The organism is Bacteroides sp. RCH18 (assembly GCF_058231005.1).
The window spans coordinates 1-57,671 of the sequence record NZ_JBIPTC010000001.1; the positions used below are offsets into that span (position 1 = coordinate 1).

Genomic DNA, 57,671 nt, shown 5'->3' on the forward strand with positions numbered 1-57,671 from the left:
TTTCCGTACCCATATCAATGGTAACATCCAATCGCTTTTTATCGATTAAACCTTGCCAGGAACATCTCCATAAGTCCAGTCGCCACGGAATACCATCGTAAGAGCTGTATTTCCCTGCGCAGGATAGTGAGAACTATACGGAGCATTATAAATGGCCTTCTTCCCACAGCCAGATGACTTATCGGCTTCAAAGACTCCGGGACGACTTCCTATCTCATTTTTAAGATTCAAAAGTATGATATCCTTTTCGCTTGCAAATCATCAACTGCTTTCAATGCACGATTAGAAAGTCTGTCCATAGATTTACGTGCGGGAGCCGACCAAGCCACTTCTGCCAAAGCAAGGATACGAGGATATATCATATATCCATATGCTCCGGAGTGGGGATATATTCTGCCCATAGATTTGCCTGCACACCATAAAACAAGTTTTGCCTGTTCTACAGTTAAAAGAATCTGAGACCGGATTATATGAATAAACCTTCTCCAATGGCAAATATCCTCCGATAGCTTCCGGCTGAGAATACGGAGATTCCTGAAACTATTCCAAATAACAATATTGACGGGGAGTCATAACTGCCTGATGACCGGAACGGACAGCAGCAATACCTCCTCTTCGCACGCCATGACATTACAGTAGCATTAGGAGCCAGACCACCCTGAAGAATTTCATCCCAACCCAGCAACTTACGTCCATGTGCATTCAGAAACAGTTCAATACGATGAATCAGATAGCTTTGTAACTCGTCTACATTAGAAAGATGTTCATCCTGCATCCTTTTCTGACATTTCGGAAAGTCTTCCAAGCCGCTTTACCAGCCTCATCGCCTCCTACATGAATATATTCCGATGGAAAAAGTTCCATTACTTCAGTAAGCACATTTTCTAAGAAATGAATGTTTCTTCATTTCCAACACAAAATCTGCGTTTTTATAAGGTTCACCCGAACAGGAGAGTTGTGGATAAGCAGCCATACTTCTTCTGAATGGGCAGGCATCTCGATTTCAGGAATGATGTGATATAATGCTGCTGCGCATATGCAATAATCTCCTTATGCATCCTGAGTATAATAACCACCGGAAGCACCGGGCTCATCAAAACGAAGATATTTCCGTCCGCCATTCCACCATTTCTTCCAGTTGGCATCTGACGCCAGGCTGCAAATTCCGTCAATAAAGGATATTTCTTTATTTCAAGTCTCCATCCTGCCGCATCCGTCAAATGCAAGTGCAAAACGGTTTAGTTTATAAAATGCCAATGCGTCTATCTGTTTCTTCACAAATTCTTTAGAGAAGAAGTGGCGGGAGACATCCAGCATCATACCACGATAAGCAAAACGAGGGGTATCCTGTACTTCAACAGAAGCTATAGAATAGCCCGTGTCCGAAGGCTGAGATAACTGCAACAATGTCTGAATTCCATAAAACAACCCAGCACCGGAAGAAGCCTGAATCAGAATATGTTCAGGAGTAACGGATAATATATTAACTTCCGGTGACACCAACTGAGGCTTCTTTTCTGTTATCAATAAAGACAAAGACATTCTGTTTATCTTTCTTTTTCCCTTCCTTAAATTGTACAGGTAATGCAGTTTTCAGATAGTTACCCAGAAGAATAGCTTCTTCTCCCTGTAGATTTGTATAAAGCTTTGTTTTTTCAGAGAGTAAAAAAGAGCCCGTACCCTGTTCCATCTTTAAGGGGAACAGGAATTACGGACTGTGCATTTATGGGATGTGTACAAAGACACATCCCGATTACCCATAAGAAAAGACAAACTTTAGTGTATCTCTTTCTTATATTCATTAATTAATTGTGATTTCGTTCTACAAAATAAAAAGCCTGGATAACTCTTACCACCATGCCATTCCGGAATACTTTTCGGGTGAAGCTATAACTTTCACATATTGTGCAGACAGGTGTAAAATGTTAGTTTATGGTCATAAACACCATTTTTATCAGTTTCCTTCATTGCAGGATAGCTTCAGATGCCACTTTCGTGAAGTTTGTGCCGTCTTCTGAAACTTCTACAGAGAGTCCTCTTGTATCAAAAAACCAATCTCCCTTCTCTACGCAAGTAGAAATGCCAACGCTTGAAATCTCTGTTGGTTGTTTGAGATCAAATAGTCACATCCAATCATTTCCTCTAAATGCAATCCAGCGTCCGGTTTATAGTTTACCATTTCCTTTCAAGCCATCTACCAACGTAGAGACACCTTTGAACTCATATTGTTTATTCACCGGCTGATTAGCAACAATCGCTTCATGCTTGATTTACTGAAATCGATTTTCTCAGAAACGACACGACTATTGCCAGTAGGGCGAATAGCTATAGCCGAGAAGTCTGCATTTTCCTTAATCTTCAAAGCGCCATCATAAACGGGAGAAATACTCGTCGGCTCTGTACCATCTAGCGTGTAGTGGATTGGTGCATTATCAATTGTAGTAAGGTGTAATGTCTAAAGTACATCAGCCGGATTCGGAGTAAATTCTGCTTTTACATCAAATACGTGCTTTGCATAATTATATCCTTCTGCATCATACCACTTAATCAGTCGTGGAAGACGAGACAAGAAATCTTCGTAGTTCTTCTTATTAGGTGTTGACCACTGGACTTCACACAAAGCAGCCCAACGAGGCAAGACCATATATTGAGCATGAGAGAAAGTAGCAATATACTCTGTCCAGAGATTGGCCTGTACACCTTTTATATACTGCTGTTCTTCCGGAGTAAGGGAAGCCGGCATCGGCTCATAGCTGTACACTCTTTCCATCGGCAAATAACCTCCGATACCGAAAGGTTCATTCTCAGTATCTTTAGCCTGATAATAATCAAAATACAGATAAGTGTTCGGGGTCATGATCACATCATGTTTCTGCTTGGCAGCTTCAATACCTCCACTTTCGCCACGCCATGACATAACTGTTGCATTAGGAGCAAGTCCGCCTTCGAGAATCTCATCCCAACCGATAATCTGACGTCCGTGATCATTCAGGAACTTCTCTATATGATTGATAACAAAACTCTGCAAACGTTCTTCCTTAGTATGATTCTTATCCGATTTCAAGCCTAACGCTTTGATACGTGCCTGACATTTCGGACATTTCTCCCATCTTACCTTCGGACATTCGTCACCACCTACATGGATATACTCTGAAGGGAAGATTTCAATCAATTCACCATATACATCTTCCAGGAATTTCAGAACCTGATCGTTGCCAGCACAAAGTACATCATCGGCCACTCCCCATTGTCTCCAAACTTCATACGGTCCACCGGTACAACCCAATTCCGGATAAGCGGCAAGGGCAGCCAGCATGTGTCCCGGAAGGTCGATCTCAGGAACAACAGTGATATAACGTTCTGCGGCATAATCTACAATTTCCTTAGCCTGTTCCTGTGTATAGAATCCACCATAGGGTGTATTGTCATATTCACCGGAGTTACGTCCGATGACCGTTCCCGATCTTTGAGAACCTATTTCCGTCAACTTCGGATATTTCTTGATTTCCAGACGCCATCCCTGGTCGTCAGTGATATGCCAGTGCAAACGGTTCATGTTGTGCAAAGCCAGCATATCAATATAAGTCTTCACTTCATCAATTGTGAAGAAATGACGGCTAACATCGAAATGTGCACCACGATAACCGAAACGAGGAGCATCCTTAATTTCAACAGCAGGCAATGCTACATCAGCACCCAAAGCAATAGGCAATGATTTACGCAAAGTCTGAATACCATAGAAAACTCCGGCTTCTGTAGGGGCAGTTATCGTGACACCTTGATCGGTGACTTTCAACTGATAAGATTCAGGGTTTTCTACTTCTGAGCCTAACGCCAGCACTATAGCATTTTTACCTTCAGTTCCGGCTTCAATCGAAAAGTCTTTTCCGGTTGCAGTCTTCAGATAATCAGCCAAAAATTGCGCATTACGCTGCATCTTCTCATTTCCTTCCGGATAAAGGATTTTCACACCGCTTTTCAAAATAAAGGGGTTTACTTGCGATGTTACAATTTCTTGTGGCAATGGGATAATCTGATAATTGGCTTCTTCTTGTACCGAGTCACAAGAGCTCATCAGTCCTGCCAGTGCCACACATCCTGTTAATTTTAGGAGTTGTTTCATAAAATAAAAATTAGGTGTTAGTAGTTAATAAATTAGTTTTATTTATAGGTTTCTCGAATATGCTTGATATTGACAGGTAATTCTTCTCCCTTCTTTATCCGGGGAGAAGTAATAATTACTTTCTTACGTTCTCCGGGTAAGAGATCAAAGAAGTTGTCACTGTAACGGGCTCCCTGCAATGGAGTCTCAATAAAAAGATCTTTTGCCAACATTGATGAAAAGAGAGTCAATTCACATTTACCATCCGTCTGCTTCATTTGATAGGATACTGCTGCCGGAGGAAGTTGCAAATCTTTCGTCTTTCTGAAAAAATGGACGCTTTCAGCCACCTGATGTCCCGATTTATCTTTGAGTATCAATTTCAAGAAGCTGCGTCGGCAGTCTTCGGGAGTCAGCCAGCCATCCAGTTTTGCACGATAAACACATTTTGAAGTATTTGCCGGAGCTTCCAACGAATGTACTTGTATCTTCTTACCCAGCGTTTTTCCATCAAAATCCACGACTTTCATTTCCAATGTCATTTGCTCCATTGTATCAAGCCGGTCTGAAATTAGAAAAACACTCAAACTGTCATTCTGCTGTATAGGATTGATCAAGATCGGTGCAAAAGCACGCTTTGCCTGATAATGTAATGCCTTCCAATTACCATAATAATCAATACTTGACCAGGATACCACCGGCCAACTGTCGTTCAACTGCCAATACAATGTCCCCATACAATAAGGACGATTGCGTCTGTGAGCTTCCAGTCCATGCCGCATCCCCTGTCCTTGCAAGACTAATCCGACATACACAAAATCCTCGAAACTTTCGGGAATGATATAATCACGTTCCATATAAGTACGGATCAACGAATTGCCAATACTACTCTTCTGATGCGCATTCATCACTTCAGACTCAATCTGATAATCTTCAGGAGCAGCAAAAGCAGCAATGGTTTTCATTTCCGGAAATGACTGGAAACCAAATTCACTCATAAAACGCGGCAAATCGGTATCTAAAGACTCAAATGGCTTCTTTCCGTACCAGACTCCCCAATTATGACTGTCTCCTATCCCCCATGATTCCGGACGCCCCCAGTTAGCGAGATAGGGCGAACTGTGCACATAAAAACGATCCGAATCAAATTCTTTAACCATTGAAGGCAACAGCTCACGGAACAGTTTATCATAACCATGCATTAATCCTTGATAAACCTCCGGAGTAAATTTCTTCTCAAAGCCCCAATATTTCAGAGCTTCCAGTATTTCATTATTACCACACCACATCGCCAAAGAGGCATGATTCCGAAGACGACGAATATTGTAAACAGCCTCCGCCTCTACCCGTTTCAGGAAAGTAGGATCGGATGGATAAGGGGTACACGCAAACATAAAATCCTGCCAGACAAGTATCCCGTTCTCATCGGCAAGGTCATAGAAAAGATTATTCTCATATGTCCCGCCACCCCATATACGAACCATATTCATATTGGCTTCCTTCATGTCACGGAACAAAGTCTGATAGCGTTCCGTAGTAACATTAGGCAACAGTGCATCCTGAGGAATATAATTAGCTCCTTTGGCAAACATCGGTATGCCATTGACTTCAAAATAAAAAGATTCTCCGTCCTTATCTTTTTCATTTACCACACGAATCGTTCGTAAACCAATCCGATGAGATTGTTCCGCAACAATCCGATTTCCACAAACTATCTGAGCCGAGAAATCATACAGAGTCGGAGTTCCCCAACCATTAGGCATCCATCGTACAGGATTCGTCACTTCAGTAGGAAGAGTGATATGATTTATCCCGGGTTGCAGTGTCACCTGCTGTTTTACTTCTGTAATGGTAGTTCCATTCAACGATACATTGACCCTTACTTCAGCCGGAGTTTTCTGAGGAACAATCTGATTAACAATCAGTTCATTAGACAGACGAGCGTTTTCATCTGTCAGCGATAATTGTCTGACATGGTAGTCGGATATGGTAGCTATGTCGTAAAAACGAAGAGTAACCGGGCGCCAAACACCACTTGTCACCATTCGGATGCCCCAGTCCCAACCGTAACTATACGGAGCCTTACGGCTGAACACACTAAGATGTTTCTCGTGATGATCGTTATCCGCTGGATAATTAAAGCCATTGGAAGCATATTGCGGCAACGTTTGCCGGATAGGTGAATGGAAATAAATATATAAGTGATTCTCGCCCTTCCGCAACACTGATTTTACAGGAAGTGTATACCCCACAAACATATTATCAGCCTTCAGCAATAATGAGCCGTTGAGATATACGTCTGCATAGGTATCAAGACCTTCAAAAATAAGTTGGATTCCGTCACGATTCAATTGCTCTTCGGAGACTATAAAGGAGGTTCTATATTCCCAGTCCTCATTCTCCACCCATTGAATTTTCTTTTCATTCATCCCATAAAAAGGATTCGGCAGTAATTCATGACTGATCAGGTCCTGATGAACCGTACCAGGAACTGTGGCTGGCATCCACTTTTCAGTCCCTGATTGAGAAAATTCCCAACCGGTATCCAGTAGCATGACTTCCGAAGTGTCATTACCTTGAGCATAAACCATACTACAGCAACATAGCAATCCACATGCTATCGGGGCTATCTTTCCTGTCAAATTTAAGATCATAGTGGGGGCATTAGATATTAACGGAGTAAAGATATTGCTTTTTTGTTAAATATTTCCTATTGAAGCCACAAAATATCTCATTTCATCGAAAATTCGGCACGAAATGTCGAAGCAGGCAGTCCTTCCCGATTGATCAGATTAGCCCGCGTAAAAGGTTGCCAGCCATATCGTACATAGCGGGGATTTTGCACTTCTTTACTATATACCTTCACCTGTTCTCCTACAACCTCAGCCGTTGCCGGATAATAGATACCATCATATTCCGCTACTTCAAAGCATTGTAAGGGCTTTCCGTCCGAGCTCCGCATCCCTTTTCCATAATCAAAAGACAAAAAGACTTTCCCACCGCGAACGTTTGCACCACGAAATAAAGGACCAGAAGGAATGACATTTTTCTGATACGTTTTATTCAAAGCCCATCGCGCCAAACGCTCTCCCACGGGTTTCTTACAGGTAGGATGCACATCCAGAGAATCACCATGATCGCTGGATACAGCCATTCCGATATGAGAAATTTCATTCAACATTCTACGCTGACTATCACGGAACCAAGGCCAAGAAGGGCGATTCAAACTGGATAATTGTACATAATAAAAAGGCAGGCAGGCATCATTCCAATTCTTTCGCCAACTATTCACGAGCAGTTTAAATAATTTTTCATGGGCTTCCCAATTATGCGCATTCGATTCTCCCTGATACCAGATTACTCCTCGTATCGGATACTGTTCCAAAGGCCGAATCCCCGACTCATATAAATAACAAGGCTCATACGGATGCCTCTGCTGGCTATTTGCTGACTTTTTTATATTCAAAGCAGCCCGTCCGCGCACCCATTCCTGAATAAAATCATTTTTAGTCCAGTCTTTTAAAATGGCGGGAAACTGATATTCCAAACTAGCTCTATCTACCCAGGCTTCTGTAGGTGATCCTCCAATGGCATTGCAAATCAATCCAACCGGAACATTCAGACTATCTCTTAGCATCTTACCAAAATAGTATGCAATTGCCGAGAAATCAGAAGCTGTCGCCGGAGTACAATTTTTCCATTCCGTATCCTTATAATATTGGAGATGATTCAACGAGTCAAGTACGGACGCCTCCCATTCGACGGCATTTGTGCGCCAACGTGCTTTCATATCATACAAACGAAGTTGCTGATCTGCGGCACGTGGAATATCGTCTCGGGCAGTCGAAGCCTGTTTCAGCATAAACTCCATATTTGACTGACCGGAACAAAGCCAGACTTCACCCGCTAACACATTTTGATATTGAAGGTCTGTCTCATCCGTTGAGATCTTTAAGGTATAAGGACCACCCGCCTTTAAAGGAGGCAACGTTACCGACCATTTTCCATTCAGACCTGCTTTTGTTTTCATTTGCCGGTCGGCTATGCTTACAGTTACCCGGTCCCCGGCATTGGCAATTCCTTGAACCGTCAGCGGAACATCCCGTTGCAATACCATATTATCTGTATAAAGCAACGACATTTTCAGTCCGCCATAATCTCCGGTAATGGCGGAATATACGGTCTGAGCCATAATAAACGCTCCTTCGGAATCAGGGTGTACGGCGTCCGTCAATATGAAAGGGTATGGATACAACGGCTCATGAAAGTCGATCAACTGTACTCCGGTATAGCGTGCCACATTCTCAATAGCCAATTGTATTTCTCCATGCCAGTCACGTGTCCCTGACAGGAAACGAGGATGCCGATCGGCAATAGGTGTAAGTCTGGCAATCATAATCCGGACTTTAGAATTAGCCGCCCGAAAAGAATCGATCAATTCAATGTAATCTTTCACAAAGGAATCACGATAATCGGGCCAATCACGGGGATCTGTATCATTGATGCCTAAATGAATAACCACAATATCTCCGCCAAAGTCGATCGCTCTGCGATACTCATCTTGCTGCATGTAAGGCCGGTGCCCTTTATTCAACAAGGTAGCACCCGATTTGCCGAAGTTTTCGACTTGATAAGACTCTCCCAACATCTTCTGTAATTGCGCCGGATACGATTGTGTAGTCCGGTCGGGCAATCCATAACCATAGGTGATACTATTCCCGATGCAGGCAACTTTAATACGATTTTCCTGTGCACTCGCTGCTGTAACAAACAAGATGGCAACAACAATCAATAATACATTTTTCATCATATAAGAGTCAATTACATTTTCTTTTCCGGAGAATAGATCAGCCCTTCTACGGCCTTATCGCCGTCAGGAGTAACAAATACTGCGGTAAACATCCATTTAACCAATCGTACTTCATTCGTTGAGAATTTGCCGACAGGCAGTTTCAGCAATACCTTATTCCAGCCTTTATGCAAATGAACCCGTAGTGGCAGACGTGCCACACAATTTTCATTACCTAAGGCTGTTTCCAAACTTTTCACGCGATGAGTAGCAGACCATACCGGAGGCAGTATTTCCTGATCATTAATCCAAATACGGCTTTCTTTATAATCCCACTTTCCCGGTAATGGCGGCAGGTCATTCTCAGAACGTCCATAATTTTGAAATTCAGCCCATAAGCCGACTTCCTGTGCTTTAGAAGAATAGACATACGTGTAGGCATAAGCAGTATGATTCTCCTGCGGGTCTTTATAAAAAGCCGGCACAATTTTCCCCCATACGTGCCGGAGATAGATACCGGCTCCTATGGCAGGACGCACTCCATATTGCTTCCCTTCATAGGTATATGAATCTTTCAGCTCTTCTTCCGGTGGAAAAACTTTAGTCAGATCCCCCTCATTCGGAAAAGCATCTGTAATGTTCCATTTTACATGAGTCTGTTTGACATAGGCAAATGGATACCCTTTAAACAGATGCTCTTTATACCATAACATACGACTTTCGAAGTCCTCAAAATTACGAAAAACCTCAGAGTTTTCATCTACAGGAAGAATTGTTCCTTGCTTATCAAAATATTCAGTTCCTCCTCCCCGCCATGAACGCTCTGCGATAGCCAGCATATTCGGGTAAAAGTTATTTTCCAGAACCATATTCCACTCTTTGTCGATTAAACGATCATTCCAGATACCCATAATGACTCCGGCAAGATCATCACTTCCCATATCCGCATTATAAATCCGACTATTATATAGAGCAATTATATCGCCGAACGTATCAAAATGATTCAAATAATGGAAACGGGAGTCAATAGCGGGAATACCTTGTTGGGCTTTGCCACGATAGCTCCAAAGTTGCATCATGTCGATCTCACCCGTCTTATACTTCCATCCGGGATTCCAGGAAATCACTTTTTTCCCTTTGTCACGGATATAAGCCACCATTTCGGGCACAAACTGCGGATTAGTAAAATGCACTTCGTCTGTTCCAATATGGAGATATGGAACATCAAACGTTTCACAAATCTCATCCAGCAGGAGTTTCAGGATCTTCATTCCTTCCGGACTTTGCATATCATGACGGAAAGTACGGATAAATGCCGCACTATGTCCGGGCATATCAATCTCCGGAATCAACAGTACCTGATGAGCTTTACAGAACTCGGTCAACTCTCTCGCTTCCTCCAGCGTGTAATATTTACCCGCCATACGAGTCATATTCGCACTATCATTCAACATCGGAAAGATTTTACTTTCCAGACGCCATGCCTGATTTTCCGTCAAGTGCCAATGAAAAGTATTGATTTTAAATCGGGATAATATAGCTATCTCACGTTTCAACTCCTCCAAAGACAAGTAGCTACGCCCTACATCCTGCATGAAACCCCGAATCCGGAAAGCCGGCCAATCAGTGATAGTACCACATTTCAGTCGGATTTTCTTTCCCTTTTCTTCTTTTAGTTGATATAGCGTCTGCATCGCCCAATATACTCCACGCTCTGCTACAGCCTCCACAGTAATTGCCTTTGGAGTAATAATCAGACGATAAGCCTCTTCCTGATTGACAGGTACATTGTCAATCGCGTCAACCAACTTTATATTGATAGAGGATGCCGACTGATCAGTCAGAGTGCCTCCCATCTCCGTCACAAAACGCTTCCATTCCTGCGAAAGCACAGGAGTGGAAAGCTGCATTTTACCCACGACAAAATATCCTTTTGCAAGCACACATTGCTGAGGTTGGGGAAGCAGATGCAAATGACCTGCTCCCAATATATATAAGGTATGGAATAAAAATGCAATCCCCAAAAAGATTCGAAGACTTTTCATCGAATCAAATCTTTCAGTTTTACTGCTTGAAATGTCATGTGGGCTGCACTACTCTCATACAAGATGCCAATCGTTTCCCGATCAATCATTGTCAGACAGCTATATCCCCAGCCTTCTCCTTCATCCAGCATTAACTGATGTTCGGGAAGCCAGGTCAGTCCGCCGTCCAGGCTGGCTTTAATAGTTATATGATTGCGTCCTCTGGTCGTATTCGGATTCGAGAACAAAAGGATATCTTTATCAAGTATATTATCTTTAGCTTCCACATGAATCAAACTAGCCATACATACAGGTTCCTGCAAGGCCTTCCGAGAGGAAGGATGTTCTGTCCATGTCTTGCCCAGATCTTTTGTAATTGCCACAGCACGGCTTCCTCCACGGTTATCCCGCATATTCAGCATCAGCACTCCGGGCTCTGTTTCTACTACTTGCGCTTCGGTTGTATTGGTACGTGCCATGTTATGCATCTTCCATGTTTTTCCGCGGTCTTTACTATACATGATGCCGGCATTAGGCACACGGGTAGAGTCGATAAACTGGGTAGGAAATACTAAAGTTCCATCACTCATTGTTATTCCCCGTCCCGGTCCCTGAAGCAAGAAATACCAGGAAGGGTCTTTTACTTGTTCGGTTATATTAATCGGTTTCGACCAGGTTTTACCGTCATCCGTACTTTTTGCCATCACCAGTTGTGCCGTTTGATATAGATCCATTCCGGGATGAGAACTCCACCAGGCACGTTGATTACCCATTCCGTGTGTCCATGCGGCAACAACCCATATTGTATTCGTTTGGGTATCTACCAGAATAGAAGGGTCCCCTACCCCATTCTGTGCAGCAGGCAAACCATCATATTCGCCGAACGAAAGAGGAAGGCGCATCTTTTCCCATGTTTTGCCACCATCCGTGCTCCGGCTCAAACCGACATCTACATATTCCTGCAGATCGACACTGCTATTATAACGAACATCATATACGCCAAGCAGCGTTCCTTTATTTGAAGTTACCAATCCGGGAATACGGAAAGAAGCCGAACCGTCATCACCGGCATGGCGGACACCCACTGCCATTCGATGAATAATGTCTTTCGGCGACCGTTCTTCACAAATGGCTTCTTTACCATCGATCTTCACTGATTGAAGTTCGGAACTTATTTTCGTGAATAGAGAAGTCTCCGGCTTCATCTGCAAGCTGATCCAAAAGAAATTAATCCCCGGGAACAACTTATAATGACTCTTCAAAACAACTTTTGCAGAAGGCCGCAAGACTTCCGCACATTTTATCGAATAAGACGGTATTGCTGCCAATGTATTCCCCGGACGGTGACTGGATATATAGTCAACAGGTGCAAATCTGTTCTTTCCTCTATCTTGTAAAGCTTCCGTACCGCCATAATAGAGTTTGACAGCCTGTACATCCGACAGATTGACACTCTTTCCAAAATCCAAAACGATCTCATCCATCATCCGGCTTTCTTTTGCATCTAAACGAAAGTAGAACAATACGTTATCCTGCCGCTCAATTAAAATAGGAATTTGCGTCTGATGTACAAAAACGGTGTCTGAAGCTTTCACGAAGATAGAGCACCCTAACAAGAGAACAAGGGTAAGTAAATAATGATTTCTTTTCATAAATGGGGGTATTAGTTAGTTTAACGAAGGCAAAGATAAGATTTTCTCAGCATATATTTAACAGTCAAAGCGACAAACTTGCGTTTTTTACCAAGTTCTCGTAGGACTAGTCAACACTCTGACCACCGTTCTTGCTCTTGTGATCATCGACAGGGTCGGCCGCAAGAAACTGGTCTATTACGGAGTTTCGGGGATGGTTGTCTCCCTCCTGCTGATCGGCATTTACTTCCTCTTCGGTGATTCCTGGGGAGTATCCAGCCTCTTCCTGCTTGTTTTCTTCCTGTTCTATGTATTCTGCTGTGCCGTCTCCATCTGTGCCGTGGTGTTCGTGCTCCTTTCGGAGATGTACCCCACCAAGGTGCGCGGACTGGCGATGTCCATTGCAGGATTCGCCCTGTGGATAGGAACGTACCTGATCGGACAGCTAACCCCCTGGATGCTCCAGAATCTCACCCCCGCCGGAACATTCTTCCTGTTCGCAGTCATGTGCGTGCCGTATATGCTCATCGTATGGAAACTCGTGCCGGAGACCACAGGAAAGTCACTGGAAGAGATTGAAAGATACTGGACCCGGTCGGAACAGTAGAAGAAAGAAAGAGACCTTAATAACAGTAAACTAACAACAACTGAGAAGTATAGAGAAGCCGCAGGCGGTTTTCTGCATGGCCATTCAAGAAACGTTTCCCGCCTTCGGTGTACCCTATACCTATCTATAATAAAAACAATATTATGGATTTTAAGAAACTAGCGAATCAGTACCGGGATGAATTGTTGGACAATGTCCTTCCATTCTGGCTCGAGCACTCCCAGGACGGTGAATACGGCGGTTATTTCAGCTGCCTGGACCGTGAAGGGAAGGTTTTCGATACGGATAAGTTCATCTGGTTGCAGGGACGTGAGGTATGGATGTTCTCCATGCTTTACAACAAAGTGGAAAAACGACAGGAATGGCTGGATTGTGCCGTTCAGGGTGGTGAATTCTTAAAAAAATACGGACATGACGGGAATTATAACTGGTACTTTTCACTCGACCGTTCGGGTAGACCACTGGTAGAACCATACAATATTTTCTCATATACTTTCGCCACGATGGCCTTCGGACAGCTGAGTCTAGCAACTGGTAATCAGGAATATGCGGACATAGCAAAGAAGACTTTCAAGATCATCCTTTCCAAGGTTGATAATCCGAAAGGCAAGTGGAACAAGCTTCATCCGGGTACTCGTAATCTGAAGAACTTCGCCCTCCCGATGATTCTCTGTAATCTGGCTTTGGAGATCGAACATCTCCTGGATCCCGGTTATCTGGAACAGACGATGGAAACCTGTATCCATGAAGTGATGGATGTCTTTTATCGTCCGGAGCTGGGGGGCATCATTGTTGAGAATGTCGATATGGACGGTAATCTGGTGGATTGCTTCGAAGGTCGTCAGGTGACTCCCGGTCATGCTATCGAAGCGATGTGGTTTATCATGGATCTGGGCAAAAGGCTGAACCGACCGGAGCTCATACAACAAGCAATGTTAACCACCTTAACAATGCTTGATTACGGTTGGGACAAGCAATGTGGCGGCATCTATTACTTTATGGACCGTAACGGTTGTCCTCCCCAGCAATTGGAGTGGGATCAGAAACTTTGGTGGGTACACATTGAATCCTTGATTTCATTATTGAAAGGTTATCAGCTGACCGGAGATAAAAGATGTCTGGAATGGTTTGAGAAGGTACATGACTACACATGGACACACTTCAAAGATCCGGAATATCCGGAATGGTTCGGTTATCTGAATCGGCAGGGAGAAGTATTGCTGCCACTCAAAGGTGGGAAATGGAAAGGATGTTTCCATGTACCAAGAGGATTGTACCAATGCTGGAAAGTACTGGAAAATTTATAAACCCTTATTTAAATAGAACGATATGGACGGACGACGTAATTTTCTAAAAACCGCATTTGCCACATGTTCATTGCTAGCAGGCAGCAAACTTCTGACGGCATGCACTCCCATCAAAAGGGCAGCATCTGAAGAAGAAGAAACATTTGAGACATTTGCCACTCCCAATGCCTTGAAAGGGATGCCTATCAAAGCTACTTTTCTGGACGAAATCAGTTGGGATATTCCGCACCAGAATTGGGGTACAAAAGAATGGGATAAGGATTTTAAAGCTATGAAAAAGATGGGAATCAATACCGTAGTGTTGATTCGTGCCGGTCTTGGTAAATGGATTGCTTCTCCTTTTCAATGCCTGTTGGGAAAAGAAGATGTGTATTATCCGCCTGTAGACTTGGTCGAGATGTTTCTGACACTGGCCGATAAATACGACATGGCTTTCTATTTTGGTATGTACGATTCCGGGAAGTACTGGCAGGAAGGATTATTTCAGAAAGAAATAGATTTGAACATGGCTCTGATTGATGAAGTATGGAAGAAATATGGTCATTATAAATCTTTTCAGGGATGGTATTTATCTCAGGAAATCAGCCGCCGGACGAAAAACATGTCTAAGATTTATGCGGAAGTCGGAAAGCACGCCAAGAGTGTCTCTGGCAATCTGACGACTTTAGTTTCTCCATACATACATGGAGTAAAGACAGACCAGGTAATGGCGGGTGACAAAGCCTTGTCAGTGAAAGAACACGAAGAAGAATGGGACGAAATATTGGATAATGTAAAGGGAGCAGTCGATATCATGGCATTTCAGGATGGTCAGGTAGACTATCATGAATTATATGATTATCTGGTTATTAACAAAAAACTGGCTGATAAATACAATATGAAATGCTGGACCAATATCGAATCTTTTGACCGGGACATGCCTATTCGTTTCCTACCCATTAAATGGGAAAAGCTATTGTTGAAACTGGACGCTGCGCGAAGAGCGGGAATGGAAAATGCAATCACGTTTGAGTTTTCTCATTTCATGAGCCCTAATTCGGCTTATCTGCAAGCCGGACACTTATACGAACGATATTGTGAACACTTTATTCTATAAACCTATCTAATATTGTAATGCAATGAAAAAAAGAATCAAATGGAATCCGAGGTTTATTACCTCATTATTTATTGCGTTCATGTGCACACTCAACTGCATGGCACAAAACGTAATAAAGGGATCAGTCAATGATGGTAGTGGCGAACCATTACCTGGAGTATCTGTAGCTGTAAAAGGTACAACCAGCGGTACTATCACAGACTTGGATGGAAAGTTCAGTATCAATGCCCGAAATAATGATGTATTGATATTCTCTTACGTTGGTATGAATACACAGGACATCAAGGTAAACAACCAGCGTTTCATTTCAGTAACTATGAAAGACGACGTTGCTTCACTGGATGAAGTAGTTGTTGTGGGATACGGTACTCAAAAACGTGGAAGCATCACTGCAGCAATTTCTACCGTATCGGACAAAGAATTGCTGAAAGCTCCGACGATGAGTATCAGTAACGTAGTTGGCGCACGTATTGCCGGAGTGGCAGCCGTTCAGTCCAGTGGTCAGCCGGGGTCTGACAATGCAACATTGACCATGCGCGGACAAACGGGTATAGTATACGTAATCGATGGAATCCGCCGTACATCAGCCGACTTCAACGGACTGGACCCTAACGAAATAGAATCGGTATCTATTCTGAAAGACGCTTCGGCTGTAGCCGTTTACGGTTTGGATGCCAATGGTGTTTTCATCGTTACCACGAAACAGGGTAAGGCAGAAAAAATGTCTATTACTTATACAGGTTCTGTCGGTTTCAGCCAAAATGCGGAACAACAGGAATGGCTGGATGGACCCGGTTATGCTTATTGGTATAATAAAGCACGCGAACTGCAAGGAGACTCTCAGGTATTTACAGCAGAGATGGTGCAGAAGATGAAAGACGGAGTTGATGGTTGGGGAAACACAAACTGGTATGATAAAGTATATGGCACCGGCACCCGTACGCACCATAACATTTCAGCAACCGGAGGTAGTGACAGAGTGCGTTTCTTTGCATCTATCGGTTATCTGAATGAAGATGGTAACATAGATAACTATGGTTACAACCGTTTGAATCTTCGTTCCAATATTGATGCAAAGTTAACCAAGAGCCTCACTTTCACCTTAGGAGTATCCGGTCGTATTGAAAAAAGAGATTCGCCGCGCTATTCTGCCGATCCGAATGCCTGGCATAATGTTCCGCAACAAATCATTCGTGCCCTGCCTTATGTGCCTGACACTTATGAATATGAAGGAAAAACATATAATGTATCCACTCCGACGGCTTCCTCTCCGGTGGCTCCGGTGGCATCTATCAATGAATCTGGATACAGCAAATCCAACTATTCCTATATTCAGTCTAATTTCAGTCTGAAATATGACGCACCTTGGCTGAAAGGATTAAGTTTTAAATTTCAAGGGGCTTATGACCTGACATATAATTTCAGCAAGATTCTCAGCAATCCTTATGAAGTAATGATCATGAATCTTCCGACTATTGAAAGCACCTCATTAACTTATTATAAAGGCACTGATGCATCAGGCAATTCAATCAGTCTGAGTGAATCTGCTTCCCGGGGATATACATTTACCACACAGTCAAGTGTGACGTATGACAATAAGTTCGGGAAACATACTGTAGGAGCTATGTTCCTGGCAGAAACCCGTGAAAACAAAAGTAATGCATTAAGTGCCACCGGTTATGGGCTGGACTTTATCCAATTGGATGAACTCAATCAGATCACGAATAAGACAGGAAACGGAGCAGAAAAATTCCCATCTATCGGAGGATATAGCGGACATACCAGAGTAGCAGGTTTTGTAGGTCGTGTGAACTATAATTATGATGATAAGTATTATTTGGAGGCTTCTCTTCGTCACGATGGTAGTTATCTGTTTGGAGGTATGAATAAACGTTGGGTAACATTACCCGGTGTTTCTGCAGGTTGGAGACTCAATAATGAAAGTTGGTTCAATGCTCCCTGGATCAATAATCTGAAACTGAGAGCCGGTATTGGTAAAACAGCCACCAGCGGCGTAAGTGCCTTCCAATGGAGAAATACAATGGGAATCAGCAAAAATGCAGTTGTCATTGGCGGCAGCAGTCAGACCATGATGTATGCTTCTGTATTAGGTAATCCCAACTTGTCGTGGGCACAGTGCCTGAACTATAATGTCGGCGTCGATGCAACGATGTGGAATGGTTTGTTAGGAGTCGAATTTGACGTATTCTATAAATATGAATATGATAAACTGGCCACTGTGACCGGAGCATACGCGCCTTCAAGAGGTGGATATTATTTCAGTTCTGCCAATGTGAACAAGACTGATTATAAAGGTTTCGACGTTACTTTGACTCATTACAACCATATCAACAAATTTAATTATGGTGCCAAGTTGATCTGGTCATATGCATACGGTCGTTGGCTGAAGTATGTAGGCGACTCAGACAATGCTCCTGAATATCAGCGTTTGACAGGAAAGCAAATCGGTTCTAAATATGGTTTTATCGCAAATGGTCTGTTTCAGAGCGAGGAAGAGATAGCAAATTCAGCAACAGTTAAAGGCTATAAGGCATTGCCGGGATACATTAAGTATGTAGACAGAAATGGTGATGGTATTATTACAGCGGCACAAGACCAAGGTTATGTAGGCAAAAGTGCTACTCCGAAGCATACCGGTTCTTTGAATTTATTCGGTAATTGGAAAGGATTTGACTTTGACTTATTATTCTCTTGGGGATTGGGCAATGTCGTTGCACTGACAGGTCAATATACAGCTAGCGGTTCTGAAGGTACACAGGATAATACCTCATTTACGAAGCCTTTCTATCATGGTGGAAACTCACCGACTTTCCTGGTAGAGAACTCATGGACACCAGATCACACTAACGCGGAATTTCCACGTCTGGAAATCACAGGTCCGAGTAACAACAATGGGTACTCTTCAACTTTCTGGTACAGGAACGGTAACTATATGCGTTTGAAGACTGCACAGATAGGTTACAACTTCCCGAAAAAGTGGTTAAATCCGGCAGGTATAGAAGGATTGAGACTTTATGTCGAAGGATACAACCTACTGACATTCAGCGGACTTACCAAATACAACATCGATCCGGAATCACCGGCTGTGAACAATGGTTACTATCCGCAACAGAGAACATATACGCTAGGTGTAAAACTAACATTCTAAAAAACGGAAGCATATGAAAAAAATATTATTAAATATATCATTAGCACTGACACTAGGCTTTAGTATAAGTTCGTGCAATGACTGGCTGGACGGTGTGGAGCAAACCTCGACCGTTAGTGATGAAATTGTTTGGCAAGATGAAGCATATGTGGATAAATACGTCAATGCATTCTACACATATCTAAACAAATACGGACAATTTGGTGAATCTCAGTTCTCGGGAAGTTTAACGGAAAGTTTGACCGAGACATTCAAATACGGTTCAGTATCTTTAGGAGACAGAGCCGGACATCCGAACAACTACGTAACTAATCCGGATGTTATCAGTCCGGACGGATGCCGTTACAACATTTGGGATAAGGATTTGGCCTATGGTAATATCCGTCAGATGAATCAGTTTTTGGTTATGCAGAAGAAGTACTCTACATTCCCGGATGATAAGAATCTGAAATGGGAAGCTCAGGTACGCTTTTTCCGTGCTTATGTTTATTTTCAGTTAGCCAAACGGCATGGCGGAGTCATTCTGTATGACGATCTCCCTACCTCTAACGACAAAGCACGCAGCACGGCAGCGGAAACATGGCAATTCATTGCAGATGACCTGGATTTTGCGGCAACCAATCTTCCTAAAGAATGGGATGCAGCCAACAAAGGACGAGTGACAAAAGGTGCGGCTTACGCATTGAAATCACGTGCTATGCTATATGCTGAGCGTTGGCAGGATGCTTATGACGCAGCTGATGAAGTAGAAAAGTTACAGCTGTATGATTTGGTGGACAACTATGCAGATGCTTGGAAAGGCAACAATAAAGAAGCTATTCTGGAATTTGACTACAATAAAGACAGTGGTCCGAATCATACCTTCGACCAGTATTACGTCCCTCAATGTGACGGCTACGACTTTGGTGCGCTAGGTACTCCGACACAGGAAATGGTAGAATCTTATGAAGATAAAAACGGAAATAAAGTAGACTGGTCCGAATGGCACGGCACTACCACCAAAGAACCTCCTTATGATCAGTTGGAACCTCGTTTTGCGGCTACCATTATTTATCGTGGCTGTACGTGGAAAGGCAGAGTGATGGATTGTAGTGTAGGCGGAACAAATGGTGCTTTCATGGCTTATCGTGAACAGTCATACTCCTATGGTAAAACAACAACCGGTTACTTCCTGCGTAAACTGCTGGATGAGAAACTGATTGACGTCAAAGGAACCAAAAGTTCTCAGGCATGGGTAGAAATCCGATTTGCTGAAGTTCTGTTGAATAAGGCCGAAGCAGCATACAGACTTAACAAAACCACTGAAGCACAGTCCTTAATGAATCGCGTCCGCGGACGTCAGGGAGTAAATCTGCCGGGCAAATCTTCCAGTGGTGAAACATGGTTCAATGATTATCGCAACGAACGTAAGATTGAGCTTGCATACGAAGGACATCTGTTCTGGGATATGCGACGTTGGAGACTGGCACACATTGAATATAACAACTATCGCTGCCACGGTCTTAAGATTACGAATGGTACGTACGAATACATTGATTGCGACGGACAAGATCGTAAGTTCCCACAGAAGTTATACGTTTTACCGGTGCCGACTTCTGAAATAAAGAATAATGCGTTAATTGAGCAATATGATGAATGGAAATAACTAAAAGCTTAATACAATGAAAAATAAAATATTATCAATTATTTCAGTCATTGCGTTTCTGATGGGTATAAGCGCATGCCATAGCCCGGAAGAATTCAATCCGACTGTTGAAAGGAACATAATCAATAATTTGACAGCATCCTTCCCGGATGATGACAGTGATGACAATAGTTTCACCAGTGAGATAGATTATACAAATCATGTGATTACCGTTGTATTTCCATATAACTATCCCAAACTTTCGGACAATGTCCTGCAACTGTCTGATCTGAAAAAGATGCGTGTGATTGCTGATCTGGACAATAATGTATATGTATATCCTACATTATTATTTATGGATATGACGAAGGATAACTTTATAACAGTGAAAGACCAAACCGGCACAAATACCGAATATAAAGTTGTGGCAGAAATTCGTAAAAGTAATGAGTGCGCAATCACGAAGTTCAATCTTACAAGTCTGGGATTATCAGGTATTATCAACGAAAGTTCCAAAACTGTTTCTCTGATTAGCCTGGAAAGTATAGGTGAAGTATTAGCAGATGTATCGATCTCTCACGGAGCAACGATCTCGCCTGATCCAAGAACAGTCGCATTGAATTACGACCAAGACCAGAAAATTACTGTGACTGCACAAAACGGCACAACTAAGTCTACGTATACAGTCAAGAAAGAAATCCCAGAAAAGATTGCTGCCGGCTTACGCGCAAACAGTGCTAAACTTATTTGGGCTAAGAAACTTACAGACATAGGTATTTCAAGTTCTGATATGACAACCGGTATTGCTGTAACAAATGATTATGTAGTTATTAATGAACGTGCCAAAAATCCTATATACCTGAACGCCAAGAATGGCGAAAAAGCAGGGACAATGAATATTAGTTTTGCAGGTAGTCTGACAAACTTCTATACAACATCAGACAAGGACGGTAATATCCTGTTCACGAATCTGACTCCGAATGCCGGACCAGCCTTTACCGTATGGAAAGCCTCGGGAGTAGACCAAGCACTGGAAAAATACATAGAATTTACTACTTCACTGGCTATGGGTAGAAAACTGTCAGTATCTGGCAGTCTTAACAATAATGCTATTATAACCGCTCCTATCTATGCTACTTCAGGACAGTTTGCCCGTTGGCAGGTAGAAAATGGTGTACTTAAATCACAGACGCCGGATATTATTACAGCACAAGGAATAGGTGGCTGGGGAACAAATGCCGATGTCATTTACTCTGATCCGACAGATCCGACCAGTGATTATTTTACTACATTCTATGCCGAACCACGCAACCTATGCTGGATGGATGGAAAAACCAATTCAATCAAGAACAAGGGAGTGGCACTTGATGGAAACTACGTACCAAATGCAGTTGATCATGCTGTATTTAATAAGGTGGAATATGTAGCTTCAAATCTGGTAAATCCATGGAGTTGGGGAACTGCCGACAACATATACCTGTTCGATCTTTCATCAGGTTCATTAGGGACTCAGGCTATTGACTTCGGAAGTACCGGTCTGGGAATCAATGGAAACTATGGGTCTAAGATTCTTGGAAACACAAACGGTAATTATTGTGGTGATGTAGTATTGAAAGTTTCAGATGACGGTTATTATATGTACATCTACTTCATGTTCTGCAATGGATATGTAGGTTGTGTACAGTGCGACTGTATCGACATGTAAATACCATCTTTATGCAAGAAGCCTGTACCTCTTTCAGGTACAGGCTTCTTACTTCAACTATTAAGTCGTATAAAATGAATATTAAGAAAAATATAATAAAAGCATTTATGGGGGGAATAGCTGCCTGCTTGTGCATGGCATGTGGCGGCAACGACTCAAAAGATTATTGGGGAGACACCAGCGGAGGAGAAGACGAAGAACCGACAGAGAATCCTAATGCTTCCAAACCCCGTTATATCTGGATTGACGCGGCTGCCAACTTTCCCGATTTTGCCAACAGCAAAGAAAATATAGCTCGTGATCTGGCTTTAGCCAAAGATGCCGGTTTCACAGATATTGTAGTAGACGTACGTCCAACTACCGGAGATGTTCTATTTAAAACGAATCTTGTAGATCAAGTCAAATTTATGTATGCCTGGATCGGAAGTAACTATACCAAAGTAGAAAGAACGGCAACATGGGACTATCTGCAAGCCTTCGTTGACGAAGCACGCAAACAGGGGCTTCGTATTCATGCTGCCATCAATACTTTTGTCGGTGGAAATCAAATCGACGGGGGCACAGGACTATTGTATAGAGACCAGTCTAAGGCAGAGTGGGCAACACAGATGAACATGCAGGTAGGGATTACAAGCGTAATGAATACCAGTGAAAGTACCAAGTTTTTCAATCCTGCCCATCCGGAAGTACAAACGTTCCTTTGTGACTTGCTCAAGGATCTTGCAGGTTATGATCTGGACGGTATATTCTTAGACCGTGGACGTTTCCTCAATTTACAAGCTGATTTTTCTAACGAGTCCCGTAAGCAATTCGAGAATTACATGGGAGGTATAAAAATCCCCAACTACCCGAACGACATCCTGGCACCGGGTGCTTCCAGTCTTCCTGCCACCTATCCTAAATATCTGACTAAGTGGTTGGAATTCCGTGCAAAAGTGATTTATGACTTTATGCAGAAAGCACGCACTGCTGTAAAAGGAGTGAAACCCGGCATCAAATTCGGAGTTTATGTAGGCGGCTGGTATTCTACCTATTATGATGTAGGTGTCAACTGGGCAGCTTCCACTTATGATACCTCGCGCTATTACAACTGGGCGACAAGCAAATATAAAAATTACGGCTATGCCGCCTGTATGGATCAAATACTGATTGGTGCCTATGCTTCACCGCTAAAGGTACACGGCACGACGGAATGGACTATGGAAGGTTTCTGTTCATTGGCTAAAGATAAAATAAAAGGAGAATGCCCCATTGTAGCCGGAGGTCCGGATGTAGGAAATTGGGATACCAATAATCAGGCTACTCAAGAACAAGAAAATCAGGCAATCGTACAATCTGTAAAGGCCTGTATGAATGTTTGCGACGGATATTTTCTGTTCGACATGATTCATCTGAAGAAAGCCGATCAATGGCAATATGCCAAAGAAGGCATCAAACTCGCAATTGAATAAAAAAGAATAACCGACACATTAGAATATGATCGTATGAGAAAAATAACAATAGTACTTTTATCAAGTCTGTTAATCATTGCATTGGGAGCATGCAAAAGTTCTGCTACCCAAGTGGAAAATGCCAAGCCCGCTTTGATGTGGTTTGATGCGGAAGCAAACTTTGAACGCTTCAGCAATCCTGACTCCATTGATTATTATCTGACAAAAATAAAATCATTAGGTTTCACCCATGCTATCGTTGATGTACGTCCCATCACCGGAGAAGTACTGTTCGATACGGAGTTTGCTCCTAAAATGCGTGAATGGCATGGATATGAACGCAAAGACTTCGATTACTTGGGACATTTCATCAAAAAAGCCCATGAACTGGGTATAGAAGTACATGCTTCACTCAATGTCTTTGTCGCAGGACACAATTATTTCGACCGTGGATTAGTCTATTCCACGCATCCTGAATGGGCATCGACAGTATACACTCCGAAAGGAATCACTTCCATCACCAATGAAAAGAAGAAATATTCGGCAATGGTTAATCCTATCAATGAGGAGTTTCAGACACATATATTGAATGTTCTCAAGGATTTAGTGAAACGTTATCCCGATCTGGATGGATTGATGCTGGATCGTGTACGCTATGATGGTATAACGGCAGACTTTTCAGACCTCTCCCGCCAGAAGTTCGAGGCGTATATCGGACAGAAAGTAGAAAAGTTTCCGGAAGACATCTTCGAATGGAAAAAGGACGAGAATGATAAATACTATCCCGAACGCGGAAAACATTTCCTGAAATGGATTGAATGGCGCACCAAGAACATCTACGACTTCATGGCCCGTGCCCGGAATGAAGTAAAGAAAGTGAATCCGGATATTTCTTTCGGTACATACACCGGAGCATGGTATCCTTCTTATTATGAAGTAGGCGTAAACTTTGCAAGCAAGAAATACGATCCGAGCGAAGATTTTGACTGGGCTACTCCCGAATATAAGAATTACGGTTATGCCGAACTGATGGACTTATATACTACCGGTAATTATTATACCGATATCACCATAGAAGAATCTCTGAAAAACAAAAAGAGCGTATGGAACGAAACTGATTCACAGGCACAAAGCGGCACGTGGTATTCTGTTGAAGGTTCTTGTCAGAAATTACGTAATATCATGAAAGATAATAAATTTATGGGTGGTATTCTGGTGGATCAATTCTATGACAATCCCGCCAAATTATCCGCAACCATAGAAATGAACCTGAAAGCTTCCGACGGACTGATGGTATTCGATATTGTACATATCATCAACAAAGGCTTATGGAAAGAAGTTGAAAACGGAATGAGAGCCGGAGGAGCTCTGAAGTAAAATCGAAAGAATACACTATGAATATGAAAAGATTCTCAATTATCTCCCTTTTATTATGGATAGGCATTCTGGCATTTGCCTCGGGAAAGCCAAAAGTAATGTGGTTAGACTGTTCGGCTAATTTCCAACGTTTCAGCTACCCCGATTCAATTCGCTACTATGTAGACAAATGCCATGAAGCAGGTATCACGCATCTGGTATTGGACATAAAAGACAATACGGGTGAAGTATTATATCCCAGCAAATATGCCGCACAGAAGAAGAACTGGAAAAACTTCGACCGTCCGGATTTTGACTTTATCGGTACCTTTATCGAAGCTGCTCATGCCCGCAATATGATCATCTTTGCCGGAATGAATATATTTGCTGACGGACAGAATATCGTGAAACGTGGCGCCATCTTCGATAAACACAAAAAGTGGCAGGCTATCAATTATGTACCGCGCAAAGGACTGCTCCCTGTAACGGAAATAGAAGGAAAGCCTACCATGTTCCTGAATCCGGCACTGAAAGAGGTGCAGAAGTATGAGATTGATGTGATCAAAGAAGTTGTCCGGAATTATGCATTTGACGGCATCATGCTTGACCGTGCACGATATGATTGTATTGATTCGGACTTTTCTCCTGAGTCAAAGAAGATGTTTGAGAAATTCATCGGAAAGAAAGTTGAGAAGTTTCCGGAGGATATTTTTGAGTGGCGCCCTAATGCCGAAGGAGGCATAGACCGTGTGGGTGGCCCATACTATCATCAATGGCTGACGTGGAGAGCTTCTGTTATATATAACTTTATAAAAGATGTACGTACTTCCATCAAAAAGATAAAGCCGGAATGTATGTTGGCCGCTTATACCGGTGCATGGTATCCTACTTACTTTGAGGTAGGTGTCAACTGGGCAAGCCGTAATTATGATGTCAGCAAGGACTTCAGTTGGGCTACTCCTGACTATAAGAATTATGGCTTTGCAGAGTTGCTGGATTTCTATACGAATGGCAATTACTACTGGAATGTAACGCTGGACGATTATTATAAATCTTCCGGTAAATTTAAGAATGAAACAGACAGCGAGTTTTCTACCGGAGAATATTTATGTGTAGAAGGCGGTTGCAAATATTCCAAGTACTTGCTGAAAGATGCGGTGCCAGTATGCGGCGGTCTGTATGTAGAAGATTACAAACGGGACGTAAACCAATTCCAGAAAGCAGTCCGTATGAACTTGAAAGAATCGGACGGTGTGATGATTTTCGACATTGTACACATTATCCGCAACGGATGGTGGGACGAACTAAAAGAAGCACTGGACGAAACTAAGCTGGATGAAGCGCGAATGATCAAAGGAACCGTTACTTGCGATGGCAAAGGTATAGCCAATGTGGTAGTGACAGACGGACAGCGTTGTGTCACTACAGACAAGAACGGTATTTACCATCTGCCCAATCTCGGAAACACACGCTTTGTATATATCACGACTCCTGCCGGATACTTGACGGATTGTGAACAAACGATTCCCCGATTCTATCAGGAAATTGATCTGAACAAGACGAATGAGTATAATTTCCGTCTGAAGAAGAATTCTAAAGACGACAGTAAACACTTGTTTGTGCTGGAAGCGGATGTACAGGCCGGTCTGAAAGAGCACTGGGATCTGTATGCTCCCATTGTCGATGACTATAAACAGTTAATCGATCAATATTCGGATCGTGATGTATTCGGTCTGAATTGTGGAGACATCTTTTGGGACACACCAGCTACTTTCTTTCCACCTTATATCGATAAGGCAAAGAAACTGGATATCCCTATATATCGTGCAATCGGTAATCATGATATGGATTGTAATGGAGCTACTCATGAAACGTCGTACCGGACTTTCGAAGGATATTTCGGCCCTACTCACTACTCATTCAATAAAGGAAATGCCCACTATATTGTTATCAACAACAACTTTTATGTAGGACGTGAATACTTCTATATCGGCTATATAGATGAAACAACTTTCAAATGGTTGGAAGAAGATCTGTCTTATGTCCCTAAAGGTACATTAGTCTTTTTCATAACGCATATTCCTACGAGAATAACGGAACAGAAAAGACCTTTTAATTACGACTATGCCATGTTGGCAGGAGAAACGATCAATGCTGAAGCGGTTCATCAATTATTGGATGGCTATGAAACACACTTCCTGACGGGCCATCTTCATTCCAACTCGAACATTGTATTTAACGATCACCAAATGGAGCACAATACGGCTGCCGTATGTGGTATCTGGTGGCATGCGGATGTCTGCATCGACGGCACCCCACAAGGATACGGAGTCTACGAAGTAGACGGAAACCAAGTGAAATGGTACTATAAAAGTGCCGGCCATCCGAAAGACTACCAATTTCGAAGCTATGCTGCAGGAACATCTAAGGAATTCCCCAAAGATATTATTGCCAATGTCTGGAACTGGGATAAAAACTGGAAAGTAGAATGGCTGGAAAACGGAAAAGTGATGGGTACCATGACTCAATATACCGGAGTCGACCCGTATGCGCATCAAGTATGTACAGACAAAAAGAGAACCATGCAGAGCTGGATATCAGCAGCAAGTACAGGACATATGTTCCGTGCCACTCCCCGTAATCCGAAAGCTAAAATAGAGATCAGAGTAACAGACCGTTTCGGTAAAGTGTATCAGCAAAACGTTTCTAAATAAAGATTCATGAAGTATATCATATACCACCTATGGATTATCAGCCTGCTATTCCCATTGGGAATGCAGGCCAAAGTCAGGTTAACTTCCATCTGGGGTGATAACATGGTGTTGCAACAACAATCGGAAGTAACCTTCCACGGCAAAGCCTCTGCCAATAGTAAAATTACGATTGAAGCGTCATGGAATCACCGGAAGCTAACGACCCGAAGTGACCAGCATGGAAATTGGAATATTCAACTTCCTACTCCGGAAGCAGGCGGTCCCTATACTATTACATTCTCTGACGGCGAGGCACTTATATTAAAGAACATCTTACTGGGAGAAGTCTGGTTCTGTTCCGGCCAATCGAATATGGAAATGCCGGTCAGAGGTTTTCGGGGACAGCCGGTTTATGGTTCACAACCCTATATCGTGGCTGCCGACTCCAAACGGGAATTACGTTTGTTTACAGTCAAAAGAGATTGGAGTACGACTCCTAAGGAAGAAGGTATTACGGGATATTGGTCGGAACTTTCTCCGAAAGAAGTCGGAGACTTTAGTGCTGCCGCTTATTTTTTCGGAGACTTACTACAACGTTCATTGGATATTCCTGTCGGACTGATTCATTGCTCATGGAGTGCTTCCAAGATAGAGACTTGGATGGATAAAGAGACACTGTCCCAATTTCCGGAAGTTCAATTACCGGATATTGGACAAACCAAGTTCGACTGGCCTGCGGGCACACCTACTTTATTATGGAATGCAATGGTAAATCCATGGAGGGGATTTCCGGTCAAAGGAGTCATCTGGTATCAGGGAGAATCCAATTCTGCTGATCCCGCTCTTTATAAAAAACTCTTTCCCGCAATGGTCGCCCAGTGGAGAGAATTCTTTCATAGCCCTGCAATGCCTGTATACTATGTCCAGATCACTCCATGGCAGGCCGAAGGTAAAGATAGGCTTGATCGTGCATGGTTCCGTCAATGCCAGCTGGAATTAATGCAGGAAGTTCCTAATGTTGGTATGGTCACAACAACGGATGCAGGAAGTGAAAAATTCATTCATCCTCCCTACAAAATCAAAGTCGGTCAGCGCCTTGCTTACTGGGCTCTTGCCAAGACTTATGGCAAAAAAGGTTTTCTGTATGCAGGCCCTTTGTATAAAAGCCATCAATTGAAAGAGAATGTAGTAGAAATCACTTTTGAACATGGCAGTGATGGACTGATCCCTGAAAATCAAAAGTTGAGGGGATTTGAACTTGTAGACGAAAAGGGAAATATCGTACCGGCAGAAGCGGAAATAATCAATGGTTCTGCCCGTGTGAAAGTATGGAATGATTCGGTGCCTCATCCTGTAGAAGTGCGTTATTGTTTCCACAATTATATGGAAGGTGATCTTTTCAATAATGCGGAAATACCTGCTTCTCCATTTCGGGTCGTAATACATTAATTAAACGAAAATTATGAATAACAACAGTACACGAGCTTCTTCTTTGGATGCCCTGCGTGGGTATGCCATTCTGACAATGGTTCTCTCCGGCAGCGTTGCCTGGGGAGTGCTTCCCGGATGGATGTATCATGCCCAGGTAGGTCCCCGCTCCAACTTTGTGTTTGATGGTTCTATATATGGGATCACTTGGGTTGATCTGGTGTTTCCTTTTTTCCTGTTTGCAATGGGAGCTGCTTTCCCTTTTTCAATAGGTAACAAATACAGAAAGGGCAGCTCCCGCCGGAGAATTATATACGACAGCCTTTTAAGAGGTTTCCGGCTGACTTTCTTCGCTATTTTTATTCAGCATATATATCCGTGGGTAGTATCTTCTCCCCAGGATGTTCGCTCATGGCTCATTGCATTGGGAGGTTTTGCCTTGATGTTTCCCATGTTCATGAGGATTCCGTTCAAAATGCCGGAATACGTAAGGATGCTGATTAAAATACTGGCTTATGCAACGGGAGTATTCATGCTGCTGAATATCAACTATGCCGATGGACGGACATTCAGTCTGGGCTACAGTAATATTATCATTCTGGTATTGGCCAATATGGCCATTTTCGGCTCACTGATTTATACATTAACGATCAATAAGCCATGGATTCGTATAGCAATATTGCCTTTTATCATGGCAGTGTTCTTGGGAAATGAAAACGCAGAATCATGGAATCATAGCCTGATGGCATTCTCGCCCTTACCGTGGATGTATAAGTTCTCCTATCTGAAGTATCTGTTTATCGTAATTCCCGGCAGCATTGCCGGAGAATATCTGCATGAGTGGTTACACTGCAAAAACACGATGCCCGTAAACGACAATAAAGACGAACGCAAAAGAATGCCATGGATACTCTTATTGACCATCGGACTGATCGTATTCAATTTATACGGACTTTATATGCGTTATCTTTTTCTCAATTTAGTGGGTACAATCGCTATATTATGCGTTCTCTACATTCTCTTGCAGGTGGAAGGAAAAAACACCGGTTACTGGTATAAACTCTTCAGAGCAGGAACTTATCTGATATTATTAGGGCTGGCTTTTGAAGCTTACGAAGGGGGAATCCGGAAAGATCCTTCTACGTACAGTTATTACTTCCTTGCATCGGGACTTGCCTTTATGGCGATGATTGCATTTTCTATTATGTGCGACATTTATTCTTGGTCCCGATTGACCCGTCCATTGGAATATGCAGGGCAGAATCCGATGATTGCATACGTATCCACCCAGTTGGTAGTATTACCTCTATTGAATCTGGCAGGACTGGGAACCTATCTTTCCTATCTGGATCAAAATGCCTGGCTGGGCTTTTTACGGGGAGTCATCATAACTTCTCTGGCTTTATTAATAACCATATTATTTACTAAATTAAAATGTTTTTGGAGGACTTGAATCATGTTAATCAAACGTCTATATTTTATAGCAACAGCATTGCTTGCCTTCTCTATATGTTCATGTGGAGAAAGCTATCCTGATCATCCGTGGGAATGGGATCAGGAAACTGAAGAGGAAGAATCGAATCCTGATATAGTATCACAAGGATGGACGACAGCCGATAATTTCGGAAGTCTTCCGGACTATATTCACATCTATAAATCACCTGAAAATCTGGCGGGAAAGAAGGCGATTGCCTACATAGCTGTCGCAGATATGAGTAAAGCTAAATTTGAAGTTCTGGGCGACATCGCTTTCTCACAGGAAGCCAATGGATATGGAGGTAAATCGATACATACCCCTTCGGAGTTTTATGAATCTTCCAAGGCACCGGTAGTCATCAATGGAGGATTGTTCTTTTACAGTGCCGGATTCTATTATTCGCAAAATCTAGTGATTCGTGAAGGGCAGTTACTGGCACCCAATCAGAACTACTATTCAAAAGACTGGGTAACTATGTGGTATCCGACTTTAGGAGCCTTCTGCCAGATGAAGGACGGAACATTTCAAACGACATGGACTTATCAGGCATCCGACGGAATCAATTATTGCTATCCCGCCCCTGCTGATAACGATATAAATAAGGATCCGTTGCAGGCTCCGTCATCTACTTTCCCCAACGGCGCAAAAGCATTGGAGGCTACCACCGGTATCGGAGGTGTCACAGTTTTACTGCGTGCCGGAGAGATTAAAAACACGTATGTAGAAGAAATGCTGGATATTTCTGCAGCTTCCAATCAACCTCGCACCGCAATTGGTATAACAACTAACAAAAAAATGATTATCTTTGTGTGCGAAGGCAGAAACATGACAGAAGGAGTAGCAGGACTGACCACTGCCAACGTAGCTAAAGTAATGAAAGATCTGGGATGTACGGAAGCGCTGAATCTTGACGGAGGCGGTTCATCGTGCATGCTGGTCAATGGCAAAGAAACCATTAAAGGCAGTGACGGCAAACAAAGGAAAGTGCTGACCGCTGTCGGAATTAAATAGATGATGAAACAATTCTTTTTTTTCACAATGTTGTGCCTGTTCTGCATTCAGTTACAGGCACAACAAATGACGTACCATGATGCGTCATGCTTTCCTCTTTTAGGAAAAGCAACACAAGACACAGGGGCAAGATATGAGAGACTACCGGATTCTCTCAAAAACATTTCTCGTCCCCCTTTATGGAATTTGAGTCGTAATTCGGCAGGAATGGCGATACGATTTCGTAGTAACTCTACCCGAATAGCGTTGAAATGGGAGAATCTCTTTAATAACCATATGAATCATATGACCGATGTAGGAATAAAAGGTCTTGATTTATATTGTTGGGAAGGGAACGGTCAGTGGAGATTTGTCAATAGTGCACGTCCTAATGGAAAAACAAATCAAGCTACCGTTATCGCCAATATGCAGCCTAAAGAAAGGGAATATATGCTATATCTTCCTCTTTATGACGGACTTGTGTCACTGTCTATAGGAGTCGATTCTTTATCTTCCATTGATCAGCCTCAGATTAATTATCCAATCCGTGAGAAACCAATTGTATTCTATGGAACCAGCATCCTGCAAGGAGGCTGTGCTTCACGTCCCGGAATGGCACATACCAATATCATATCAAGAAGGTTGAACCGAGAATGCATTAATCTTGGTTTTAGTGGTAACGGACAACTTGACCTTGAAGTCGCAAGAGTCATGGCGGAAGTGGATGCCGGTGTCTTCGTTTTGGATTTTGTACCCAATGCTTCAGTAGAACAGATGAAAGAACGTATGGAAACTTTTTACCGGATCATTCGCAACAAGCATCCGAAAACTCCGATTGTATTTATAGAAGACCCTATTTTCACTCATACATTATTTGATCAGAGAGTAGCTCATGAAGTAACAAGGAAGAATCAAACATTGAATGAGATTTTCAATTCACTCAAGAAGAAGGGGGAAAAAGATATATATTTGATTCATTCGGAAAAGATGATAGGAGAAGATGGTGAGGCTACGGTTGATGGCATTCATTTTACCGACTTGGGAATGATGAGATATGCCAATTTGATAACTCCATTCATAAAAAAAATGATAAAGCGATAGGGTCTATGAATTTATCGTTTTCATCCGGCTACATTTAAGCATTAAAACAGTAGATTTATAAGATGTTATTTAATCTACTGTTTTAATTTTCTGAATATCTCTCAACGCATATCAACTCAACCTAAATGAATATTCATGGCTGATTCTACGAAATTCGAAACCTTCGGCATTTATTGAAGGATGTTCCAATAAAGCTCCATTTTCTCCAGTTTCTCTAGATTCAATCAGCTTATATCTTCCAAAAGATTTTTGGGCGCTTGAAACCTTTGAATCTTCATCAGGTTTAATAAGATATGACATCAAGCATACTTTACGCTTATATCGATTTATAAAAGCAGAAATAGAAGGAACAGCCTTGATTGTTTTTAACGTTTCCAACAATTGTATTTCCGCTTTTTCATATTTTCCACCGGGATAGATCACGTTTTTATCCTTATCAAGTATAGGCTTAGATAAGTTCTCAATATTTTTTTTGGTAGATGTTTGTTCGTTTAAGATATAAAAACTATCACAACTGCCTCCTGTCTCGTGCAAAATAAAATCACACCTCTTCCTTCCGGTTTCAAATTTTGTTCCCTTCAGGCCTATTAGATACGCTTCATAATTAATAACCTGAACTTCTGTCCGATTACTATGATCGAAAGAAATATTCCCAGTCTTATAATCCACGATAGATGTCAGACCTCTGTCTGTCAAATCAAAGTGCTCTTCAGCAGTAATCTCATATGGAACATCAACAATGGTACGATGTAATTTATAATGTGACGGTAGTTCCCGTTTTAGTAAGTCAATCATTGTATCTCATCTAATTTATCGTACTCATTGTATATCTCGTTAATATCATCCGATAGGTAATCCGTGTTTATCAGATGGGCATTTTGAACTTTAATGCTTTTTACCATCCCATGCTCTACTACATATACCTCAGTCTTATGATAGTCCAATGCTGCATTTTCTATTTTCACCCCTTTGTCAAATGCTTTAAGCAAAAGATTCAAATGATTAATGATATATGGACTATGAGTAGCCAAAGTCAATGTCATATATTTATTTCCGTTCAAGCATTTATCTATAAGCATATTTAATGATGAACGCTGGGCTGTAGGGAACATACTCAGTTCCGGTTCTTCAATCATCAGATGTATGGAACGGTTGGCAATATCACCGATATTCATATCATGTCTAAAAGATGATAAGCTATCATTTTTGCCCAATAGAGTAACTATAGAAGAATTAAATCCGTGTACCAGATCAAAATGTTTTGAGAAATATTCAGCGATCACAGCAAGAGGCGTCATCGTTTGAATGCCAGAAGATGCATCTTCAAAATGGATTTTATAAGTGTCATTTACATTGCTGATAAAGAATTGTCTGCTTCCATTTTGAGCTTTCTTTTCATAGTAGCGAACACCTAAATAAGGCATTTCCAGCTCCTTTATCACTTCTGTAGCTTTTTTAAAATCTTGAAAGGTCTCGGTAAAATAGAATCCCAACGCTGCTCCATCACTCAAATTTGCTAATAAAGGAGCTATAGCTCCCCGTTTATCAGAGAAAAATGAGATCTTCTCCAATGATAAATTCTCGCTGCTGATTATTTTTCTTGTTCCTTTTAGTCCTTTCTGTGGAGTATAGGTTATATTACAATCTCCTTTGCTATAAACTATTTCAGTATCATTTTTGACATAATCTGTCATCCCGCCATTACGTAGATATTCAGAAATGCTTAAATCTATGGTTTTATCAATAACATTACCCAATTTCAAGTATGAGCGAAGATTTATTTGCTTACACATATGTCTCATCATAGCCAGCACCTTTAAAATGGTACTTTTTCCACTACCTGATTCACCAATAAAGAAAGTGAATGGTTTGATATTATCTAATTTGACATCCTTTATCGGGCCAAAGGATTTAATACTGAGATATTCTTTTTGTTCCATTATTTATATAATTCTTTATTATAGAGTAAAGGTAGTCTTTTTTTCGAGAACAACTTCATTTCGATGTTACTAAAATGATTCTACAAAAATAATAAAAAACTTTTTAGCTATAATCACTTTCATTTTTTTGCAACGGACAAAACATACATAGTAAAATAAAAACTCATAACAAATAGTTTCTATTTATTGACTTATTATTAACAATACTCAGTTGATCCCAGAATCTTTTTACTAAAAATTTCAAACTGACATCCTATATCACAGGAAAGCTTGTTACATCGTATATATAAATTGACAATTCATATATATTCATGTTTTTTATCGAGTAATTTGAATATAACGATAAAAAGTAACAAATTACACTTATATACATTTTACCTTCTTATTTTTCTATATTTAACTAAAAAGAGAAGTTTTACTAGCTTCATCTGTATACTATAGTTAATTTAAGCCAAGTTCTCGTAGGACTAGTCAACACTCTGACCACCGTTCTTGCTCTTGTGATCATTGACAGGGTCGGCCGCAAGCAACTGGTCTATTACGGAGTTTCGGGGATGGTTGTCTCCCTCCTGCTGATCGGCATTTACTTCCTCTTCGGTGATTCCTGGGGAGTATCCAGCCTCTTCCTGCTCGTTTTCTTCCTGTTCTATGTATTCTGCTGTGCCGTCTCCATCTGTGCCGTGGTGTTCGTGCTCCTCTCGGAGATGTACCCCACCAAGGTACGCGGACTGGCGATGTCCATTGCAGGATTCGCCCTGTGGATAGGAACGTACCTGATCGGACAGCTAACCCCCTGGATGCTCCAGAATCTCACCCCCGCCGGAACATTCTTCCTGTTCGCAGTCATGTGCGTGCCGTATATGCTCATCGTATGGAAACTCGTGCCGGAGACTACAGGAAAGTCACTGGAAGAGATCGAAAGATACTGGACCCGGTCGGAACAGTAGAAGAAAGAGACCTTAATAACTTAACACTTAAAGATATATGGATTTTAAAATACTAGCCGATCAATATCGGAATGAATTATTGGATAATGTCCTTCCATTCTGGCTCGAACACTCTCAAGATCTTGAGTTTGGCGGTTATTTCACCTGCTTAGACCGCAAAGGAGGAGTTTTTGATACAGATAAATTCATCTGGTTGCAGGGACGTGAGGTATGGATGTTCTCCATGCTTTACAACAAAGTGGAAAAACGGCAGGAATGGCTGGATTGTGCCGTTCAGGGTGGTGAATTCTTAAAAAAATGTGGACATAATGGAGATTACAACTGGTATTTTTCACTCGATCGTTCGGGTAGACCACTGGTAGAACCATACAATATTTTCTCATATACTTTCGCCACGATGGCCTTCGGGCAGTTGAGTCTTGCTACCGGAAGTCAGGAGTATGCGGACATAGCAAAGAAGACTTTTGAAATCATACTCTCTAAAGTTGATAATCCGAAAGGCAAGTGGAACAAGGTTCATCCTGGTACTCGTAATCTGAAGAACTTCGCCCTCCCGATGATCCTCTGTAATCTGGCTTTGGAGATCGAACATCTTCTGGATCCCGGTTATCTGGAACAGACGATGGAAACCTGCATCCATGAAGTGATGAATGTCTTTTATCGTCCGGAGTTGGGTGGTATCATTGTTGAGAATGTCGATGTGGATGGTAATCTGGTGGATTGTTTCGAAGGACGCCAAGTGACTCCCGGTCATGCTATTGAAGCGATGTGGTTTATCATGGATCTAGGCAAAAGGCTGAACCGACCGGAGCTCATACAACAAGCAATGTTAACCACCTTAACAATGCTTGATTACGGTTGGGACAAGCAATGTGAAGGCATCTATTACTTTATGGACCGTAACGGTTGTCCTCCCCAGCAATTGGAGTGGGATCAGAAACTCTGGTGGGTACACATTGAATCTTTGATTTCATTATTGAAAGGCTATCAGTTGACCGGAGATAAAAGATGTCTGGAATGGTTTGAAAAAGTACATGACTACACGTGGACACACTTCAAAGATACGGAATATCCGGAATGGTTCGGTTATCTGAATCGGCAGGGAGAAGTATTGCTGCCACTCAAAGGCGGGAAATGGAAAGGATGTTTCCATGTACCAAGAGGATTGTACCAATGCTGGAAAGTACTGGAAGAGTTACGAGAAACAAATGAAATTATACATCCATGAAAATCACATATCTAACATATAATACACATTCTTATTTTTATTACCCTGATATGAACAGACAATACTTCTATATAATACTTACAATTTTTCTTTTTACAGGTTGTAGAAAGGATACTGGATCAAGTAACCCAGTATTAGAACAGATGTGCCAGAGATTATTTCCTCAACATGCAGATTCTTTTGAATTTGAATTATTAAATGACTCAAACCAGATGGATCGTTTTATACTAGAATCGGCATACAAGAAAATTCGCATAAAAGGAAATAATAATAATTCTTTGGCCGTAGGTCTTAACCATTATCTGAAATATTACTGCCATACGAATGTATCTTGGTATGCCTCTGATAGCATTGATATGCCCGAAGAGTTACCAGTAATTCCTCAACCAATATCTATCCGTTCTAAGTGTGACAATCGTTTCTTCTTGAACTACTGTACATTTGGATATACAATGCCTTATTGGAAATGGTCTGATTGGGAAAGGTTGATTGACTGGATGGCATTAAATGGAATTACGATGCCATTAGCTATCAGTGGACAAGAGACAGTATGGTATAAGGTCTGGAGCAAATTAGGATTAAACGATGAACAAATACGTTCATATTTCACAGGACCTGCGCACTTGCCCTGGCATCGTATGTCTAATGTCGATTATTGGCAAAGTCCCCTGCCGAAATCATGGTTGGAGCAACAAGAAGTATTACAGAAACAAATATTAAAGAGAGAACGCGACTTTAATATGACCCCTGTTTTACCTGCATTTTCTGGCCACGTACCTAAAGAACTTAAAGCAATCTATCCGGATGCCAAAATTCACGAAATGAGTCAATGGGGAGGATATGATTCAAAATATCGCAGTCATTTTATAGAACCAATGGACTCTCTGTTCAACATCATTCAAAAAATGTATTTGGAAGAGCAGACGGCAATATACGGTACAGATCATATTTATGGAATTGATCCTTTTAATGAGGTTGATTCTCCAAATTGGAATGAAGATTTCCTGGCAAAGGTTTCTAATAAGATATATGAGTCCATTTACCAAGTAGATGCTGAGGCTAAGTGGTTGCAAATGACATGGATGTTTTACCATGATCAAAAGAAATGGACACAACCCAGAATCCGTTCTTTCCTGGAGGCTGTGCCAGATGACAAACTCATACTGTTGGATTACTATTGTGACAGTACAGAAATATGGAGGAATACGGAAAAGTACTATGGGAAACCATATATATGGTGTTACTTGGGCAATTTCGGTGGAAACTCCATGATGGTCGGAAATCTGGATGATGTTGATAGCAAAATCAAAAGGCTCTTTGCAGAAGGTGGTGAGAATGTATATGGCTTAGGAGCTACCCTGGAAGGCTTCGATGTGAATCCTTTTATGTATGAATTTGTATTTGACCAGGCATGGGATTATCCGTTAACAACTGATCAATGGATTCTAAACTGGGCAAAATGCAGAGGGGGAAATCAAGACGAACATATTCTGAAAGCATGGGATTCATTACATAAAAAAATATATAAAAAGCATGCAACAGCAGGGCAAGCCGTTTTAATGAATGCACGTCCAATGTTAGTGGGCACAGATAGTTGGAATACCTATCCAGACATCACTTATAACAATCGTGACTTATGGGATATTTGGACAGAAATGTTGAAAGCCAGTCATATAGACAATACTGGATATCGATTTGATGTAATAAATGTAGGACGGCAAGTATTAGGAAATCTCTTTTCCTTGTTTAGAGATCATTTTACTCAATGCTATTCAGAGAAAGACATAGATGGCATGAAGAAATGGGCCAATCAAATGGATTCACTATTGATAGATACAGACCGTCTGTTATCCTGTGAAACCAATTTTTCAATCGGCAAGTGGATTGACGATGCCCGTTCTTTTGGAGAAACAGAAGCTGAAAAAGAATATTATGAAGAAAATGCACGTTGTATCCTGACAGTATGGGGACAAAAAGCAACTCAATTAAATGACTATGCAAACAGGGGCTGGGGTGGATTAACTAACAGTTATTATCGTGAACGTTGGAAACGCTTTACAACAGAAGTAATATCCGCCTCACTATCTGGCAAAAAGTTTGACAAAAAGCAATTTTATCAATCAATTACTGACTTCGAATATGAGTGGACATTATCCAAAGAGCACCATCCTATAATTTCTGGAGAGAACCCGATATTGTTAGCTAAAACATTATCAGAGAAATATATCCGATATTTCTATTAAGCACGTATATCCCAATAATAATCAATTATAAAATAAAACAGCCTATGAATATAATACCAAACTTGTAATTAGTGGAATTATCAAATCTAAAGAAGAAAAAAATACAGAATTACTTAACTTTAAATTATTAATGTATGATGTCGGACTTACGAAAAAACATTTTTTCAATTAAAATCTGGACTGTTACGACATTCTGTTTATTATCACTAGTAAACATGAACGCTAGTAATGCTCTTGCGCATTCTTTACAAAAAGATGAGATCAAAGAAGTAAAGGACAATCCTTCTGGCAAGAAAGTCACAGGAAAAGTATTGGATGAATTTGGAGAACCTATCCCCAGTGCATCGATATTGGTAGAAGGACGTTCAAGGGGAGTTATCACTGACTTGGACGGAACATTCGTGATAGAAGTCTCACCCACAGATAAGCTGGTTGTCTCTTACTTGGGAATGGAGACACAGACTATCTTGGTAGGCAATCAAACCAATATGGTGATTAAAATGCAACCCCAAACAGCAGAACTTGACGAAGTTACCGTAGTAGCATATGGTAAACAGCGAAAAGCAAGCGTTATTGGTGCCATCAATACAGTTTCGATGAATGAGCTTAAAATGCCGGTTGCCAAACTGAGTTCCGGATTGGCAGGACAATTGGCAGGTATTGTCGTGATGCAGCGTTCCGGTGAACCGGGTGCAGGCGCCGAATTCTGGATTCGCGGTATCAACACTTTTGGTGCAAGCAATAAGCCGTTAGTTTTGGTGGATGGAGTAGAGCGTAGTATGGACCTTGTGGATGTTGAAGATATAGCTTCTTTCTCTATTCTGAAAGACGCTACCGCAACAGCATTATATGGAGTGCGTGGAGCCAATGGTATTGTACTTATCACGACAAAACGTGGAACCGAATCAGCACCTAAGATTAATGCACGCGTAGAATATGGTTTTACCAATCCAGTACGTATGCCCGAATTGGCTAATACGGAACAATGGATCAATTATTATAATGATATTACTTTGGAATCATCCGGACGCTTGGCTATACAACCTGAAGAAAAAGCAAAATACCTGAATAATACAGATCCGGATCTTTACCCGAATGTAGATTGGATGCAAACATTGTTTAAAGACTTCTCCAACACCACACGCGTGAATATCAACGTTACCGGGGGATCTCCTAAAATACGTTATTATGTAGGCGGCTCCTTTTATTCGGAAGGCAGTGTATTCAATATTTCGGATAAAGACCGCTACGATGCTTCAATGCGCTATAACAAGTTTAGTTTTCGTTCAAATATTGATATCAATGTAACTTCATCTACTGAGCTGAGTCTCTCACTGTCCAATCAATATGAGACCAAGAACCGTCCTTATGGTTCACTATCAGATTTGTATGCTTATATGATCCGTACTTCTCCGATAGCTACTCCTACTATTTATTCAGATGGCACTTTGGCTAAACCAAGTACAGGTACCAATCCTTATAACAGCCTGAATAACTCTGGGTACTCGCAGGATTTTTTCAACAATGCACAATCACTAATTTCGCTTACACAAGATTTCTCAAAAATGGTAACTCCGGGATTAAAAGCCAATGTTAAGTTCTCATGGGACGCCTACAATGCGCATACACTAAACCGCATTGTAACACCATCTACCTACTATGCAACCGGACGTGATGAAGAAGGGAATCTTGACTTTGTACGGAGTACAGAAGGCAGTGATTATATGAAACTTACACGGACAAATTCGGGCACACGTACTATCAACTTTGAAGCCTCAGCCAATTACGACCGTCTCTTTGGAGAAAAGCACCGTGTTGGAGCTTTGTTCCTTTTTAGTATGCGTAACTATACAGACAATTTCCCGGGTAATTATGTAGACGCTTTTGCCCACAAAAACATCGGTATTGCCGGTAGAGCTACTTATTCATATTACGACCGCTATTTTGCAGAATTTAACTTCGGATACAATGGTTCTGAGAATTTTGCACCTGACAAACGTTTTGGTTTCTTTCCTTCTTTTGCTATAGGATATATGCTAAGCAACGAAGCTTTCTGGGATCCGTTGCGTTCTACTATCCACCTGTTGAAAATCAAAGGTTCGTATGGAGAAATAGGTAATGACCAGATTGGCGGAAACAGACGTTTTGCATTCAACTCCACCATGAAAGAAGGACAATATGGCTATATTTTCGGAACGAATCCCGGTAGTGGAAGTATTGTAGGTATTTCTACAGGTATTCCGGGAAACCTGAATGTTTCATGGGAGAAAGCTCAAAAAGCGAATGTGGGACTGGAACTTGGCTTATTTGACCGACTTAAATTCCAACTTGATTATTTTTATGAAAAGCGTACTGGTATCTATATTCAGCAAGAAAGTGTTCCTTCAATCGTCGGTCTCAATGAAACCCAGTATGTGAATCTTGGAGAAATGAAGAATCAGGGTTTCGATGGTTCTATGGAGTATGAACAACGATTTAATGACTGGTATGTCTCTGCCCGTGCCAATTTCACTTACAATCGAAATAAAAAGTTGTATGATGATAAACCGACTCCTATATGGCCCTACCAGAGTGAAGCTGGATTTGCCTATCGTCAGCAACGCGGTCTTATAGCTCTCGGTCTTTTTGAGTCAGAAGAAGATATAGCCAATAGCCCTAAACAAAATTTTGGAAACGTTCGTCCTGGTGATATTAAATATAAAGATATCAATGGTGATAACGTTATCGACGCATACGATAAGGTAGCGATTGGCTATACGGACGTACCGGAAATAAATTATGGATTTGGTATTAGTCTGGGCTGGAAAGGATTTGACGCTTCTCTGTTTATGCAGGGAGTAGGAAATGTGACTCGTATTATCGGTGGAGACGCTCTTTATGGTGCCTCTGATAATATAGAGCGTTTAGGACAGATTTACGCAGACGTAGCCGAAAAACGTTGGACCACCGGCAATCCTAATCCTAATGCTACTTATCCACGGCTTTCTATGAGCAAGGTAGAGAATAATCTTCAACCCTCCACCTACTGGCAACGTAATATGAGTTTTCTTCGTTTGAAAAATGTAGAGATAGGATATACTCTTCCAAAGAATATTTATAAACGTCTGGGTATGTCTTCGATTCGTGTCTATGCACAGGGTGTCAACCTTTTGACATTCAGCAAATTTAAATTATGGGATCCGGAACTAGATTCCAACTATGGAAATATATATCCTCAGATGAGAACAATCACCTTAGGTCTTAATCTTAACTTTTAAAGCATATCAGAACTATGAATAAGAAGATACGAATTTTAGGAATATTCCTATACTTCACTATTGCATTCAGCCTTGTATCATGCAACGATTATCTGGATGTGACTTTGCTCGATCAGCTTACACAGGACGAAACCTTTAGTAAGCGTGTCTCTACCGAACAGTATTTAGCGCACGTCTATAGCTACTTGCCGCGGGAATATGAATATCTGGAAGAAGGAAGCGCAGTTCCCCGTAGTGATGAAGCCATGTTCTCCTGGTATCAGTGGGTCAACTACCTCTCTTTCAATAATGGATCATGGGGACCTTCTACTCCAAACTATAATATTTGGAAAGCAAAGTATACAGGCATAAAGCAAGCTAGTATATTCATGAACCATGTTGACGAATGCTTGGAGATTGACTCTGAAACGAGACGTATAATGAAAGCAGAAGCACGTTTTCTGCGAGCTTATTATTACTTTGAACTATTCCGTCAATATGGTCCTGTGTATATCTGGGGAGACATCGAATCGGATGAACTTATAAAACCGGAAACGATAGACCGGCATACAGTTGATGAAAACGTAAATTTCATAGCTGAAGAGTATGATAAGGCTATTGCAGAACTTCCTGCAGAGATCAGCGATTTCACAAAATGGGCAGGACGTATCACCAAGGGAGCGGCAATGGCTGCCAAAGCGCGCTTACTGCTCTATGCCGCCAGTCCGTTGTATAATGGATGCGATCTTTATAAAGGACAAATGAAGAATCTGCGTGGTGATTTCCTTTTTCCGCAGAGTCCCGATCCTCAAAAATGGGAAAAAGCCGCTAAAGCTGCCAAAGATGTTATAGATATGAACATCTATGAATTGTACAAGGACCAGACTGAAGCAGACCCTTTACTACGTGCCATCAAATCTTATCAGGGAGTTCTTTTTGAAGAGTGGAATAAAGAAACGATCTGGGGTGCCTGGGGACGTAATCCTACTAATACTGGACTTGGGGCTATAGGTTTCTATCTGTATAGCCGGTGCATGCCTCCTAGAGTTTGTGAACTGGGTGTCGGTGGTTTCTGCCCGTCTCTGAAATTAGTAGATACTTATCCGATGGCTAAATCCGGAAGATATCCTGTTACCGGATATGACAATAACGGGAATCCTGTAATTGATGAGCAATCGGGATATACAAATACCGGTTTTACAGAAAATTTCAAGCAGCCGGGAGCCAGTTTTGCACCTGGATTTAAAGCGCATAATAGCTGCGTCGGACGTGACGCCCGTTTTTATGCTTCTGTATTTCCAAATGGTTTTTATTGGATCAATCAATATAAAGGCATAAAACAAGTTACCTTTTTTACGGGAGGATCATCCTCGTACTTAGAATCTGGAGATTGTGTCAAAGTCGGATATATGTGGAGACGCCCACTCGATCCTGCTCTTAATACAGAAAGTGGCAGTTGGGGAACCGTATTCTGGCCCTATTTCCGTTTGGCCGAAATATATCTTGACTATGCTGAAGCTTGCAATGAGAAGCCCGAACGCAATGAAACGGAAGCATTGAAGTATATTAACCTTGTTCGCGAACGTTCCGGTTTAAATGCCCTCGAAACAGCGTATCCGGAAGTGAAAGGCAATAAGGATTTGTTGCGGATGCTGATTCAAAAGGAACGCATGGTAGAATTAGCCTTTGAGGGACACCGATATTATGATGCCCGTCGCTGGATGATTGCTCAACAAGAGTTTCCCGGACCGGAATATTCTCTTAATTTATTGGCCACTTCATACGAAGATTCTTGGTCGCGGACATCAAATGTTTGGAAAGGTGGTCCCCGGGTATTTGAGCCTAAGCATTATTTCTTCCCTATCAATCAAGAACAATTGAGTGAAATGAAGAATATTACTCAAAATTACGGATGGTAAATATATGTAATGGATATAAATATGAAAAAACATAAGACAATACAATTCATAGTTGCTGCACTTTTTATTGCATCGGCATGTACTGATGATCGTGATAATCTCATGGTTAATGATCAAATCGGACTATTGCATTCTACCTATACAGAAACGGAGGTATTCCGTGGTATGGATACCCTCTATCAATTATTTGTTATCAAAAGTGGGAAAGGAAAGCAGGAGGCGGAAGTTTTCATTTCTGTTGACGAGACTGTACTTCAGAGTTATAATACGGATAACGGAACATCGATCCAATTATTGCCTTCCGATTGTTATACCATTCTTCAGCCTGCTCTGCGTCTCAGCGATTCCGACTATCGGAAAGCTTTTGATATTAAATGGAATGCCGACCGTCTATCCGATCTTCTTTCTACGGGAAAGGAATATGGCTTGCCCATACAAATGAGTGTGGTGCAAAATTTTATCTCAGCAGATGATGAGCGACTAAAAACCATTATTGTACCTACTATTAAGGAACCTTATTTGCAAATGGATGTTCCTGGTATGAGTCCGGTTACTGATTTTATGCCGACTTTCGGCGATTTGAATGAAAGAGAACTGTTCGTAAAGATAAGAACTAATTATTCTAATGATGAAGATATTTCATTTCAGATTGAAGTCGATCCTCAGTTAGTCACTGATTATAATACCGCTCATGGCACAGCCTATAAAATGTTGCCGGAGAGTTCCTTTACTGTAGATAATAAAGGAGTTATCTTAACAGGCATGAAGGAGACATTCATTAAAATTAAATACCACAAGAAAGGGTTAATACCGGAAGAGGGTACTTATTTATTTGGTGACTATATACTTCCACTACGCATTACTTCCGTTTCAAAATATGGTATAAGTCCTGATGCTGCGTCCAAACTGTACACAGTTAAATTCCAACCGGACCCAATAGACAAGAAAGGATGGAGTGTTATAGATTTCAACAACTGTTGTACTCAAGACGGCGGATGGTATCTGAACATGGGATGGGGAGTGGAATCTTTGATAGACAATAATCCTGGCACACAATGGCTATGCCGATGGGATGTAAAAGAGCCCTTGCCCTATTACTTTGTATTTGACATGGGGAAAGAATATACATTATTCAGATTTGGATTTGCCAACCCTGTTGCACCAGCAGCACACGTTTGGGCAGGCACATCGAAAGCCGGTTATGTAGAAGCTAGTATTGATAACGAGAATTGGATCAAATTAAAAGACTGGACTTCTCCCAAAATCGGAGAACCCAACGTTAATATGGATGTTCCTGCGACACAAGCCCGATACATTCGTTTTGTAATAACTGATACCTATCCGACTTATGACGGGCTGAGAGTTAGTCTTGGTGAAGTTTATGCTTGGGGTATGTAACTAAAAACATGAAAATTATGAACTATTTCTCACTATATCTAAAAGGATTGATATGTTTCTGTCTGTTATTTATTACTATGGATAGCCATGCGCTATCCATAGATAAAGGATATAGACAAGATAAAATAAAAGATCTGGCACTTATTTACCAGGGAGGAGTGCATCGTATTGACTGGACTTCGGATCAATTTCTCCCCTATGTGGTACACCAGTTTGCAGATGGACATAAAGACTGGTTATTTGACGGATTCTTGTTTTTGGAGTTCACAGACGGAAAAGGCTGTGGCTTTGCAACACGCTATTCGGACAAAAATGCAAGAAAAACAGAATGGCTATGGTTATTGGATCGTCTTTTTGAAGATGGTAAAGCGCTGTCTGCCTTAGATCGATGTATCGGAACACAGATTAAAGAAATCGGAAAACCGGATTTTACTCATCAGATAGTACTATGTCTTCCGGAAGTTCTTCCCGGACAAAAAGATTGGGGAGAAGTGGATGGTGAGCCAATGGACTTTTCCAGACAAGAGGATCAGGTGAAGGCCACCCGTTGGTATATCGATGAGTTAATAAAGCGATTCAAACAGGCAAAATACAAACATCTGAAATTATCCGGTTTCTACTGGCTGGCAGAGGATATTGATTTCACCAAAGATCTGTCAGTTCCATTAAGTAAGTATATTCATTCGAAGAACAAAACATTTTGTTGGATTCCGTATTGGCAGGCAAAAGGCTACAACCAATGGAGAGAATTAGGCTTTGATATCGCTTATCAACAACCGAACCACTTTTTTAAAGCCTCTATTCCCGATAAAAGACTGGAAGAAGCATGTCAATCTGCCGCCACTCTGAACATGGGGATGGAACTTGAATTTGACGAAAGAGCATTGTTTGATGCCAAGGACTCGTTTTATAATCGTCTGGTAGCGTATATTGATCATTTTGAAAGACAACAAGCCTTCCGTACATCTGCAATGGCCTATTATAGTGGCAATCATGCAGTTCTTGATATGTATAAATCAACAAACCCGAAAGATCATGAAGTCATGGACAGACTGGCTAATCTGATTGTATCAAGACGTGGCAAGCAAAAAAAAGAATCTCATCAGACCAAAGTTATTGCCCATCGTGGATTCTGGAATACACCCGGATCTGCACAGAACTCGCTAGCGGCTTTAGTGAAAGCTGATTCAATAGGTTGTTATGGTTCGGAATTTGATGTATGGCTGACAGCTGACGATGAATTGATGTTGAATCATGACGGATGGCATGAAGGATACTCTCTGGAGAAAACATCTTCTGACGTGCTACGCACTTTAAAGTTAAGCAATGGAGAGAATATGCCAACTTTAGAGCAGTTCCTTGATAAAGCGAAGAAACTTAAAATACATCTGATACTGGAAATGAAACCTCTCAGTACTCCGGAACGTGAAACGAAAGCCGTTGAAATGATCCTAAAGTTGGTGGAAGAGAAAAAATTGACTCACAGAGTAGAATACATCTCTTTTTCCCGTCATGTGATGTGTGAGTTTATACGTCTGGCACCTCCTAAAACTCCAATTTTGTATTTGGGACAGGATATTTCGCCCAAGGAACTGAAACAATTGGGAGCTACCGGGGCAGATTACAATTATTGGGCTTATCATAAAAATCCGGATTGGTTGAAAGATCTGAAAAATTCAGGGATGACCTCCAATGTATGGACTGTAAATATCCCTTCTGAGATGCAATGGTGTATTGACAATGGTTTTGATCTGATAACCACAGATGCACCGACAGCTTTCTTAGGCTTATAATAATCATTTGGATAATATGCTGATGGAATCTGCCATCAGCATATTATATTTATACTGTTTATACGGACAAGAATAACAAAACAATGAAATTAAGAAATATCATAGCAATCATGCCTTTTCTGGCATCATCTTTCATGACGCAAGCTCCTGTTTATCAAGATGTGAATCACCCCATTGGAGACAGAGTGGTAGGCGTATGGAAAACTAACAGCAAACAAGAAAGTCATGTCAGTTGACGAAACAATAACTTTCAGTTTATCTGTCAAGAACACAGGGAACCGTGAAGGGCAGGAAATTGTTCAGCTTTATATCAGAGACATAAAGTCTTCTCTTCCCCGCCCGATGAAAGAATTAAAGAGATTTAAGAAAGTAAAATTAATGCCGGGTGAAGAAAAAATAGTTTCTTTGTCTATTGATAAAGAGGCATTAAGCTTTTTTGATGCGGAAAGACATGAATGGATTTGTGAACCGGGCAAATTTGAAGCTATCATAGCAGCATCAGCTATGGATATCAAAGATGTTCTCAAATTTGAATTAAAATAAAGATAGAAGCCATGACGAAACGTTTAATCCTTGCATTCGTATTTTTATCCTGGCACTTAGTAGCCTGTTCGAATGGAGATTCGGGAATTTCTTCCGGACTCCCGGATAAGCCTTCTGCAGAAGAAGACTCTCCCGGGACTGAAACGATATCTGAAGAAATGAGAGTGAAAATAACCGGCGAAGATTTATATATATCGGCCAAGTTAGATGCCAAAACCGATATTCTTTATTGGTTCAAGAAGTGTATGTTCAATGAACTGTTCACATTTTATAGAGTAGGAACAATTGACAATAATATGCCTGCTCCTGCCACTCTGCCCGATGCTTCTCCGACTTCTCTTCTGAATCTGGCTTACAGTGACAATATCGGTCCTTTTAATATAACCGGATACGGGTGGTGTGGAGGAAATCATCCCTACCTGGATGAAGTTACTCAAACTGCTCGCAATATCGGTTATCGTATTTATATAGACGGAAAAGAAATAAAGACAGATCTATCGACTCTGACAAAAGAGATAAAGATTGAAGTAATCAATGAAATAATGAACCCTTCCAAAGCCGATACCAGTAGTGGAAAAACACTTCTGAATGAGATCTTATGTATTGAGACTGTCAATTATTCTATTTATAGAAATAACATTCAAGTCTTGGTTACTCATGAATTTCAAAATGAGTCTCCCGTGACAGTACAAATGTATTACGGAATGCAATCTATGTTTGACAAGGAGACACATACATTAACTGCCAATGGCAAGTATGTGGACTGGACAGTACAAAAGGATGTTTCTACCTTTACAAAGAAAGAGTATCCGTCATTTCGCCGTTTCATTGAGAAAAGCGCAAATGCGTATCAATCTTCTTATCTGTTTGCCGACGGATTGGGAAATCATGAAGAAATATCAGATGATGATATTATATTCATAGGAAATTCCAGCAATAAGACGTACCACAAGATTATAGCTGATAGAGAACACAAAAAGGGGGATATTATTCATTGGAGCGGAGTGTATACCTGGTTTAAGTCTCCTGTTTCTGATGATGATGATTTGCTGTGTTATGAAGGTGTTATAGATAATAAAAAGGTCCTTTTTATAGATTGCAAGAAGAGCGTCGACAGGACAATACAATTGCCTGTCGATTATACTAAGAAGTCTTTTACGATTATAGAGAAAAGTAAATCAATAACAATTACTGGTAATAAAGTAACAGCCAAAGGACTTAGAATTGTATCCGACGGGTCCGGAAGTTGTGTGATTACCTTTGATTAATTTAGAAAACGATATGTGGAAAAATGTGTTAGTTCTGGTTAGCCTCTGTCTGTTGTTTGAAGATGTAAATGCTCAAACTACAAAGAACAGATACTATAAAGCTAATGATGAAAACGTTTCTTACGTAGGACGTACGGAAATACAGAGTGATGGTTCTGTTTCTTTCGACTGGACCGGTACTTATCTTCGTACCCGACTTTCGGGAGGAGAATTGTCTATAAAGATTTCAGATACTGGTATTAATTATTACAATGTTTTTGTAGACAGCCTTTTACACAAAACGGTAAAAGTATCCGGTAAAGATACTTTGATTAATTTCATTTCCGGCATGGATAAAGGCATCCATCATGTGTTGATTCAAAAACGTACGGAAGGGGAATGGGGAAAGACAACCATTCATCAATTTGTGCTTCATAATGAAGGAAAGCTGATGAAAGAAACGGAGTGCCCGTCCAGACATATCGAATTTATCGGTAACTCGCTGACGTGTGGCTATGGTGTAGAAGGGAAAGACCGTAGCGAACCTTATAAAGCTGAAACGGAGAATTGCAACTTATCTTATGCCACTATTATCGCCCGCTATTTCAATGCCGATTATACGCTTATTGCACATTCCGGACGTGGAGTAGTCCGCAATTATGGAGATTCCGTCCGAATATCTGCCGTGACAATGAAAGACCGTATGCTGAATACATTTGATATGAATTTGGATAAGAAATGGGACTTTAAAACATACAAGCCCGATTTGGTGGTTGTTAATTTAGGAACTAATGATTTTTCCACCAATATATATCCGTTGGAAGATGAGTTTATTCATGCTTATAAGCTACTAATAAGCCGTCTTCGTGCAAATTACGGAGATGTCCCTATATTATGCATCAGTCCGGCTATTGCTCAACGGCAGATCGTTCAATACATGGAGCGTATGCGCAAAGACTTGAATGATAAGAAAGTTTATATAGCAGTTCTTCCCGAAGGCCTTTGCGATTCGACTACAGACTTAGGAGCAGTATGGCATCCCAATTACAAAGGTCAAATGAAAATGGCTATGTCATTGATTCCTTATATGTCAACTATCACAGGATGGCCATTGAAAAAGGAATCGTTTTATTAAGACTTACCATGTTATATAATTATCAAAATGGCATTTTGTCATTTTGATAATTATAAACTCTCTAACGGGCGTATTTCCATCACTGCACAGGATAGAGAATAAAATGACAGAGATTTGCCGTTACAGGAAATCACTTTGTTGCGAATATGTATCTATATGCATTCTTTTTGCGTTATTTTTCACACTATTCTGTAATATCTTTCTCTTTTTTATATTACTTTGCATCATTCTGATTAATATTTTTCATCCTAAAACAAAGTCTAATAAATAAGATACCCATCATTTTAGAGCTAAAATGTGCTCCTTTTAAACGGACTTAGCGTTACTTTTAAAGCAATGGGACGTTCCTTTAAAAGCAACCTTATGTTTATTTACAATCAACCTTATGTTTTAGCTCAATCAACCTTATGTTTTAGCTCAATCAACCTTATGTTTATTTCAAACTATACGGTGTTTTTTATGCAAATGACCGCCCGTTTATTCATAATCATGCATATTAATTCAAGATTGTATGCATATCTCTTTCTATCTTTACTCATCTATCAAAAGATAGAAATAGCAAGAACAGGGAAATAAGGAAATTATGCTTCCTATTTTGCTATTTATCTATCATTTTGTTTTCTGATCAACTTATTTTTAATGCCTGTTATTATACTATCGGTATATCTATTGAATAATGTCAAGTTCTCCAAAACCACTTGATCTTAGTAAAAAACATCGTTACCAAAACAGCTAAAGACGTAATGATTACTCCCTGAAGGAACCCAAGCCACGCATTCTGCTGGAAGTAGGACAACAGCGAGGCAAGTCCCAGTATATTAGCCAACGGCATAATGAATAAATCACCAACCACGTAAGCGATCATCGGATTTTGCCCGGACATAACAAGAAAGCGGCTACTTCGCACACATCTGAAATAATCACAAACAATACTTAAGAATAAGAGCCCAAGGAATGCCAGACCGGAAGTTACAAAGAAATAGCTAAAAGTGGCAGGATCTTTCTTGATACCTTCTTGAAAAGGTTCAGAACATAGCCCCAAAAGGAGAAGATATGCTCCGGCATTAAACAGCTTTTTCCATAACAAAGCGATTCCTTCTGTCGGACGTAAGAAAACCAATTTGCCAATCAATAACAGCACAAGTGTCGCTAATAAATTCACTGTCACCATACGGGTATAAAGCCCATAGAGATTGAATACAATAATCACCATAGTCAATATCAGTAGCGCAATTCCTATCTTACGGTATTGTGGTGAAGCCGGCTGTTCGGTATCCTTTCGGCCCTTCATCCATTCCATCAAATACTCACCGGCAATGCTGCCGGGAATTACAATAAACAGATATTTCAGATAATCAAACCGATACATCCAAGGCAAAGGAGTATAATTGAATATCACCTGTGTCCAGGAACCTTCGACAGTACTTCCCAAAATGACAGCCATCAGCAGCAATAAAACTCCCAAACGCAACCATCGGTTATGCATCGTAAAAATGTAGAGGGCAGAACCGAAGATGGCCATATTGGCTAACAACAGAATAATCACATTACTAAAATACAGGCTGAACGTTCTTCCATCGGCATAAGAAGTAGTAAGCATCATGATTACCGCAATTCCGTATGCGGCTATCTTTATGCCGGTATGTGCCCAGTCCGGCATTTTCAAAGGAATGCGCATGAACATCGGAAACAGAACCGCAAAGCAAAGAATAGCCAGTAACCAGGATCTGATGTCCTGCGGAGAACTGAGCACATACGGATAAAAATGCTGAATGAAGATGGCAAAGAAAGTCAGTTGTACTCCACGTTTCACCGCTTCATAGACTAATTTCAGTTTAGAGTCACCTTTCTCTGCACGCTTACCTATGGAAAAAGGGAAAGCTGCTCCCATTGCAAACAGGAAGAAAGGAAAAACAAGGTCTACCCATGTAATGCCGGGCAAAGAAGGATTGAATATATGATCGGGCGGCGGCGTCTGCGCATGACTCATCCAACCGGGGAGCACCTGCGTTACGATGGTAGCAGAAAGTACCATCGTAATAATCGCATATCCTCTCAAAGCGTCTAATGCATAGGCCCGGTTATTCATAAGGAGCCTCCTCTTTTCATTCCTTCCTCTACTTCCTTCCACAGATTTTTGGTAATGATATGTACGATGTCAAATACCATTAATCCGTCCGAACGGCGAAGGTTCATCTCTATCGTTTCCGATAGTTTGGCAGGGTTGTCATAGAACTGGTCCACCAGAATACCTCCCATAAATTTATTACCTTTCAATATCTGACGTAAATGCTGACATGAGCCTTCTACACAATACCACGTACCGGATTGAGCCTGCGAATCAGTTTCGTTCCAGATACTCCGATTCGTTTTTCTGTATTCCTCGATGGTTATGTCCGTATAATAATTACCGGTAGCATAAAGGTCTATCAGCTCGGCATAGCCATAATTTTTATATTCGGGTGTTGCCCAGCTGAAATCTTTGCCCGGATCATATTCTTTGCTGGCAAAGTTTACGCCTACTTCATAATAAGATGGATACCAGGCACCGGTGTACGTGCCGAAAGAAACGTCAGGGTTGGCAGCCTTGACTTCTTTACGGGCAAGCGCCATGAAATCAGTAATGTTTTTAGTTCGCCATTCCAGCCATTTCCGGAAATATTTTCCTGGTTGCGTTATGTATTTCCCATCTGTATTTTTAGTCCAACGAAAAATATCTTCGGGGAAGTTTGCGACTTTTTTACCTATGGATTCTTCAAACTTCTCACGTGACAATAAAGAAAAATCAGCGGTTATTCCATCGTAACGTACCCGGTCGAGCATCAGACCGTCCAGGTCGGGATATTTGGTCACAACTTCTTTCAGAACATCCAGGATATGGGTACGATATTCTTCGTTCAAAGGATTGATCATGGCACCATATTTATGCTTCTCTTCGGTGATTGGTATGATTCCTTTATCGGGAGTGTACACCATCGAAGCCCATTCCGGATGTCCGCTATATACCATTCCACGGTCAAAATAGTTGTGTCCGGCACAGAATACATTCAATGAGGCGTGTATCTCCAGCCCCAGTTCGTGCCCTTTTTTGATAAAGTATCCCAGATAGTCAAAATCACCGGCTTTGGCTCCTTTCCATTCTTTCATTTGCGGAGCATATTCACTTTTATATAAAACTTCCCCTGTGATCGGACGAATGTCGACAACCGCATGTGTAAAGCCCAGCGATTTGATTTTTTCCAAGTAATAATCAATCGAATCTTTATGACTGAAGCGCTCAAAGTTTGCTTCGGCATCAATCCACATTAAGGCCGGTTTCTTTTTGATAACGATCCGGAAAGGAGAAGCCGGAAGCCCGGCATTATTGCATAATTCCCCCTGCACATAATTCCGGAAACAGTAGCGGACTTCTATCGGGTCACTAACAGAATCATTCCATACTTTCACAGTAGATGTGCCATTGATGACCTCCGCCTTTGCAGGTCGGAATATACCATCGGAACCTACGATCTCAAAACCTTTCACATTCTGATTTTCCGGAGTCAGTCCTTCCTCTCCATATTCAAAGTCTATTTCTACGGCATTTCCCTGGATACGATAGGTCTTGTAGACTGGACCGGAATATTGGAATCCTTTTCGGCCGTAAGTCTGGGCCAGTGCCCAATAAGCTAACCGTTCTCCAACCTTAATCTTATAAGGTGAATGTATAAAGAGTTCGCTGCCTGCGTCTCCGGTGGTTACCATTCCCACTCCGGGAACTTCCTTCATCAGCTCCAACTGACATTGACGGAACCATGCCCAATCCAACTTGTCATTCCCTTCGGACTTCCAGGGAGCAATCTGGACATAATAAAATGGCATTTCAGCATTATGAAAGAAATTTCTCCATTGAGAAACCATGGCGGGAAAAAGCTTTTTATAAAGAGCAGGATCGGGAGTATTCGCCTCGCCCTGATACCAGATAACTCCTTTGACAGGGAATCCTTTCCATGGATTTACCATAGCGTTCCACAACAGGGTAGGCGTCCCGGCAGCCCATTCGAATTTATCCTGATTTGTATCCGGCAAGGTTACTTCGGAAAAATGAGATAAGGTTTCTTTGTCCATCCATGCTTCGATCTTTGACATACTCCAGGAGCAATGTATTAATCCTACAGGCACGTCCAAGGATTGTTGCAACAGATTGCCGAAGAAGTAAGCTGTTGCACTGAAATCGGCCACTTTTTCCGAAGATGCTTCACTCCATTGTCCGTCTATTCCTTCTTCTTTCAGAGTCGTGCTCCAATTGTTCTTTACGGTGTAAAGTCTTAATGGTCGTTTAGGATTAGCGGACACGATATAGGGCTGTGAACCATAGACCGGTTGTCCGCGGAACCCTTTTACCGGCATTTCCATATTCGACTGTCCGGAGCAGAACCAGACTTCACCGATCAGGATATTTTTTAAGGTCAGCTCTTCTCCGTCCGAAAAAGTAATGGTATATGGTCCGCCGGCTTCCGGAGTCGGAAGAGCCAGTGTCCATTGTCCGTTCCGGTCACAATCTGCATAGATTTTCCGATGATTCCATGAAGCGGAAGCATATACACGTTTTCCGGGAGTAGCCTTTCCACGAAAAGTAACTTCTGCTTGTTGCTGCAACACCATGTTGTCTCCCCAAATGGAGGTCAAGGTTACTTTAGCTTCTGTTTTCAGAACAAAGAACAAACTTATAAGTAGCCAAAAGTATCTGTTTCTGAGCATATGATTTTAGTTTATTGGTTTTCAATAGTTTGAGTATATACATTACCGAAACGGTCAGTCACCTTAATCTCTAGCCTTGCGTTTGGGGCATGAGGAGTTGCATGAAAGAGATGCTCGGTGAGAACCGGAGATATCCAGTCATATTTCACCTTTTCCTTATCCGAACAGATGGCTTTTGCCATAGGATCATATCCCTTGTACTTTTGCATTTCGCCCATCCTTTGTCCATTTTCATACCATTCCACCTTCCAAAGATCATCCCAATTCCATACATTGGCTATAATATCAGAAGGATATTCATCCGACGATCCTGCCGGATAAGCATGAAACTGGTGTTCCAGCGGATAACCTGCGCTTTTATAAATCCACTTCAATTGATTTCCGTTCACTTCATATATACCGTAACCTCTGGGAGTTCCGTCTACATTGATATCCGCACGCCACCAAGTGCCACACACTGCTGCCGTATTATGCTCCATCAACGAATCATTGAAACAAACGTTCGTATTGAAATGGGTATGCCCGGAAATGATATGTGCATTATAGCCTTCCAAGAGTTTATATAGTGCGGCTGTATTCACTGTTTCATCTTGATCCAAAGTATTATATCTTAACTTTTTCTGAAGGCTGGAAGGAATGTGCATGACCACAAATACCAGCTTATCCCTGGACACATACGAAAGGTCTTTTTCCAGCCATGCAAAAGTCCGTTCATCAATATATCCGATATACTGGTAGTCACGATTGACATAGAAACAATTGTCGAGTACAATGTAATGGGCTTTTCCTTTATTAAACGAATAGTAGATGGGGCCGAAATAACTTTCAAAAGTACGGTACGAGAACTCAAAAGTACGTCCTCCATAAGTCATGTCATGGTTGCCGATAGCACGATAAACGGGAAAGTCCAAAGTAGATACGGTATTAATGTAAGATGGATACAAAGAAGGGGTATCACCCACGATGTCTCCACAATCAATACCGAATATGTCTCTTTTTCCCGAATAAGGCTGTACATATTCTTTTATATCCTGCAGGAATCTGCCATAGGCTTTCACATCGTTTTCGGAAGTGACTTGCACATCAGCCTGCACCAGAAACAGATGATTCATATCATTTTGAGGATTCTTCATCAACTCAAAATTATATCCGTCTTGTTTATCCATCTCTATTTGTTGATAGAATAAAGGAATGGTCTTTTCTGTTTTCGGCAGATAACCGGAAGGCACGGACAAGTAAACAAACCGGGCATCTCTTTGAGGAGCAAGCACGTATTCGCCCGACTTATTAGTCAGAACGCAGTCGATTCCGTTCGTTACAACTACTCCTTGAAGTCCTTTCCCATGACAGGTTACCTTTCCACGAATAGTACCGGATAAATTTTGAGCCTGCAAGTTCAAACTCAAACTCATCAAAATGACAAGTTGTAATAAATATATTTTCATAGTTATCTATTGTTCTTTATACAAATAAGGCAATTCATTAACATTAAGTCTGAACCTTGCGGCTCAGACTTAGTGCTATGAATAGAAAGGAGAATACTTGTATTGAGTATATTCTCAGATTGAATTATCAACTTCCTATTTTTGAACGGACTCCAGATAGTTATCAAATCCTGTCTTGAAAGCGCTCCAATAGTCGTACATCTTGATATGACAGAGGTCGAATGCGAAGAAGCCGTCGCTATTGTTTATACATGCGTCGATGGCATCAGGTATTTTAGCGGCTTGTCCACCGTTAGTCCATCCGGTACCATTGCCTATGTCCGGACCTCCGGAGAAGGGAACGTCACCTTTCAGCAACTCGCGACCGTTTTTGCAAAATCCCTCCATTGTCCATTCGCCGCTACCATAAATCTTATCGACAGATGCATAAGCACCTAAGAATATATAATCCAGATGATCGGCATAACCATAGTTCTTATAATCTGCTGTAGCCCATTTAGGATAGTAAGCTGAGGTGTCATATTTAGGACTTGCCCAATTTACTCCCGAAGTATAATAACTGGAATACCATGCGCCTACATACACTCCAAAATTGATTTCTGAATTTACGGATTTTACTTTCTCACGTGCCTTGACGATAAAGTCGTGAATCACTTTTACACGAAATTCCAACCATTTCTTGAAATAGGCAGGCTGATCTGAAGGTATCTCATCTGTGCCTGGCGCCATAATGTCTTCCGGAAAATGAGCAACCGTTTCCCCAATGTACTCTTCAAACTTCTGTTTAGAAACAGCCGAGAAATCACTTTCCAAGCCATAATCGTCATAACGGCAACGGTCCAGAATTATTCCATCCAAGTCATATTTAGCTAGGTCACCCAGTAACTGCAAAACGAAGTTCTGCACATCATCGTTAGCCGGATTCAAAAATTTAGCTCCATAATCGGTCTCGTCATTCAACAAATCCATCGTATTTGTCAGACCGTCAGCGAGATTAGCCACACTTGCCCATTCCTTCTTCGAGTCATCACGGAACAGTATTCCATCTGATCCGAGGTTATAGGGACATAAGTAACCACCGACGAAAGTATTGACTGACGCATGTACTTTCAGCCCCTGACTTCTGGCTGCATCTATAAATGCCTGCAGGTAATCCCATGTTTCAGTACGTTCATAATATACATAACCCGAACTTCCCCACACATCCATTCGCTTCACCTGATCTACTGCAGTAGTGTTGAACAAAACATCTCCTGTAGTGGGACGCACGTCAACAATGATATCAGTAAACCCTGCGTTTTTTACTTTCACCATATCTGTGGCGATAT

General features: G+C 41.4%; 35 protein-coding genes and 6 pseudogenes (1 of these 41 running past the window's edge). 25 read left to right on the top strand and 16 right to left on the bottom strand.

All coding sequences use genetic code 11. The features are described from left to right. Nucleotides 1-45: 45 nt before the first annotated feature. The 10 genes and pseudogenes from ACHLI0_RS00005 to ACHLI0_RS00050 all read right to left on the bottom strand — a co-directional run bounded on the left by ACHLI0_RS00005 (nt 46) and on the right by ACHLI0_RS00050 (nt 12,567). Nucleotides 46-231 (bottom strand): hypothetical protein, encoded by a 186-nt coding sequence (locus tag ACHLI0_RS00005; RefSeq protein WP_490748156.1) that lies wholly within the window; start codon nt 229-231, stop codon nt 46-48. Next, the gene (locus tag ACHLI0_RS00010; RefSeq protein WP_490748157.1) at nt 228-401 is read right to left on the bottom strand and encodes a hypothetical protein; all 174 of its coding nucleotides are present in this window, start codon (nt 399-401) and stop codon (nt 228-230) included. The genes ACHLI0_RS00005 and ACHLI0_RS00010 overlap by 4 nt, the downstream gene beginning before the upstream one ends. A 65-nt stretch (nt 402-466) precedes the next feature. Continuing rightward, nucleotides 467-864, bottom strand: a pseudogene (locus ACHLI0_RS00015) (family 20 glycosylhydrolase). 74 nt (nt 865-938) lie between these two features. After that, entirely contained in the window at nt 939-1,226 is a 288-nt protein-coding gene (locus ACHLI0_RS00020; RefSeq protein WP_490748158.1) for a family 20 glycosylhydrolase, read from the bottom strand. Then, entirely contained in the window at nt 1,192-1,542 is a 351-nt protein-coding gene (locus tag ACHLI0_RS00025; RefSeq protein WP_490748159.1) for a family 20 glycosylhydrolase, read from the bottom strand. Before ACHLI0_RS00025 ends, ACHLI0_RS00020 begins: the two co-directional genes overlap by 35 nt. Nucleotides 1,543-1,801: 259 nt before the next feature. Then, a pseudogene (locus ACHLI0_RS00030) lies at nt 1,802-4,123 on the bottom strand (glycoside hydrolase family 20 protein). Nucleotides 4,124-4,161: 38 nt separating this feature from the next. Then, nucleotides 4,162-6,756 carry a beta-mannosidase gene (locus ACHLI0_RS00035; protein ID WP_070750951.1) on the bottom strand — a complete coding sequence of 865 codons (2,595 nt, stop codon included), beginning with the start codon at nt 6,754-6,756 and terminating at the stop codon, nt 4,162-4,164. Between the two features lie 77 nt (nt 6,757-6,833). Further along, the gene (locus ACHLI0_RS00040) at nt 6,834-8,909 is read right to left on the bottom strand and encodes a GDSL-type esterase/lipase family protein (protein ID WP_070750964.1); all 2,076 of its coding nucleotides are present in this window, start codon (nt 8,907-8,909) and stop codon (nt 6,834-6,836) included. Nucleotides 8,910-8,923: 14 nt separating this feature from the next. After that, nucleotides 8,924-10,936: a beta-N-acetylhexosaminidase gene (locus ACHLI0_RS00045; RefSeq protein WP_490748160.1), complete on the bottom strand. Its 2,013-nt coding sequence runs from the start codon at nt 10,934-10,936 to the stop codon at nt 8,924-8,926. Continuing rightward, a complete protein-coding gene (locus ACHLI0_RS00050; RefSeq protein WP_490748161.1) occupies nt 10,933-12,567 on the bottom strand; it encodes a BNR-repeat neuraminidase N-terminal domain-containing protein in 1,635 nt (544 codons plus the stop codon). The genes ACHLI0_RS00045 and ACHLI0_RS00050 overlap by 4 nt, the downstream gene beginning before the upstream one ends. Nucleotides 12,568-12,649: 82 nt before the next feature. On the opposite strand from ACHLI0_RS00050, the pseudogene ACHLI0_RS00055 reads away from it, so the two are divergent. The 13 genes and pseudogenes from ACHLI0_RS00055 to ACHLI0_RS00115 all read left to right on the top strand — a co-directional run. After that, nucleotides 12,650-13,153: pseudogene (locus ACHLI0_RS00055) on the top strand (MFS transporter); the annotation flags it as partial. A 143-nt stretch (nt 13,154-13,296) separates the two neighbouring features. Next, entirely contained in the window at nt 13,297-14,460 is a 1,164-nt protein-coding gene (locus tag ACHLI0_RS00060) for a n-acyl-d-glucosamine 2-epimerase (protein WP_113747828.1), read from the top strand. A gap of 22 nt (nt 14,461-14,482) precedes the next feature. Continuing rightward, the gene (locus tag ACHLI0_RS00065) at nt 14,483-15,556 is read left to right on the top strand and encodes a DUF4434 domain-containing protein (protein ID WP_490748162.1); all 1,074 of its coding nucleotides are present in this window, start codon (nt 14,483-14,485) and stop codon (nt 15,554-15,556) included. Nucleotides 15,557-15,578: 22 nt separating this feature from the next. Further along, nucleotides 15,579-18,725, top strand: coding sequence for a SusC/RagA family TonB-linked outer membrane protein (locus ACHLI0_RS00070; RefSeq protein ID WP_490748163.1), 3,147 nt, complete (start codon nt 15,579-15,581; stop codon nt 18,723-18,725). Nucleotides 18,726-18,738: 13 nt separating this feature from the next. Next, on the top strand, nt 18,739-20,370 hold the full coding sequence (locus tag ACHLI0_RS00075; RefSeq protein ID WP_490748164.1) for a RagB/SusD family nutrient uptake outer membrane protein: 1,632 nt from the start codon (nt 18,739-18,741) through the stop codon (nt 20,368-20,370). 16 nt (nt 20,371-20,386) lie between these two features. Continuing rightward, entirely contained in the window at nt 20,387-22,054 is a 1,668-nt protein-coding gene (locus tag ACHLI0_RS00080) for a DUF5018 family protein (RefSeq protein WP_490748165.1), read from the top strand. 74 nt (nt 22,055-22,128) lie between these two features. Beyond that, nucleotides 22,129-23,505: an alpha amylase family protein gene (locus tag ACHLI0_RS00085; protein WP_229072763.1), complete on the top strand. Its 1,377-nt coding sequence runs from the start codon at nt 22,129-22,131 to the stop codon at nt 23,503-23,505. Between the two features lie 33 nt (nt 23,506-23,538). Continuing rightward, nucleotides 23,539-24,861 carry an alpha amylase family protein gene (locus ACHLI0_RS00090; RefSeq protein ID WP_113747847.1) on the top strand — a complete coding sequence of 441 codons (1,323 nt, stop codon included), beginning with the start codon at nt 23,539-23,541 and terminating at the stop codon, nt 24,859-24,861. Between the two features lie 17 nt (nt 24,862-24,878). Next, entirely contained in the window at nt 24,879-27,554 is a 2,676-nt protein-coding gene (locus ACHLI0_RS00095; RefSeq protein WP_195583422.1) for a calcineurin-like phosphoesterase C-terminal domain-containing protein, read from the top strand. A gap of 6 nt (nt 27,555-27,560) precedes the next feature. Next, nucleotides 27,561-28,982: a sialate O-acetylesterase gene (locus tag ACHLI0_RS00100; protein WP_234120776.1), complete on the top strand. Its 1,422-nt coding sequence runs from the start codon at nt 27,561-27,563 to the stop codon at nt 28,980-28,982. A 13-nt stretch (nt 28,983-28,995) separates the two neighbouring features. Next, nucleotides 28,996-30,414 carry a DUF5009 domain-containing protein gene (locus ACHLI0_RS00105; protein WP_061473529.1) on the top strand — a complete coding sequence of 473 codons (1,419 nt, stop codon included), beginning with the start codon at nt 28,996-28,998 and terminating at the stop codon, nt 30,412-30,414. Nucleotides 30,415-30,417: 3 nt separating this feature from the next. Continuing rightward, entirely contained in the window at nt 30,418-31,449 is a 1,032-nt protein-coding gene (locus ACHLI0_RS00110; RefSeq protein WP_055228928.1) for a phosphodiester glycosidase family protein, read from the top strand. 27 nt (nt 31,450-31,476) lie between these two features. Beyond that, nucleotides 31,477-32,529, top strand: coding sequence for an SGNH/GDSL hydrolase family protein (locus tag ACHLI0_RS00115; protein ID WP_413555657.1), 1,053 nt, complete (start codon nt 31,477-31,479; stop codon nt 32,527-32,529). A 111-nt stretch (nt 32,530-32,640) separates the two neighbouring features. On the opposite strand, the gene ACHLI0_RS00120 is transcribed toward ACHLI0_RS00115, so the two are convergent. Together ACHLI0_RS00120 and ACHLI0_RS00125 are read right to left on the bottom strand one after the other, a co-directional pair. Then, entirely contained in the window at nt 32,641-33,324 is a 684-nt protein-coding gene (locus ACHLI0_RS00120; RefSeq protein ID WP_195365280.1) for a hypothetical protein, read from the bottom strand. Further along, complete coding sequence (locus ACHLI0_RS00125; protein WP_008760730.1) at nt 33,321-34,469, bottom strand: ATP-binding protein; 1,149 nt, start codon at nt 34,467-34,469, stop codon at nt 33,321-33,323. The genes ACHLI0_RS00120 and ACHLI0_RS00125 overlap by 4 nt, the downstream gene beginning before the upstream one ends. Before the next feature lie 452 nt (nt 34,470-34,921). Here ACHLI0_RS00125 and ACHLI0_RS00130 point away from each other — a divergent pair. From ACHLI0_RS00130 to ACHLI0_RS00185, 12 genes and pseudogenes are all read left to right on the top strand, one after another. Continuing rightward, nucleotides 34,922-35,416, top strand: a pseudogene (locus ACHLI0_RS00130) (MFS transporter); the annotation flags it as partial. Between the two features lie 37 nt (nt 35,417-35,453). Continuing rightward, a complete protein-coding gene (locus ACHLI0_RS00135; RefSeq protein WP_151209975.1) occupies nt 35,454-36,644 on the top strand; it encodes a n-acyl-d-glucosamine 2-epimerase in 1,191 nt (396 codons plus the stop codon). A 50-nt stretch (nt 36,645-36,694) separates the two neighbouring features. After that, nucleotides 36,695-38,887: an alpha-N-acetylglucosaminidase gene (locus ACHLI0_RS00140; RefSeq protein ID WP_234120749.1), complete on the top strand. Its 2,193-nt coding sequence runs from the start codon at nt 36,695-36,697 to the stop codon at nt 38,885-38,887. A gap of 134 nt (nt 38,888-39,021) precedes the next feature. Further along, nucleotides 39,022-42,144 (top strand): SusC/RagA family TonB-linked outer membrane protein, encoded by a 3,123-nt coding sequence (locus ACHLI0_RS00145; RefSeq protein WP_490748167.1) that lies wholly within the window; start codon nt 39,022-39,024, stop codon nt 42,142-42,144. A 14-nt stretch (nt 42,145-42,158) separates the two neighbouring features. Next, on the top strand, nt 42,159-44,042 hold the full coding sequence (locus ACHLI0_RS00150) for a RagB/SusD family nutrient uptake outer membrane protein (protein ID WP_225694231.1): 1,884 nt from the start codon (nt 42,159-42,161) through the stop codon (nt 44,040-44,042). A gap of 21 nt (nt 44,043-44,063) precedes the next feature. After that, entirely contained in the window at nt 44,064-45,440 is a 1,377-nt protein-coding gene (locus ACHLI0_RS00155; RefSeq protein WP_490748168.1) for a BT_3987 domain-containing protein, read from the top strand. Nucleotides 45,441-45,517: 77 nt separating this feature from the next. After that, nucleotides 45,518-46,489: pseudogene (locus tag ACHLI0_RS00160) on the top strand (DUF4855 domain-containing protein); the annotation flags it as partial. Continuing rightward, complete coding sequence (locus ACHLI0_RS00165) at nt 46,484-47,233, top strand: glycerophosphodiester phosphodiesterase (protein WP_050547415.1); 750 nt, start codon at nt 46,484-46,486, stop codon at nt 47,231-47,233. The pseudogene ACHLI0_RS00160 and the gene ACHLI0_RS00165, both read left to right, overlap by 6 nt. An 83-nt stretch (nt 47,234-47,316) precedes the next feature. Further along, nucleotides 47,317-47,469 (top strand): hypothetical protein, encoded by a 153-nt coding sequence (locus ACHLI0_RS00170; RefSeq protein ID WP_008766050.1) that lies wholly within the window; start codon nt 47,317-47,319, stop codon nt 47,467-47,469. Further along, nucleotides 47,426-47,776: pseudogene (locus ACHLI0_RS00175) on the top strand (fibronectin type III-like domain-contianing protein); the annotation flags it as partial. The gene ACHLI0_RS00170 and the pseudogene ACHLI0_RS00175, both read left to right, overlap by 44 nt. Before the next feature lie 11 nt (nt 47,777-47,787). Next, nucleotides 47,788-49,044, top strand: a complete 1,257-nt coding sequence (locus ACHLI0_RS00180; RefSeq protein WP_234133389.1) for a hypothetical protein — start codon at nt 47,788-47,790, stop codon at nt 49,042-49,044. Nucleotides 49,045-49,057: 13 nt separating this feature from the next. Continuing rightward, nucleotides 49,058-50,158: an SGNH/GDSL hydrolase family protein gene (locus tag ACHLI0_RS00185; RefSeq protein WP_490748169.1), complete on the top strand. Its 1,101-nt coding sequence runs from the start codon at nt 49,058-49,060 to the stop codon at nt 50,156-50,158. Between the two features lie 679 nt (nt 50,159-50,837). Here ACHLI0_RS00185 and ACHLI0_RS00190 read toward each other — a convergent pair. The 4 genes from ACHLI0_RS00190 to ACHLI0_RS00205 form a co-directional block, all read right to left on the bottom strand. Then, nucleotides 50,838-52,247, bottom strand: coding sequence for a DUF5009 domain-containing protein (locus tag ACHLI0_RS00190; RefSeq protein WP_490748170.1), 1,410 nt, complete (start codon nt 52,245-52,247; stop codon nt 50,838-50,840). Further along, the gene (locus ACHLI0_RS00195) at nt 52,244-54,898 is read right to left on the bottom strand and encodes an alpha amylase family protein (RefSeq protein WP_490748171.1); all 2,655 of its coding nucleotides are present in this window, start codon (nt 54,896-54,898) and stop codon (nt 52,244-52,246) included. The genes ACHLI0_RS00190 and ACHLI0_RS00195 overlap by 4 nt, the downstream gene beginning before the upstream one ends. A gap of 11 nt (nt 54,899-54,909) precedes the next feature. Then, complete coding sequence (locus tag ACHLI0_RS00200) at nt 54,910-56,343, bottom strand: calcineurin-like phosphoesterase C-terminal domain-containing protein (RefSeq protein ID WP_490748172.1); 1,434 nt, start codon at nt 56,341-56,343, stop codon at nt 54,910-54,912. A gap of 135 nt (nt 56,344-56,478) precedes the next feature. Continuing rightward, nucleotides 56,479-57,671 carry the 3' portion of an alpha amylase family protein gene (locus ACHLI0_RS00205; RefSeq protein WP_490748173.1) on the bottom strand. It continues 211 nt past the right edge of the window, so the window shows 1,193 of its 1,404 coding nt (coding positions 212-1,404); its start codon lies off the right edge, out of view; its stop codon occupies nt 56,479-56,481.

Excerpts from the sequence above, each read along its gene's own strand:
- ACHLI0_RS00035 (WP_070750951.1), bottom strand. The coding sequence starts at position 6,756 with ATGATCTTAAATTTGACAGGAAAGATAGCCCCGATAGCATGTGGATTG.
- ACHLI0_RS00190 (WP_490748170.1), bottom strand. The coding sequence starts at position 52,247 with ATGAATAACCGGGCCTATGCATTAGACGCTTTGAGAGGATATGCGATT.
- ACHLI0_RS00180 (WP_234133389.1), top strand. The coding sequence starts at position 47,788 with ATGACGAAACGTTTAATCCTTGCATTCGTATTTTTATCCTGGCACTTA.
- ACHLI0_RS00170 (WP_008766050.1), top strand. The coding sequence starts at position 47,317 with ATGAAATTAAGAAATATCATAGCAATCATGCCTTTTCTGGCATCATCT.
- ACHLI0_RS00050 (WP_490748161.1), bottom strand. The coding sequence starts at position 12,567 with ATGAAAAGAAATCATTATTTACTTACCCTTGTTCTCTTGTTAGGGTGC.
- ACHLI0_RS00100 (WP_234120776.1), top strand. The coding sequence starts at position 27,561 with ATGAAGTATATCATATACCACCTATGGATTATCAGCCTGCTATTCCCA.
- ACHLI0_RS00150 (WP_225694231.1), top strand. The coding sequence starts at position 42,159 with ATGAATAAGAAGATACGAATTTTAGGAATATTCCTATACTTCACTATT.
- ACHLI0_RS00025 (WP_490748159.1), bottom strand. The coding sequence starts at position 1,542 with ATGTCTTTGTCTTTATTGATAACAGAAAAGAAGCCTCAGTTGGTGTCA.
- ACHLI0_RS00040 (WP_070750964.1), bottom strand. The coding sequence starts at position 8,909 with ATGAAAAATGTATTATTGATTGTTGTTGCCATCTTGTTTGTTACAGCA.
- ACHLI0_RS00090 (WP_113747847.1), top strand. The coding sequence starts at position 23,539 with ATGAGAAAAATAACAATAGTACTTTTATCAAGTCTGTTAATCATTGCA.
- ACHLI0_RS00115 (WP_413555657.1), top strand. The coding sequence starts at position 31,477 with ATGTTGTGCCTGTTCTGCATTCAGTTACAGGCACAACAAATGACGTAC.
- ACHLI0_RS00060 (WP_113747828.1), top strand. The coding sequence starts at position 13,297 with ATGGATTTTAAGAAACTAGCGAATCAGTACCGGGATGAATTGTTGGAC.
- ACHLI0_RS00140 (WP_234120749.1), top strand. The coding sequence starts at position 36,695 with ATGAACAGACAATACTTCTATATAATACTTACAATTTTTCTTTTTACA.
- ACHLI0_RS00185 (WP_490748169.1), top strand. The coding sequence starts at position 49,058 with ATGTGGAAAAATGTGTTAGTTCTGGTTAGCCTCTGTCTGTTGTTTGAA.
- ACHLI0_RS00135 (WP_151209975.1), top strand. The coding sequence starts at position 35,454 with ATGGATTTTAAAATACTAGCCGATCAATATCGGAATGAATTATTGGAT.
- ACHLI0_RS00200 (WP_490748172.1), bottom strand. The coding sequence starts at position 56,343 with ATGAAAATATATTTATTACAACTTGTCATTTTGATGAGTTTGAGTTTG.
- ACHLI0_RS00145 (WP_490748167.1), top strand. The coding sequence starts at position 39,022 with ATGATGTCGGACTTACGAAAAAACATTTTTTCAATTAAAATCTGGACT.
- ACHLI0_RS00010 (WP_490748157.1), bottom strand. The coding sequence starts at position 401 with ATGGGCAGAATATATCCCCACTCCGGAGCATATGGATATATGATATAT.
- ACHLI0_RS00120 (WP_195365280.1), bottom strand. The coding sequence starts at position 33,324 with ATGATTGACTTACTAAAACGGGAACTACCGTCACATTATAAATTACAT.
- ACHLI0_RS00080 (WP_490748165.1), top strand. The coding sequence starts at position 20,387 with ATGAAAAATAAAATATTATCAATTATTTCAGTCATTGCGTTTCTGATG.
- ACHLI0_RS00070 (WP_490748163.1), top strand. The coding sequence starts at position 15,579 with ATGAAAAAAAGAATCAAATGGAATCCGAGGTTTATTACCTCATTATTT.
- ACHLI0_RS00045 (WP_490748160.1), bottom strand. The coding sequence starts at position 10,936 with ATGAAAAGTCTTCGAATCTTTTTGGGGATTGCATTTTTATTCCATACC.
- ACHLI0_RS00110 (WP_055228928.1), top strand. The coding sequence starts at position 30,418 with ATGTTAATCAAACGTCTATATTTTATAGCAACAGCATTGCTTGCCTTC.
- ACHLI0_RS00155 (WP_490748168.1), top strand. The coding sequence starts at position 44,064 with ATGAAAAAACATAAGACAATACAATTCATAGTTGCTGCACTTTTTATT.
- ACHLI0_RS00165 (WP_050547415.1), top strand. The coding sequence starts at position 46,484 with ATGGACAGACTGGCTAATCTGATTGTATCAAGACGTGGCAAGCAAAAA.
- ACHLI0_RS00125 (WP_008760730.1), bottom strand. The coding sequence starts at position 34,469 with ATGGAACAAAAAGAATATCTCAGTATTAAATCCTTTGGCCCGATAAAG.
- ACHLI0_RS00085 (WP_229072763.1), top strand. The coding sequence starts at position 22,129 with ATGAATATTAAGAAAAATATAATAAAAGCATTTATGGGGGGAATAGCT.
- ACHLI0_RS00095 (WP_195583422.1), top strand. The coding sequence starts at position 24,879 with ATGAATATGAAAAGATTCTCAATTATCTCCCTTTTATTATGGATAGGC.
- ACHLI0_RS00075 (WP_490748164.1), top strand. The coding sequence starts at position 18,739 with ATGAAAAAAATATTATTAAATATATCATTAGCACTGACACTAGGCTTT.
- ACHLI0_RS00195 (WP_490748171.1), bottom strand. The coding sequence starts at position 54,898 with ATGCTCAGAAACAGATACTTTTGGCTACTTATAAGTTTGTTCTTTGTT.
- ACHLI0_RS00105 (WP_061473529.1), top strand. The coding sequence starts at position 28,996 with ATGAATAACAACAGTACACGAGCTTCTTCTTTGGATGCCCTGCGTGGG.
- ACHLI0_RS00065 (WP_490748162.1), top strand. The coding sequence starts at position 14,483 with ATGGACGGACGACGTAATTTTCTAAAAACCGCATTTGCCACATGTTCA.